Genomic DNA, 56285 nt, shown 5'->3' on the forward strand with positions numbered 1-56285 from the left:
ACAGATCAAAAGCATACACATACAATCAGTCGTACTGACTTGGACAGGATCGCGCTCCAGCGAAGACGGAGCGGGAAGGGACATCCTTCGGATACCCCGCCTCCCGCCGCCGCTCTCCGCAGCAGCGCGCCTCTAGGAATTTATTCGGTTTGGTGATCATAGCGCGAGCAAAACACCTGGTCCCATCCCGAACCCAGCCGTTAAGTGCCGTAGCGCCGATGGTACTGCGTCTTAAGACGTGGGAGAGTAGGTCATCGCCAAACCTAATAAGTTCCTAGAGAAAATCAGTATCTCTCACGATGATCAGGATAACAAAACCGCCGCAGCTCATAGCTGCGGCGGTTTTGTGTTGAGGGGGGGGTGTGCCCAATAACTGTCTACTTTCCGCCCTGCGCTTAGCGCAATGGAGCGGTAACTCTGCCGCAACTGCGTAGAGAGATTTATAGGATGCCCCCCATTGATAACGTTGTCCCTGCTTCCCCCAAGCTGGATCCCGCCGCAATGTCAGCGATTAAGAACGTCATGGCGGATGCGGAGAGTGCTACCGACCCCCGCGCCGGTTCGGGGGCAGAGAAGCCTTCGGTGGCTCCTCGGCGGTTGGGACGCGTGGCTTTTCCGGACTTGCCCGCGGCGGAAGCCGTAGAAGTCGAAGCCCGCAAACCACGCCGGCGTAAGCTTCGGCCGAAACGTCCGCCGGCGCGGCCGGCGATCCTCAGCCTTCTGGCTCTCGCCGTGGTGTTACGGCCCGGGTTGGTTTTCGGGGTGCTATTCGTCACGGTGTTTATCGTGTTGGGGGTCTTCCTCGCCCTTGGGTACGATGGGTTCTGGCAGCGGGCGATGGCGCTAGGGCGCTGGTATGCCGGACGGCGGCCTGAGCGTGCGGCAATGCTTCATGCGCGGTTGGATGCCCTTGCGATGAAATGGGACGCCGTGCTCGACCGATTCCCCGAAGGCACCGTCGATGGGTTGTATCTTCCCGATTTTGGCGAGATGGCAGCGGCTGAGGCGCGGCACGACGCGGCGCTTGATCGCCGGTTCGATCGTCTGCGTGACCCGGAAGCCTGACGCGCGCGCGAAGACGTCTTGAAACTAGGGGGCGGACCCGTTACATCCGCCCAATCGGGCAACAGGGAAAGATGTCATGGCCACCACCAATCCGCTTCAGTTCATCCAGCAGGTTCGCACCGAAGTCGCAAAGGTTGTTTGGCCGACAAAGCGCGAAGTGATGCTGACCACGGTGATGGTCTTTATCCTTGCCGCGCTGACAGCTGTTTTCTTTGCGATTGTCGACATCCTGATCCGCGGCGGCTTGCAGCAGATTCTCGGAATGTTCGGCTAAGCACCGCCCGCATGGGTGATTTTATCTTTACACCCTTGAAACCTGCGTCTGCGCGGGCTATTGCGCAGACCTGACCTGAAAGGGGCGTGCGGCGATTCGAGTTGCGCGCCGATTTTTTGTTCAGATGTTGCGGGGCTTGGCCCCCGTGTTGATTGACGAATTTCATGCCGGGGCAGCCCGCATGGCAAGACAGGGACCAGAGTTCAGATGGCAAAACGGTGGTATTCGGTCAGTGTCCTGTCGAACTTCGAAAAGAAGATCGCCGAGCAGATCCGCGCGTCCGTGGCCGAGCAGGAACTTGAAGACCAGATCGATGAGGTGCTGGTACCCACCGAAGAGGTGATCGAGGTCCGGCGCGGTAAGAAGGTGACGACCGAGCGTCGCTTCATGCCCGGCTATGTGTTGGTGCATATGGAGATGTCCGACGCGGGCTACCACCTGATCAACTCGATCAACCGCGTCACCGGCTTCCTTGGCCCGCAAGGGCGCCCGATGCCGATGCGCGATGCCGAGGTTCAGGCGATCCTGGGTCGCGTGCAGGAAGGCGAAGAAGCGCCGCGCACGCTGATCCACTTCGAGGTCGGTGAGAAAGTAAAAGTCGCCGATGGTCCGTTCGAGGATTTCGACGGCATGATCGAAGAGGTCGACGACGAGAACCAGCGTCTAAAGGTTTCGGTCTCGATCTTTGGCCGGGAGACACCGGTCGAATTGGAATTCACTCAGGTCAACAAGCAGGTCTGAGTGTGCGGCGGGGTCGCCCCCGTCATCCCGGCACCTGAGGGCGCCGGTCATTGTGGGAGGGAAGGGCGCCGCGGCGCCTCGGCCCGGACCACGCAACGAAGAACCCGCGGGGCGCGCCCCAAGGGTGTTGAAAGGAGAAGGCCAATGGCCAAGAAACTCGTCGGTACGATGAAGTTGCAAGTTAAAGCGGGTCAAGCAAACCCGTCCCCGCCCGTGGGTCCCGCCCTCGGTCAGCGCGGCATCAACATCATGGAATTCTGCAAGGCGTTCAACGCCAAGACCGCAGACATGGAGCCGGGCGCACCGTGCCCCACCGTGATCAGCTACTATCAGGACAAGTCCTTCACCATGGACATCAAGACGCCCCCGGCGTCCTACTACCTGAAGAAAGCTGCCAAGGTGAACTCCGGCGCGAAAACGCCGAGCCGTGAGACTGTCGGCACCGTGACCACCAAGCAGCTGCGTGAGATCGCAGAAGCAAAAGCCGCCGACCTGTCCGCGAACGACGTGGAAGCGGCGATGAAAATCATCCTGGGCTCCGCGAAGTCCATGGGCATCGAGGTGAAGTAAGATGGCTAAAATTGGAAAACGCACCCGCGCCGCCCGTGAAGCTTTTGCTGGCAAAGAAGAGATCACCGTTGAAGAAGCGGTAAGCCTCATCAAATCGAACGCCACCGCGAAGTTCGACGAAACCATCGAGATCGCGATGAACCTCGGTGTTGACCCGCGCCACGCTGACCAGATGGTCCGCGGTGTTGTCGGCCTGCCCAACGGCACCGGCAAAACCATGCGCGTTGCTGTCTTCGCCCGTGGCGCGAAAGCTGAAGAAGCCGAAAAGGCGGGCGCAGATATCGTTGGCGCAGAAGACCTGATGGAAACCGTGCAGTCCGGCAAGATCGACTTCGATCGTTGCATCGCGACACCCGACATGATGCCGATCGTTGGCCGTCTGGGTAAAGTGCTCGGCCCGCGCAACCTGATGCCGAACCCCAAGGTCGGCACCGTGACCATGGACGTCGCCGACGCCGTGAAAGCGGCCAAGGGTGGCGAAGTGCAGTTCAAAGCGGAAAAGGGCGGTGTCGTCCACGCAGGCGTTGGCAAACTGTCCTTCGACGAAGCCAAGCTGGTTGAGAACATCCGTGCCTTCGTCGGCGCCGTGTCCAAAGCCAAGCCGGCCGGTGCCAAGGGCACCTACATGAAAAAGATCAACCTGAGCTCCACAATGGGCCCGGGCGTGTCGGTCGCTGTCGAGAACGCGACTGCCGAGTGATCCCGTCGGGTGGGGGCCAGCCTCCCACCTTACGACCCGAGATTTGGCGGCTTCGGTCGCCAGATACGCAAGGACCAGAAGATCGGTTCTCGCGTCTGTCCGAGACGGAGGGTTTGGGCCACGGCCTGAATAATTCCTTCCTGAGATGGGAAACCGGAAATTCCTGCCTTCGGGCGGTTTTGGCCGGGACCCTGACATTGGACCCGAATGGGATGCAGAAGACCGCATCCTGAACTGAGCCGGGGGGCAACCCCCAAATTTGGAGTGAAACTGTGGATAGAGCACAAAAAGAACAGTTGGTCGACGAACTCGGCCAAATCTTTGAAAGCTCTGGCGTCGTTGTGGTTAGCCACTACGTCGGTTTGACAGTTGCCGAAATGCAGGACCTTCGGGCGCGCGCACGCGCAGCCGGTGGGGCCGTGCGTGTTGCCAAAAACAGGCTCGCCAAGATCGCCCTTGAGGGCAAGCCATGCGCAAGCATTGCTGACCTTCTGACGGGTATGACCGTTCTGACCTATTCTGAGGATCCTGTGGCCGCGGCCAAGGTTGCTCAGGACTTCGCCAAGGAAAACCCCAAGCTGGTGATCCTCGGTGGTGCAATGGGTGAGAACGCGTTGGACGCCGCCGGTGTCGAAGCCGTGTCGAAAATGCCTTCGCGCGAGGAGCTTATCTCCTCCATCGCGGGCATGCTTGGCGCACCTGCTTCGAACATCGCCGGGGCCATTGGCGCACCTGCAAGCAACATCGCATCCATCTTGTCCACCATCGAGGACAAGGCGGCTGCGTAAGGCAAATCGTCAAACTGGCGCACGGGTTGAACACGCGCGTTGGAACACACATATCGTAACGGAAAGAGCTAAACATGGCTGATCTGAAAAAACTGGCAGAAGACATCGTTGGTCTGACCCTGCTTGAAGCACAAGAACTGAAAACCATCCTGAAAGACGAGTACGGCATCGAGCCCGCCGCTGGCGGCGCAGTGATGATGGCCGGCCCTGCTGAAGGTGGCGCTGCCGAAGAAGAAAAGACTGAATTCGACGTCGTTCTGAAGAACGCCGGCGCATCCAAGATCAACGTGATCAAGGAAGTCCGCGGCATCACAGGCCTGGGCCTGAAAGAAGCCAAAGACCTGGTCGAGTCCGGTGGCAAGATCAAAGAAGGCGTCGACAAAGCCGAAGCCGAAGACATCAAAGGCAAGCTGGAAGCAGCTGGCGCCGAAGTCGAGCTGGCCTAAGCCAGAGGTGCGTGTTCTCACGCACCACGCATGAACAAGGGCTGGACGGGAATTTTCCTGTCCAGCCTGACCTGTTTTGACGAATGTTCCCCAGAGCGGAGCATTTCTCTGGAGAGGTCCAAGGTCGGAAGGGGTGCAGTGGGACGCATTCCAAGAATTGACCCGGATTTTCCGCTCTTATGGGCGCGCACCACGGCCCCGGTGGTTGATGCGCTCGGCGAGAGACACGAAAGGTGACACGACACATGGCACAATCCTTCCTTGGCCAGAAACGTCTGCGTAAATATTACGGCAAGATCCGCGAAGTGCTGGAGATGCCGAACCTCATCGAGGTTCAGAAATCCTCCTATGATTTGTTCCTGAATTCCGGCGACGCCGAGTCCCCCACCGACGGTGAGGGGATCACGGGCGTTTTCCAATCGGTCTTCCCGATCAAGGACTTCAACGAGACTTCGGTTCTCGAATACGTCAAATACGAGCTGGAAAAGCCCAAGTACGACGTCGAGGAATGCCAGCAGCGCGACATGACCTACAGCGCGCCGCTGAAAGTGACCCTGCGCCTCATCGTGTTCGATGTGGACGAGGACACCGGCGCCAAATCCGTCAAGGACATCAAAGAGCAGGACGTCTTCATGGGCGACATGCCCCTGATGACCCCGAACGGCACCTTCGTCGTCAACGGCACCGAGCGTGTGATCGTCTCCCAGATGCACCGTAGCCCGGGCGTGTTCTTCGACCACGACAAGGGCAAGACCCACTCCTCGGGCAAGCTTCTGTTCGCCTGCCGCATCATCCCCTACCGCGGCTCCTGGCTGGACTTCGAGTTTGACGCCAAGGACATCGTCTATGCCCGCATCGACCGTCGCCGCAAGCTGCCGGTGACGACCCTGCTCTATGCCTTGGGCCTCGACCAGGAAGGCATCATGAATGCCTATTACAACACCGTCACCTACAAGCTGGAGAAGTCCAAGGGTTGGGTTGCGCCCTTCTTCCCTGACCGTGTGCGCGGCACCCGTCCGACCTACGATCTGATCGACGCCAACACCGGCGAGATCCTCTTCGAGGCCGGCAAGAAGGTTACCCCCCGCGCAGTCAAGAAGCTGTTGGACGAAGGCAAGGTCAAGGAACTGCTGCTGCCCTTCGATCACATCGTCGGCAAGTTCGCCGCGCGTGACATCATCAACGAGGAAACCGGCGCGATCTACGTCGAGGCCGGTGACGAGCTGACGCTGGAATACGACAAGGACGGCACGCTGATCGGCGGCACCGCGAAGGAGCTGATCGACGCGGGCATCACCGAGATTCCGCTGCTCGACATCGACAACGTCAACGTCGGCCCCTACATGCGCAACACCATGGCGCAGGACAAGAACATGAACCGCGACACCGCGCTCATGGACATCTACCGCGTCATGCGCCCGGGCGAGCCGCCCACCGTCGAGGCGGCCTCGGCGCTCTTCGACACGCTGTTCTTCGATTCCGAGCGCTACGACCTTTCGGCCGTGGGCCGCGTGAAGATGAACATGCGTCTGGCGCTCGACAAGCCCGATACGCAGCGCACGCTGGACCGTGACGACATCGTCGCCTGCATCAAGGCGCTGGTCGACCTGCGCGATGGCCGCGGCGATATCGACGACATCGACCACCTCGGCAACCGCCGGGTGCGCTCGGTCGGCGAGCTGATGGAAAACCAGTACCGCGTCGGTCTGCTGCGCATGGAGCGCGCGATCAAGGAGCGTATGTCCTCGGTCGAGATCGACACCGTGATGCCGCAGGACCTGATCAACGCCAAGCCCGCCGCGGCTGCGGTGCGTGAATTCTTCGGCTCCTCGCAGCTGTCGCAGTTCATGGACCAAACCAACCCGCTGTCGGAGGTGACGCACAAGCGTCGTCTCTCTGCGCTTGGGCCGGGTGGTCTGACCCGCGAGCGTGCGGGCTTCGAAGTCCGCGACGTGCACCCGACGCACTATGGTCGGATGTGCCCGATTGAAACGCCGGAAGGTCCGAACATCGGTCTGATCAACTCGCTGGCCACCTTTGCCCGCGTGAACAAATATGGCTTCATCGAAACGCCCTACCGCGTTGTGAAGGACAGCAAGGTCACCGACGAGGTGCACTACATGTCCGCGACCGAGGAAATGCGTCACACCGTGGCGCAGGCGAACGCCAACCTCGACGAGAACATGAAGTTCGTGAACGAGATGGTCTCGACCCGTCAGTCCGGCGACTACACGCTGGCGCCGACCGAGAACGTGGACCTGATCGACGTGAGCCCGAAGCAGTTGGTCTCGGTCGCTGCCTCGCTGATCCCCTTCCTTGAGAACGACGACGCCAACCGCGCTCTGATGGGCTCGAACATGCAACGTCAGGCCGTGCCGCTGCTGCAGGCCGAGGCGCCGCTGGTCGGCACCGGCATCGAAGAGGTCGTGGCACGCGATTCCGGGGCGGCCTATACCGCGCGCCGTGCGGGCATCATCGACCAAGTCGATGCGTCGCGTATCGTGATCCGGGCGACCGAAGACCTCGAGCTGGGCGACGCGGGTGTGGACATCTACCGCATGCGCAAGTTCCAGCGTTCGAACCAGAACACCTGCATCAACCAGCGTCCGCTGGTGAAAGTGGGCGAGAAGGTCACCAAGGGGCAAGTCATCGCGGACGGTCCGTCGACCGACATGGGGGAACTGGCGCTCGGCAAGAACGTCGTCGTCGCCTTCATGCCGTGGAACGGCTACAACTACGAAGACTCGATCCTGATCTCCGAGCGGATTTCCCGTGATGACGTCTTCACCTCGATCCACATCGAGGAATTCGAAGTTGCCGCGCGTGACACCAAGCTCGGGCCGGAAGAGATCACCCGCGACATCCCCAACGTCGGCGAGGAAGCCCTGCGCAACCTCGACGAGGCGGGCATCGTCTACATCGGTGCGGACGTGGAGCCGGGCGACATTCTTGTCGGTAAGATCACGCCCAAGGGCGAAAGCCCGATGACGCCGGAAGAAAAGCTTCTGCGCGCCATCTTCGGTGAGAAGGCCTCGGACGTGCGCGACACAAGCTTGCGTGTGAAGCCGGGCGATTTCGGCACTGTTGTCGAAGTGCGTGTCTTCAACCGTCACGGCGTCGAGAAAGACGAGCGTGCGCTGCAGATCGAGCGTGAGGAAGTCGAACGTCTGGCCCGTGACCGGGACGACGAGCTCGCGATCCTCGACCGCAACATCTACGCGCGCCTCAAGGACATGATCCTTGGCAAGGTCGCCGTGAAAGGTCCGAAAGGTGTCAAGGCGAACAGCCAGATCACCGAGGAACTGCTGGAAACCCTGACCCGCGGTCAATGGTGGCAGCTGGCCCTCGAGGACGAGGATGACGCCAAGATCGTCGAGGCCCTGAACGAGCAGTACGAGATCCAGAAACGGACCTTGGATGCACGTTTCGAGGACAAGGTCGAGAAGGTCCGCCGTGGCGACGACCTGCCGCCGGGTGTGATGAAGATGGTCAAAGTCTTCGTCGCGGTGAAGCGCAAGCTGCAGCCGGGCGACAAGATGGCTGGCCGTCACGGGAACAAAGGTGTGATCTCGAAAGTGGTGCCGATGGAGGACATGCCGTTCCTTGCCGACGGTACCCCGGTCGACTTCTGCCTCAACCCGCTCGGCGTGCCATCGCGTATGAACGTCGGTCAGATCCTTGAGACGCATATGGGGTGGGCCGCACGCGGTTTGGGCCTGAACGTCGACGAGGCGCTGCAGGAATACCGCCGCTCGGGCGACCTGACGCCGGTGCGCGAGGCGATGCAGCTGGCCTATGGCGAGGATGTCTACGAAGAAGGCATTACCGGCATGGACGAGGACACGCTGCTGGAAGCGGCCGACAACGTCCGCCGCGGCGTGCCGATCGCCACACCGGTCTTCGACGGGGCCAAGGAAGCGGACGTGAACGACAGCCTCAAGCGGGCCGGGTTCGACACCTCCGGTCAGTCGGTGCTCTTCGATGGCCGCACAGGCGAGCAGTTCGCCCGCCCGGTGACCGTCGGCGTCAAGTACCTGCTGAAGCTGCACCACCTGGTGGACGACAAGATCCACGCGCGTTCGACCGGGCCGTACAGCCTCGTCACACAGCAGCCGCTGGGTGGTAAGGCACAGTTCGGTGGCCAGCGCTTCGGGGAGATGGAGGTCTGGGCTCTGGAAGCCTATGGTGCCGCCTACACCCTGCAGGAAATGCTGACCGTCAAGTCGGATGACGTCGCGGGCCGGACCAAGGTCTATGAAAGCATCGTCAAGGGCGAGGACAACTTCGAAGCGGGCATTCCCGAGAGCTTTAACGTTCTCGTCAAGGAAGTGCGCGGCCTCGGCCTGAATATGGAACTCCTGGATGCGGAGGAGGATGAGTGAGGCATAGACGGAATTTTTCAAAAATTCCGGGCCGTTTTCTTTCAAAGAAAACGGCACCCCTCGCTCCCAACGCACCCCTTTCAAGGATTTGAAAATGAACCAGGAACTGACAAACAACCCGTTCAACCCGCTGACGCCGCAAAAAGCGTTTGACGAAATCAAGGTCTCTCTGGCCTCGCCCGAGCGGATTCTGAGCTGGTCCTTCGGTGAGATCAAGAAGCCGGAAACCATCAACTACCGCACCTTCAAGCCCGAGCGTGACGGCCTGTTCTGCGCGCGTATCTTTGGCCCGATCAAGGACTACGAATGTCTTTGCGGCAAGTACAAGCGGATGAAGTATCGCGGCGTCGTCTGCGAGAAATGTGGCGTCGAAGTTACGCTGCAAAAGGTCCGCCGTGAGCGCATGGGCCACATCGAACTGGCCTCGCCGGTGGCGCATATCTGGTTCCTCAAGTCGCTGCCCTCGCGCATCGGCCTGATGCTGGACATGACCCTGCGTGATCTGGAGCGCGTGCTCTACTTCGAAAACTACGTGGTGATCGAGCCGGGCCTCACCGATCTTCAATACGGTCAGATGATGACCGAAGAAGAATACATGGACGCGCAAGACGCCTATGGCATGGACGCCTTCACCGCCAATATCGGCGCCGAGGCGATCCGCGAGATGCTGGCCGCAATCGATCTTGAAGCTGAAGCCGAAAACCTGCGCGCCGATCTGAAAGAGGCGACAGGCGAGCTGAAGCCCAAGAAGATCATCAAGCGTCTGAAAGTGGTCGAGAGCTTCCTCGAGTCCGGCAACCGTCCGGAGTGGATGGTCATGACCGTGATCCCGGTCATCCCGCCAGAACTGCGCCCGCTGGTGCCGCTCGATGGTGGCCGGTTTGCGACTTCGGACCTCAACGACCTCTATCGCCGCGTGATCAACCGGAACAACCGCCTCAAGCGCCTGATCGAGCTGCGCGCACCGGACATCATCGTGCGCAACGAAAAGCGGATGCTGCAGGAGTCCGTCGACGCGCTCTTCGACAACGGCCGCCGTGGCCGCGTCATCACCGGTGCCAACAAGCGCCCGCTGAAGTCGCTGTCGGACATGCTGAAAGGCAAGCAGGGCCGCTTCCGTCAGAACCTTTTGGGTAAGCGCGTCGACTTCTCGGGCCGTTCGGTCATCGTGACCGGCCCGGAACTGAAGCTGCACCAATGTGGTCTGCCCAAGAAGATGGCGCTCGAACTGTTCAAGCCGTTCATCTACTCGCGTCTGGAGGCCAAAGGTCTGTCCTCTACCGTGAAGCAGGCCAAGAAGCTGGTCGAGAAGGAGCGCCCCGAGGTTTGGGACATTCTTGATGAGGTGATCCGCGAGCATCCAGTGATGCTGAACCGCGCGCCCACGCTGCACCGTCTCGGCATTCAGGCCTTCGAGCCCGTGCTGATCGAAGGCAAGGCGATCCAGCTGCACCCGCTGGTCTGCTCGGCCTTTAACGCCGACTTCGACGGTGACCAGATGGCCGTTCACGTCCCGCTCTCGCTGGAAGCCCAGTTGGAAGCGCGTGTTCTGATGATGTCCACGAACAACGTGTTGTCGCCCGCCAACGGTGCGCCGATCATCGTGCCGTCGCAGGACATGATTCTCGGCCTCTACTACACCACGCTGGAGCGTGAGGGCATGAAGGGCGAAGGCATGGTCTTCGGCTCCGTCGACGAGGTGCAGCATGCCCTCGACGCCGGTGCGGTGCATCTGCACTCCAGGATCAAGGCCCGCATCAAGCAGATCGACGCCGAAGGCAACGAAGTGATGATGCGCTTTGACACGACCCCCGGTCGTATCCGTCTTGGTGCGCTTCTGCCGCTGAACGCCAAAGCGCCGTTCGATCTGGTCAACCGTCTGTTGCGCAAGAAAGAAGTGCAGCAGGTCATCGACACCGTCTACCGTTACTGCGGTCAGAAAGAATCGGTTATCTTCTGTGACCAGATCATGACCATGGGTTTCCGGGAAGCTTTCAAAGCGGGCATCTCCTTCGGCAAAGACGACATGCTGATCCCCGACACCAAATGGCCGCTGGTCGAAGAGACCCGCGAGCAGGTGAAGGACTTTGAACAGCAGTATATGGACGGCCTGATCACTCAGGGCGAAAAGTACAACAAAGTCGTCGATGCATGGTCGAAGTGTAACGACAAGGTGACCGAGGCGATGATGGGCTCCATCTCTGCCGTGACCCATCACGAGGACGGTTCCGAGAAAGAGCCGAACTCGGTTTACATGATGGCCCACTCCGGTGCCCGGGGCTCGGTCACGCAGATGAAACAGCTGGGCGGGATGCGCGGCCTGATGGCGAAGCCGAACGGCGACATCATCGAGACGCCGATCATCTCGAACTTTAAAGAAGGTCTGACCGTTCTCGAGTACTTCAACTCGACCCACGGTGCGCGGAAAGGTCTGTCGGATACCGCTCTGAAAACGGCGAACTCCGGTTACCTGACACGCCGCCTGGTGGACGTGGCGCAGGACTGCATCGTGCGTGAGCATGACTGCGGCACCGAAACCGCGATCACCGCCGAAGCGGCTGTTAACGACGGTGAAGTTGTCTCTTCGCTGGCCGAGCGTCTGCTGGGCCGTGTTGCGGCGGATGACATTCTAGTGCCCGGCACCGAGGATGTTCTGGTGCCCGCAGGCACGCTGATCGACGAGCGCATGTCGGATGCCATCGACGAGGCGGGCGTGCAGTCCGCACGGATCCGCAGCCCGCTGACCTGTGATGCCGAAGAGGGTGTCTGCGCCATGTGCTATGGCCGTGACCTCGCACGCGGCACGCTGGTCAACCAAGGTGAGGCTGTCGGCATCATCGCGGCCCAGTCGATTGGTGAACCCGGTACACAGCTGACGATGCGGACCTTCCACATCGGCGGTGTTGCGCAGGGTGGTCAGCAGTCCTTCCTCGAGGCCAGCCAGTCCGGCAAGGTCACTTTCGAGAACGCGCAGACGCTTGAGAACAGCGCCGGTGAAGTGCTTGTCATGGGCCGGAACATGAAGCTGTTGATCGTCGATGAGAATGGCGAGGAGCGGGCCAGCCACAAGATCGGCTATGGCACCAAGCTGCACGTCAAAGAAGGCGACGACGTGGCGCGCGGTGACAAGCTGTTCGAATGGGATCCCTACACTCTGCCGATCATCGCCGAGAAGCCCGGTACGACCAAATACGTCGACCTGGTCTCGGGCATCGCGGTCAAGGAAGACACCGACGAAGCCACCGGCATGACCCAGAAGATCGTGATCGACTGGCGCGCGGCCCCCAAGGGCAACGAGCTCAAGCCCGAGATCATCTTGGTGGGTGAAGATGGCGAACCGGTCCGCAACGATGCGGGCAACCCGGTGACCTATCCGATGTCGGTCGATGCGGTTCTCTCTGTGGAAGACCACACGCAGGTTCAGGCCGGTGACATCATTGCGCGTATCCCGCGCGAAGGTGCCAAGACCAAGGACATTACCGGTGGTCTGCCGCGTGTGGCCGAACTCTTTGAGGCGCGCCGCCCCAAGGATCACGCCATCATCGCGGAAATCAACGGCTACGTCCGCTTCGGCAAGGACTACAAGAACAAGCGTCGCATCGCGATCGAAAGCGCGGATGATCCGGACGTGAAGGTTGAATACATGGTGCCCAAGGGGAAACACATCCCCGTGGCCGAAGGCGACTTGGTGCAGAAGGGCGACTACATCATGGACGGCAACCCCGCGCCGCACGACATCCTTGCGATCATGGGCGTCGAGGCTCTGGCCGAGTATATGATTGACGAGGTGCAAGACGTTTACCGCCTGCAAGGTGTGAAGATTAACGACAAACACATCGAAGTCATCGTTCGTCAGATGCTGCAAAAGTGGGAAATCCAAGAAAGCGGCGACACCACGCTGTTGAAGGGTGAACACGTCGACAAGCAGGAATTCGACACCGCCAACGAGAAGGCGTTGAAGAAGGGTGGCCGTCCTGCCAAGGGCGAACCGATCCTGCTGGGCATCACCAAGGCGTCGCTGCAAACCCGCAGCTTCATCTCGGCGGCCTCGTTCCAGGAAACCACGCGCGTGCTGACCGAAGCCTCGGTTCAGGGCAAGCGGGACAAGCTGGTCGGTCTGAAAGAGAACGTCATCGTGGGCCGTCTGATCCCCGCCGGGACCGGTGGCGCGACGCAGGCGATGCGCAAAGTGGCGACAGACCGCGACAATGTCGTGATCGAAGCGCGCCGCGAAGAGGCCGAAGCCGCCGCCCGTCTGGCCGCGCCGGAAGCCTCTGTAGATGACGACATCGTCGGTGGCGATGTGTTCAATACGCCGGTCGGTGACGACGAGAGCCGCGATTGATCGCAGCGCATCCGTGAAAAACGAAAACCCCCGCAGTGACGCTGCGGGGGTTTTTAAATGGGGTGGGCGAATGCCGCGGCCACACACCGCCCCGGGGGACTGGTTTCTGACATCAAAGCCTTACATCCGCCACATAGTCGGAATAGGTTTGCAAAAGCTTAACCGTCGTAAGGTACTTTGATGACGTTCCGCATTCTACATATCGACGACGACCCGATCGTTCTGGAACTGGTCAAGATGATCTTTTCCGACGATAGGTCGCTGAGCTTCGTCTCCTGCCTGAACGCCCGCGACGCGCTGGCGGTGGTCGATGATCTCAAGCCTGACCTGATCATCAGCGATATTTCCATGCCGGATATGGGCGGCTTGGAACTGGCCCATCGGTTTGGCGAGAATCCGGCCATTGCCGGGACGCCGATCATCTTTCTCAGCGGGCACACCCGCGATCTTGAAGTCTATGACGCCTTCCGCGATCTGGCGGCGACGGTAATGCAAAAGCCGGTCGATCCGGGATTGCTGCGCAGCACGGTCCGCACTCTGCTGGCCAACCGGCAGCAGCCGGTGGCACAGGCCTCGAACCAGTAGAGCCCGCTGGTCTGGGCGGCGCGGGCCGCCGTTCTTGACAGCCCCCGTAGCCGCTGCCAGTCATTCGGGGGCGGCACCGATATAAGCCGCACCATTTTTCCCGGAGCGCTTTCATGTCCCCCAATACCATCGGCGCGCTGCTGATGATCGCCTCGATGGCCTGTTTCACATTTAACGACACGCTGCTCAAAATGACCGACGGGGCGCTGCCCCTGTTTCAGCTGTTGTTTCTGCGGGGGGTGACAACCTCGGTGCTGATCTTGGCCCTCAGTCGGCAGCTTGGACGGATCGATTTCCGGCTTCAAGCGCGGGACTGGAAGGTCATCGGCCTGCGTTCGGTGGCCGAGATCGCGGCGGCTTATTTCTTTCTCACCGCGTTGTTCAACATGCCCTTGGCGAATGTCACCGCCATCCTTCAGGCCGTGCCGCTTTCGGTGACACTGGCGGCGGCGCTGGTGTTCCGGCAGGCCGTGGGCTGGCGACGGTTGGTGGCCATCGGCATCGGTTTCTGCGGCGTGTTGTTGATCGTCAAGCCGGGGGCGGAAGGGTTCAACATCTGGTCGATCTACGTGCTGATCGCCGTGCTTTGCGTGACGGTCCGTGACCTGTCGACCCGCGCCCTGTCACCGGCGGTGCCCTCGATGACCGTGACCTTGGTGACCGCCCTGTCGGTGATGACGGCGGCGGGCTTGGCGTCGCTGAGCGCGCCTTGGGCCCCGGTGACGCCCTCGGTCGCGGCGCTGATCGGCGGCTCGGGCGTCTTTGTGCTGGGCGGCTATTTCTTTTCGATCCAAGTGATGCGGGTAGGCGATATCGGCTTTATCGCGCCGTTTCGCTACACCGGCCTGCTTTGGGCGCTCTTGCTGGGCTGGGTCGTCTTTGGCGACTGGCCGGGGATCTTGACCCTGATCGGCGCGGGGATCGTGGTGGCCACGGGGGTCTTCACCCTCTACCGCGAACGGAAGTTGAGAGTTCAGGCCGAAAAGACGCGCCGCACCTGAGCTTGGTCGATGGCGAAACGCTCCTGAAACAGCGCTTCGCCTTCGGCATCCAGCGGGGCCACCTCTACATGCCGCACAAGCCCCTGCCGCGAATCGTTCGAGCCGTTGTGGCTGCGCACGAACATCGCCGCATCGGGCAGGCTGACGCAGGGCATGAAGCGCGGCAGTTTCTCATGGGCGAAGTTCATGATGGTGACCGGGCTGCCCCCCTTCACATACATTGCCAGCGCGGCGACGTTGAGCGGGCGGTACACTTCGGCGGCGCGAATGCCCTGCGGGCCGAATTCCGCGATATAGCCCTTTGGCCAGTCAAAGGCGACGGAGCGTTGGCCTTTCAGCAGCCCCGCGCTTTGCGCGACCGTTTGGCGCAGCCGGGCGATGAAGTCGACCGACACCGCGTCATCGTCGTCATAGCGAAATTGCAGGCAGGGCTCGGCCGGGTTAATCCGCGCGGCGTTCAACACCTCCTTCATCACCTCGCGGTGGTTCCGGGGCGGCTCACGGTGGATCACCGCTTGGGGGAGGCCGGCCAAAAGCGATTCGAGGCGTCGGGCGTGTTGGATGGGAAACTGATCTCCAATCACGAACACCATGGAGAAATCGGGCTCTGTCTGCGCCTTCAAACAGGGCAGGGCGACGGTTTCGAGCAGGCGAAAGCGCTCTTCCAAACGCGCTTCGTCATAGAGGTAGGCGATGCGTTCCTCGGGGGTCTCATGTCCGACTTGGAAACCGCCCAGGGCCGGATAGGAAAAGCGGCAGAGGCCGATCGCTTGCATGGGGATTTCCTTCTGTCGTTCTCCGGACTATGGCGAGCGAGGCAGGGGCGTGGCAAGGGTGGAATGTGCCACCCGGGCCCGGAACCAAGCCGCAGGCGCCGGGCGATCGCCTGCCAGCCCGTCACGGCAAAGGCGTGCCAGCATATCTGCGCGCGCTTCTATTCCGACCGGGTAGGCGACTTGGTGGGGCTTGGCGCAAGTGAGAGAGCGCACATCAAGGCTGCGCCATAAAGTGGCACGACGCGCCGTCACATCGCGGACCCGCGGGCAGGCGATGGCCCTCCTGACATCCCCACCCGGCAAACCTCCGCGCCCCCTCCTGGGTCCACCTGTTGACAGCCCCCGCGCAACGCTCTATACGCCCGCTATCTCGGAGGTGGAGGCCGCTCTGCCAGTCCGAATTCATAACTGAAGTGGTCACGATCCGGCCTACTACTGGCCCGATCCTCTGTTAACCCACCGCGTCGTTTTCCTCGGTACGGGAACGTTGCGGTCATTTTGCTTTGTGGACGCATGAAGTAACCGAAATTAGCCGCATGGGGGATCCCCCGTGTACACAATCTGAGCGATACGGGGATATAACCGGAATGCCAACGATCCAACAGCTGATCCGCAAGCCGCGGCAGCCGAAAGTCAAACGTTCGAAATCCATGCACCTGCAGGAGTGCCCGCAAAAGCGCGGCGTCTGCACACGCGTGTACACCACCACACCGAAAAAGCCAAACTCGGCGATGCGTAAGGTTGCCAAAGTGCGCCTGACCAACGGGTTCGAAGTCATCTCCTACATCCCGGGTGAGAGCCACAACCTTCAGGAGCACTCCGTGGTTCTGATCCGCGGCGGTCGTGTAAAAGACCTTCCGGGTGTGCGTTACCACATCCTGCGCGGTGTTCTCGATACGCAGGGCGTGAAAGACCGTAAGCAGCGTCGTTCGAAGTACGGCGCGAAGCGTCCGAAGTAATCTCGCACCGGTGGGGGCCGCCCCCGCCGATCCACCCGATGTTCGGTGGGGCCATGCCCCATCACCCGCCAAGAGGAAGACACTGACATGTCACGCCGCCACGCCGCTGAAAAACGCGAAGTCCTGCCAGACGCCAAATACGGCGATCTGGTTCTCACCAAATTCATGAACAACCTGATGATCGACGGCAAGAAATCCGTAGCCGAGCGTATCGTCTACAACGCGATGACCCGCGTCGAAGACAAGATCAAGCGCGCGCCGATCGAAGTGTTCCACGAAGCGCTGGAAAACATCCAGCCCTCCGTCGAAGTCCGCTCGCGCCGTGTGGGTGGTGCCACCTATCAGGTGCCGGTCGAAGTGCGCCCCGAGCGTCGTCAGGCGCTGGCGATCCGCTGGTTGATCAAAGCCGCCCGTGCGCGGAACGAAAACACCATGGAAGAACGCCTTGCCGGCGAACTGCTGGACGCTGTGCAGTCCCGTGGTACCGCTGTTAAAAAGCGCGAAGATACGCACAAGATGGCCGACGCGAACAAAGCGTTCAGCCACTACCGCTGGTAATCTCAACGTCGCGCCCGGTTTCGGGCGCGATCCGTTCGTACTGATATTTTCGAGGAAGCAGCCCCATGGCACGCGACTATCCGCTCCAACGCTACCGCAACTTCGGCATCATGGCTCACATCGATGCCGGTAAAACCACTTGTTCCGAACGCATCCTGTTCTACACCGGCAAAAGCCACAACATCGGTGAGGTGCATGACGGCGCCGCAACCATGGACTGGATGGAGCAGGAACAAGAGCGCGGCATCACCATCACTTCCGCCGCGACCACCACTTTCTGGCAGCGTCAGGAAGAGCCCACAGCCGATGCGACATCCGACACCAAGTACCGGATGAACATCATCGACACCCCCGGCCACGTCGACTTCACCATCGAAGTTGAGCGTTCGCTGGCCGTTCTCGACGGCGCGGTGGCTGTTCTCGACGCCAACGCCGGTGTTGAGCCGCAGACCGAAACCGTGTGGCGTCAGGCTGACCGCTACAAGGTGCCGCGCATCGTCTTCGTCAACAAGATGGACAAGATCGGTGCGGACTTCTTCAACTGCGTGCACATGATCAAGGACCGTACAGGCGCCACGCCTGCGCCGATCCAGATCCCGATCGGTGCCGAGAACGAGCTGGAAGGCATCGTCGACCTCGTGACCATGAAGGAATGGGTCTGGGCCGGTGAAGACCTTGGTGCCGCTTGGGAACAGCGCGAGATCCGTGACAGCCTGAAAGAGACCGCCGACGAATGGCGTGCCAAGCTCATCGAGACCGCGGTCGAGATGGACGACGAGGCGATGGAAAACTACCTGATGGACGGCGCAGAGCCCGACGTCGAGACCCTGCGCAAGCTGATCCGCAAGGGCACGCTGGCGATCAAGTTCATCCCCGTTCTTTGTGGTTCCGCCTTCAAGAACAAAGGTGTTCAGCCGCTCTTGAACGCCGTGATCGACTATCTGCCCAGCCCGCTGGACGTTGTCGACTACATGGGCTTCAAGCCGGGCGACGAGACCGAGACCCGCAACATCCCGCGCCGCGCGGATGACGACATGGCCTTCTCGGGTCTGGCGTTCAAAATCATGAACGACCCCTTCGTCGGCTCGCTGACCTTCACCCGCATCTACTCGGGCGTTCTGCGCAAGGGCGACACGCTTCTGAACTCGACCAAGGGTAAGAAAGAGCGCGTCGGTCGTATGATGATGATGCACTCCAACAACCGCGAGGAAATCGAAGAGGCCTTCGCGGGCGACATCATCGCGCTGGCGGGTCTCAAGGACACCACAACCGGTGACACGCTCTGCGCGCAGAACGATCCGGTCGTCCTCGAAACCATGACCTTCCCCGATCCGGTGATCGAGATCGCGGTCGAGCCGAAGACCAAGGCCGACCAGGAAAAGATGTCTGCAGGTCTGGCCCGTCTGGCCGCCGAAGACCCCTCTTTCCGCGTCGAGACCGATCTGGAATCCGGTCAGACCATCATGAAGGGCATGGGCGAACTTCACCTCGACATCCTCGTCGACCGTCTGAAGCGCGAGTTCAAGGTCGAGGCGAACATCGGTGCGCCGCAGGTGGCCTATCGTGAGACGATCTCGAAAGAGGCCGAAATCACCTACACCCACAAGAAACAGTCGGGTGGTTCGGGTCAGTTCGGTGAGGTCAAGATGATCCTGACGCCGACCGAGCCGGGCGAAGGTTACTCCTTCGAGAGCCGCATCGTCGGTGGTGCCATTCCCAAGGAATACATCCCGGGCGTGGAAAAGGGTATCAAGTCGGTTCTGGACTCCGGTCCGCTGGCGGGCTTCCCGGTCATCGACTTCAAAGTGGCCCTGATCGACGGTAAGTTCCACGACGTGGACTCCAGCGTTCTGGCCTTCGAAATCGCCGCCCGTATGGCGATGCGCGAAGGTATGAAGAAAGCCGGTGCGAAGCTTCTGGAACCGATCATGAAGGTCGAAGTTGTGACACCGGAAGAATACACCGGTGGTATCATCGGTGACCTGACATCCCGTCGGGGCCAGGTGCAGGGTCAAGATACGCGCGGCAACGCCATCGCGATCGACGCCTTCGTGCCGCTGGCCAACATGTTCGGCTACATCAACACCCTGCGGTCGATGTCGTCGGGTCGTGCGAACTTCACTATGCAGTTCGACCACTACGAACCCGTGCCGCAGAACATCTCGGACGAGATTCAGGCCAAGTTCGCTTAAGGAAATCGGCGCGTGGGAAACCGCGCGCCGACCCAAATCGTTGGGTGTGTGCTGCGCATACACCATTGAGAAAGACCAAAAGGAGCCAACACCATGGCAAAGGCAAAGTTTGAACGCACCAAACCGCACGTCAACATCGGCACGATCGGCCACGTTGACCACGGTAAAACCACGCTGACCGCGGCGATCACCAAATACTTCGGTGACTTCCAAGCGTATGACCAGATCGACGGCGCGCCCGAAGAGAAGGCCCGCGGCATCACCATCTCGACCGCGCACGTCGAGTATGAGACCGAGAACCGTCACTACGCCCACGTCGACTGCCCCGGCCACGCTGACTATGTGAAAAACATGATCACCGGTGCGGCCCAGATGGACGGCGCGATCCTGGTTGTGAACGCGGCCGACGGCCCGATGCCCCAGACCCGCGAGCACATCCTGCTCGGCCGTCAGGTTGGCATCCCCGCCATGGTCGTCTTCATGAACAAAGTTGACCAGGTTGACGACGAAGAGCTGCTCGAGCTCGTCGAGATGGAAATCCGCGAACTGCTGTCCTCTTACGACTACCCCGGCGACGACATCCCCGTCGTGCCCGGCTCCGCTCTGGCGGCGATGGAAGGCCGTGACGAGAACATCGGCGAGAACGCGATCCGCAAGCTGATGGAAGAAGTTGACGCCTACATCCCGACACCTGAGCGTGCCGTGGACCAGCCCTTCCTGATGCCCGTCGAAGACGTCTTCTCGATCTCCGGTCGTGGTACCGTTGTGACCGGGCGTGTCGAGCGTGGCGTGATCAACGTGGGCGACGAAATCGAAATCGTCGGCATCCGCGACACCAAGAAAACCACCTGCACCGGCGTGGAAATGTTCCGCAAGCTGCTGGACCGTGGTGAAGCAGGCGACAACATCGGCGCCCTGCTGCGCGGCGTTGAGCGTGACGGCGTCGAGCGTGGTCAGGTTCTCTGCAAGCCCGGCTCCGTGACACCGCACACCAAGTTCGAAGCCGAAGCCTATATCCTCACCAAAGAGGAAGGTGGCCGTCACACGCCGTTCTTCGCGAACTACCGTCCGCAGTTCTACTTCCGTACAACTGACGTGACCGGCACCGTTCAGCTGGCAGAAGGCACCGAGATGGTCATGCCCGGCGACAACGTGTCCTTCGGCGTTGAGCTGATCGCACCGATCGCCATGGAAAACGGCCTGCGCTTCGCGATCCGCGAAGGTGGCCGCACCGTCGGCGCAGGGGTCGTTTCCAAAATCACCGAGTGATCTTTGGATCGGGCTTTCAAGCCTGACATCTGAAGAAATAGAAAGGCCGCAGCGTTTGCTGCGGCCTTTTGCGTTGGCAGGAGAGGGGCCTGCGGAGTGCGCCTGATACGGAGGGGACGGCGCGTTTTCCGGTTGTGATTGAACGTTGACGGGGTGCGCGGTCACGCCGGGGCGGCGTGACTTTGCGCACTGGTTCTAAAAACACGGGGGTTTTTAGAACCCTCTTGCCACTTGCTTTGATTCCCCCTATAGGACGCCCATCGAACCGGGGTGCGTTAGACGCGCCCCGTTTGATTTATGACCAAGGCGCGAAGAGGGGGCCGGATGAGCCTGCTTCCTCCAATCCGTTAGAATCCCAAAACAAGGGATATGCATATGGCCGTTCAAAGCCAGAACATCCGCATTCGCCTGAAGGCGTTTGACTACCGGGTGCTCGATGCCTCCACTCAGGAAATCGTCAGCACTGCCAAGCGCACAGGCGCTTCGGTTCGCGGTCCCATTCCGCTGCCGAACAAGATCGAGAAATTCACCGTTCTGCGTGGCCCCCACGTTGACAAGAAATCCCGTGACCAGTTTGAAATCCGCACGCATAAGCGTCTGCTGGATATCATCGATCCGACCCCCCAGACCGTGGACGCGCTGATGAAGCTCGACCTCGCCGCTGGCGTGGACGTCGAGATCAAGCTGCAATCGTAAAGCCGGGAGGGTAATCATATGTTGCGCTCAGGCGTTATTGCAAAAAAAGTCGGCATGACCCGGCTGTTCATGGAAGACGGCAAGCAGATCCCTGTGACCGTTCTTCAGTTGGACAAGCTTCAGGTTGTCGCACAGCGCACCGCAGACCGTGACGGCTACACCGCCGTTCAACTCGGTGCCGGTTCGGCGAAAGCCAAACGTACAAGCCAAGCCATGCGTGGCCACTTCGCCGCGGCGAAAGTGGAACCCAAGCGCAAGCTGGCCGAGTTCCGCGTCGACGCGGACGCGATGATCAACGTCGGCGAGGAAATCACCGCTGACCATTACTTCGCCGGTCAGTATGTCGACGTTGCGGGCACTTCCATCGGTAAAGGTTTTGCCGGTGCGATGAAGCGCCACAACTTCGGCGGTCTGCGCGCCTCGCACGGTGTGTCGATCTCCCACCGTTCGCACGGCTCCACAGGCCAGTGTCAGGATCCCGGCAAGGTTTTCAAAGGCAAGAAAATGGCCGGTCACATGGGTGCTGCCCGTGTCACCACGCAGAACCTCGAAGTCGTCAAGACCGACAGCGCGCGTGGTCTGATCATGGTCAAAGGCGCCGTTCCCGGCTCCAAAGGTGGTTGGGTTACCGTCAAGGATGCGGTCAAAAAGCCGTTCCCCGAAGACGCGATTCTGCCCGCCGCTCTGAAATCCGCCGCTGAAGAAGCCGCGAAAGCAGCCGAAGAGGCCGCCGCCGCCGCCGCCGCAGAGGCAGAAGCCGAAGCCAAGCGTTTGGCCGAAGAGCAAGCCGCACAGGAAGCCGAAGCGCTGAAAGCCGCAGAAGCCGAAATCGCAGCTGAAGGTTCGGATGCCGACAATTCCGATGCCGACGCTGACAAGAAAGAAGGTGACGCATGAAACTCGATGTCATCAAACTCGACGGTGGCAAAGCCGGGTCCGTAGACCTGGACGAAGCCCTGTTCGGCCTGGAGCCGCGTGCCGACATCCTGCACCGCGTCGTGCGCTGGCAGCGTAACAACGCGCAACAGGGGACGCACAAGGTCAAGACCCGGTCCGAGACCAGCTACTCGACCAAGAAGATCTATCGCCAGAAGGGCACCGGCGGCGCACGCCACGGTGACCGCAACGCGCCGATCTTCCGCAAGGGTGGTATCTACAAGGGTCCGACCCCGCGCAGCCACGGCCATGAGCTGACCAAAAAGTTCCGCAAGCTGGGCCTGCGCCACGCGCTGTCCGCCAAGGCGAAAGCCGGTTCGCTGGTCATCATCGACGAGGCGACCTCCGAGGGCAAAACCGCCGCTCTGGCCAAGCAGGTCTCGAACCTGGGCTGGAAACGCGCGCTGGTCATCGATGGCGTTTCGGTCAACGAGAACTTCGCACAGGCCGCGCGCAACATCGATGGGTTGGACATCCTGCCGTCGATGGGCGCAAACGTCTATGACATCCTCAAGCGTGACACTCTGGTGATCACCAAAGCGGGGATCGAAGCATTGGAGGCACGCCTGAAATGAGCGCCAAGCATCAACACTACGACGTGATCCGCAAGCCGATCATCACCGAGAAGGCCACCATGGCGTCCGAACAGAACGCCGTTGTCTTCGAAGTCGCGATCGACAGCAACAAGCCGATGATCAAAGAGGCCGTCGAGGCGCTCTTCAACGTCAAGGTGAAGGCCGTGAACACGTCCATCACCAAAGGCAAGGTCAAGCGTTTCCGGGGCCAGATGGGCCGCCGTAAGGACGTGAAAAAGGCCTATGTGACGCTCGAAGAGGGCAACACGATCGACGTCTCCACCGGGCTCTGATTGCCGGTTAGACATTTGGAAAAGGCCTCCGCATTGCGGGGGCCTTTTTCGTTTCGGGGATGCGCCGGGGCCTGGAGGCAAGCCGCAGGCGCCGGGCCTCCGGCGAAGGTTGCCGCCCCAGCCCGGAATCAAGCCGCAGGCGCCGGGCCATCGCCTGCCCGCCCGGACGGGTAGGCGATTTGGTGAGACTAGGTGCGACCTCGCGAACGCACATCACGGCTGAGAGATAAAGTGGCACAAGCCAACGCCTGATCGCCGACCCGCGGGCAGGCGATGACCCTTCGTGCGAGTCCCCTCGAAGCCCGTGGTACACCGCAGGGGCCGGCCCATCACCTTCCCGCCCGTCACGCCGAAGGCGTGCCAGATTTATTTGGGCGCACCTTTGGTGCAACCGGGTAGGCGATTTTGTAAGGCTGGGCGCAACCTCGTGAGCGCATATCATGCCTGAGCCATGAAGTGGCACCAAGGTCCGCAGCATCGCCGACCCGCGGGCAGGCGCTGTCCCTTGGACCGTGAATGCCACCCCGGCCATGGACTAGCCGGAGGCTCAACCCTCCCCCCACTTCCGGCCATTTCCAGCCTAAATGGCGGGACGTAACGGCAAAGGGTGACGCGGGCGTTGCCTGCTGCGCGCATTCCTCTACAAGACCTCGGAAAACGACAAAAAGCAGGTCCATGTCTCACGAAAAATCTACTCCCGGCGCGTCTGCGGATGTGTCGAACGCGCGCGACTGGGTGCGCGTGCTGGCCCGTTACCGCGAGCCGAGCACCTGGCGCAGCAGTTTTGAGCTGGCAATCACCCTCGGCCCCTTCATCCTCCTTTGGGCGCTGGCTTGGTGGGCGCTCTCGGTCAGCGGCTGGTTGACGCTGGCGATCTCGCTGGTGAACGCGGGTTTCCTGCTGCGCCTTTTCGCGATCCAACACGACTGCGGCCATGCGGCCTTTTTCAGCAGCCGCCGCACCAGTGACTGGGTGGGGCGTGTGCTGGGGGTGCTGACGTTGACGCCCTATGACGTATGGCGCCGGACCCACTCGATTCACCACTCCTCGGCCGGGAACCTTGGCCGTCGTGGCATTGGCGATATCCACACGCTCACGGTTGCGGAGTATCGCGCGCTTGGGCTGTTCGGGCGGCTGCATTACCGCCTGTACCGGAACCCGATCGTGCTGTTTGGCCTTGGGCCGACCTATCTGTTCTTCGTGCAGAACCGCGTGCCGCTGGGGCTGATGGCGCAGACCCGTTATTGGCTGAGCGCGATGGGCACCAATCTGACGATCCTCGCGGCCCTCGCGGTGATCTTCTACTTCGGGGGGATCATGCCCATTGTGCTGATCTTCGTGCCCAGCACCCTTCTGGCGGCCACGGCGGGCATGTGGCTGTTCTATGTGCAGCACCAGTTCGAGACGACCCATTGGGAAGAGAACGACGCTTGGGACCTGCATGATGCGGCGTTTCACGGCTCCTCGCATTACATTCTGCCACGCCCCTTGCAGTGGCTGAGCGCCAATATTGGCATTCACCATGTGCACCATCTCTATAGCCGCATTCCGTTCTATCGCTTGCCGGAGGTGCTGCGCGATCATGTCGCCTTGGCCGAGGGGAACCGGATGACCATCCGCGAAAGCCTCGCCAATGCGCGGCTGCACCTGTGGGATGAGAAAAGCAAGCGCCTGTTGTCCTTCGCGCAGGCGCGCCGGGTCGCCTGACATCGCTGGATTTGATGATGTTCAGGGCCCCCGCTTCGGCGGGGGTCTTTGCATCTGGAAGGGTGCCATTACCTGAAGGCACGATCCCCCTGCTACCCGCTCAATCATGCGGCGACCCCCAGGAAAGTTCCGAAAAAAAGCCTTCAATTTTCTCGGAACAGAGCGAAAAGCTGCCGGTTGTCTCCCCGTGGAAGACGGGGTGCTGCGCACCTCACTTATCGTAAACGAAGACGGGAGAGACCTGATGATCTATACCAAAACACTCATGGCTGGCGTATCTGCTGTTGCCCTTTTCGCGGCCGCTCCGGTTCTGGCGCAGGATGCGACTGAAAAGGTCGAAGAGACCATCGAACGCAATGCCGAAGCCGAAGCCCAGATGGAAGCCGAAGCCGAGGTCGAAGGTGCTGAAGCCGAGGTCGAAGGTGGCGCAGCCGCGACCGCAAATGTCGCCGGCGGCCAAGTGGTTGTCGAACAGGAAGATGCCGAAGTTGACGTGACCGTTCCCGAACCCGACGTGAACGTCTCGCAAGACGCCCCCGTGGTGACGGTGGAGCAGGGCCAGCCCGAGGTGAATGTGGCCGTCCCCGAGCCGACCGTGCGCGTGCAGCAGCAAGCGCCGATCATCACCGTTGAGCAGGCACAGCCGCAGGTTACCGTGCGCATCCCCGAGCCGGTTGTGACCGTGCAGGTGCCGAAGCCGCAGGTCGACGTGGAAACCGGTGAACCGATTGTCGATCTGGAGCAGCCCGAACCCGTCGTGAAATTCGTGCGCCCCGAGCCAAAGGTCACCATCGAAGAAGCCGAGCCCCGCGTGACCGTTGAGCAGGCCGAGGCCAACGTGAATGTCGCCGAGTCCGAGGAAGCCGAAGTCGACGTCGAGCAGAAAGAAGCCGATGTGAACGTGCAGCAGGGTGAAGACGCGAATGTCGTGGTCGAAGAGGCCGAAGCACCGCAGGTCAACGTTGAAGGTGCCGAAGGTGCCGAGATCGACGTCGAGCAAGAGCAAGCGCGTGTCTTGATGGAAGACTTCAACGCCGACGCGCAGGGCAATATGGCCGATGAAGACCGCGCCCGCTATCAGGAGAACGTGCAGCGCCTGCCGATCTTCAACCTGACCGCCGAAGAACTGACGGGCCGCAGCGTTGCCACCGAGACCGGTGAAGACGTTGGCGAAATCGACTTCATTGGCGTCCGTGGCGATACCGTAGTGGCGATCATCGGCGTCGGTGGTTTCCTCGGTATGGGCGAGAACGAAGTTGCCATCCCGGTTGAGAAGCTGATCATGCGTGAAGACGAAGTCATCGTTCCCGGTGTGACCGAAGAGCGTTTGGAAAGCATGCCGGAATTCAACGAAGCCGAAGTTGAAATCCTCGACCCCGGTATGCGTCTGGCCGAGAGCATTGGCCTTGACTAATACCCGGTTTGGGTAACCGCAGAACTAGTAGAAGAAGGCGCTTCGGCGCCTTCTTTTCTTTTGTGCGGGGCAGGGGGAGGATTTTCGCTCTGACCACTGGACGGGCAGTTGCGAACCTGTTAGGTCGCCACATCGGCTCAGACCCCGGATTCGTCCGGGGTTTGGCTATTTGAACGATCCCGGTGGTTGGGATGCTTGCCTCGCAAGAGATTTAAACCCACCCACCACTCCCACAGGGGACCTTCGGGGCCCTATAACCAACGCGCTTTCACCTCGGTGCGAGCGTGCCTAGCAAACGGAAGACAGAGAACATGGCACTCAAGTCGTACAAACCGACGACGCCAGGCCAGCGTGGACTGGTACTGATCGACCGTTCGGAGCTGTGGAAAGGCCGCCCGGTCAAAGCCCTTACTCAGGGTCTGACCAAATCCGGTGGCCGGAACAACACCGGACGAATCACAATGCGTCGTACAGGTGGTGGTGCAAAGCGCCTCTACCGTATCGTTGATTTCAAGCGGAACAAGCTGGACATGTCCGCTGTTGTCGCGCGGATCGAATATGACCCCAACCGTACCGCCTTCATCGCACTGATCCAGTACGAAGACGGCGAGCAGGCCTACATCCTGGCCCCGCAGCGTTTGGCCATTGGCGACAAGATCATCGCCGGCGCCAAAGTGGACATCAAGCCCGGCAACGCGATGCCTTTCTCGGGCATGCCGATCGGTACGATCGTCCACAACATCGAGATGAAGCCCGGCAAAGGCGGTCAGATCGCCCGTGCCGCCGGCACCTACGCCCAGTTCGTGGGTCGTGACGGTGGCTACGCTCAGATCCGTCTGAGCTCTGGCGAGCTGCGTCTCGTGCGTCAGGAATGCATGGCCACCGTCGGTGCCGTCAGCAACCCCGACAACTCCAACCAGAACTACGGTAAAGCGGGCCGCATGCGCCACAAGGGCATCCGTCCCTCTGTGCGTGGTGTGGTGATGAACCCGATCGACCACCCGCACGGCGGTGGTGAAGGCCGGACTTCTGGTGGTCGTCACCCGGTGACGCCCTGGGGCAAGCCGACGAAGGGTGCCAAGACCCGCAACAAGAACAAAGCGTCCAGCAAGCTTATCATCCGCTCGCGTCACGCCAAGAAGAAGGGGCGTTAATCAATGGCTCGTTCAGTATGGAAAGGTCCTTTTGTCGACTCTTATGTCCTCAAAAAGGCAGAGGCTTCCCGCGAGGGCGGTCGTAACGAAGTGATCAAGATCTGGTCGCGCCGCAGCACGATCCTGCCCCAGTTCGTGGGCCTGACGTTCGGCGTCTACAACGGTCACAAGCACATTCCTGTCAACGTCAGCGAAGACATGATCGGTCAGAAGTTCGGTGAATACTCCCCGACTCGGACCTACTACGGTCATGCCGCCGACAAAAAAGCGAAGCGGAAATAAGCCATGAGCAAGGATAAGAATCCCCGCCGCGTGGCAGACAACGAAGCAATGGCAAAACTGCGCATGCTTCGCACCAGCCCGCAGAAACTGAACCTGGTTGCTGCCCTCATCCGTGGCAAGTCCGTGGATAAGGCGCTGACCGACCTGACCTTCTCCAAGAAGCGGGTCGCGCAGGACGTGAAGAAATGCCTTCAGTCCGCCATCGCCAACGCGGAAAACAACCACAACCTGGACGTCGATGAGCTGATCGTGGCCGAGGCCTATGTCGGCAAGAACCTGACCATGAAGCGCGGTCGCCCGCGTGCACGTGGCCGGTTCGGCAAGATCATCAAGCCGTTTGCCGAGATCACGATCAAAGTGCGTCAAGTTGAGGAGCAAGCCTGATGGGTAACAAAGTCAATCCGATCGGTATGCGCCTTCAGGTGAACCGCACCTGGGACAGCCGCTGGTACGCCGACACCAAGGATTACGGTGATCTTCTGCTCGAAGACCTCGCGATCCGCGACTTCATCAAGAAAGAGTGCCACCAGGCCGGTGTTGCCCGTGTGATCATCGAACGTCCGCACAAGAAGTGCCGCGTCACGATCCACACAGCCCGCCCCGGTGTCATCATCGGCAAGAAAGGCGCGGACATCGAGACGCTGCGCCAGAAAATCGCCAAGATGACCAACTCCGAACTGCACCTCAACATCGTTGAGGTCCGCAAGCCTGAGCTGGACGCACATCTGGTTGGTGAGAGCATCGCACAGCAGCTGGAGCGCCGGGTGTCCTTCCGCCGCGCCATGAAACGTGCCGTGCAGAACGCCATGCGCATGGGCGCACTGGGCATCCGCGTGAACCTCGCGGGTCGTCTCGGTGGGGCCGAGATCGCACGTACCGAATGGTACCGCGAAGGTCGCGTGCCGCTGCACACATTGCGTGCCGACATCGATTACGCGCATGTCGAGGCGTCCACCGCCTACGGCATCATCGGGATCAAGACCTGGATCTTCAAAGGCGAGATCATGGAACACGACCCCGCTGCGCGTGACCGCAAGGCACAGGAACTCCAAGACGGCCCAGCACCTCGCGGTGCCGGCGGTCGTCGCTAAGGGGGAATGAGAAATGCTTCAACCAAAGCGTACTAAATTCCGCAAGCAGTTCAAAGGCTCGATCAAGGGTCTGGCGAAGGGCGGGTCTGACCTGAACTTCGGCACCTACGGCCTGAAGGCGCTGCAGCCGGAGCGGGTTACAGCCCGTCAAATCGAAGCGGCACGCCGCGCCATGACGCGTCACATGAAGCGTCAGGGCCGTGTCTGGATCCGCATCTTCCCGGACGTTCCGGTGACCTCCAAGCCTGTCGAAGTTCGTATGGGTAAAGGTAAAGGTTCCGTCGACTTCTGGGCCGCCAAGGTCAAGCCGGGCCGCATCATGTTCGAGATCGACGGTGTCGGCGAAGACGTGGCGCGCGAAGCCCTGCGTCTGGCAGCCATGAAGCTGCCGATCAAGACTCGGGTCGTAGTCCGCGAGGACTGGTAATCCCGCAGCCCTGCAAGGGGTGGCAGAAAGAAAAAACCCCCGTCGAGCGATCGGCGGGGGTTTTGCTTTGGCGGGGCAGGGGAATGACGCGCAAGCGCCGGCTGGCGCAAATCTCGCCGGTCCGTGCCACCCGGTGCGGAATCAACCCGTAGGCGGCGGGCCGTCGCCTGCCCGCCCGTCACGCCAGAGGCGTGCCGTCATATGTTGGGCGCACCTTCGGTGCGACCGGGTAGGCGATTTGGTGAGGCTGGGTGCGACTTCGAGAACGCACATCTTGGCTGCGCCATAAAGTGGCACGAGGCACCGTGGGATCGCCCACCCGCGGGCAGGCGCTGGCCCTCAGCTCTCCCAGGCGTAGTTGAAGCTCACCGACACCCGATCGTCCTCGATCATGTTCATCGGCACTTCGTGGCGCAGCCAGCTTTCCCACAGCAGCACGTCGCCCGCTTCGGGGGCCACATAGATGAAGGGCCGCAGCTCCTCGCGCGCGTCCTTCACCCGGCCGGGGGCGGCCATCATCATCGGCAGGCGCGGGTCCTCGAAACGGATCGCGCTGGCGCCCTCGGGCATGGTCACATAGGTCGTCCCCGAGACCACCGAATGCGGGTGGATATGCGAGGTGTGGATGCCGCCCTCGGGCAGGATGTTCAGCCACAGCGAGTCCAGCACCAGCTTGCGGTCGCCGAGATCGAACTGCAGATCCTCCGCAAAGGCCGCGACATGGGCATCCAGCACCTTCTTCAGATCCGCAAAGATCGGAAAGCGGTAGGGCAGGTCGTCGAGCGAGGCATAGGAGGTGTAGCCGGCATAGCCATTGGCCTCGCACCAGTCCTGCCCGGCCTCGTCATCCTCGGCGATCGAGAAACACGAGGCGGTCAGCTCGTCGATGTCGATGAGCTTGCCCTTCTCGGAGAGGGCGGCGTGATAGAGGCGGGTGGCGAAGAGCGATTTGATGTTTGACATGGGCCCTGATTACCGGGCTGAAGTTCGATTGGCGAGCCAAATATCCCTTAGTGCCTGCCGCAGGCACGGGCCGCGCCTGACCTCCCCCCCCCCCCGGGAAGGCGCCTTGAACCGTTCCGGCGGACATAGGGGTTGCGGGCCTCTCAGCCGCGGGGCAAACTGTGAAGACAGATGCGCCTACCCAAGGTCAGGCGCGGCCCTTAGCGCATTGCGCGCATGAATCCGGATAAGGGGTTGCGTTATGGCGGCACCCCGCGTATTGGCACCTTTCATCATGAACTCCACCAGAATCATGGTCACCCTGACAGGGGCCTACTGGTGATGTTGAAAGGAAGAGGCCGTGAAAGCCAGCGAACTGCACGACAAGACGCCGGACCAGCTCCGCGACGAACTTGTGAACCTGAAAAAAGAATCCTTCAACTTGCGCTTCCAGCAGGCCACCGGCCAGCTGGAGAACTCCGCACGTCTGAAGACTGTTAAGCGTGACGTGGCCCGTGTCCACACCGTGCTGAACCAGAAAGCCGCTGCTGCGGCAGCCGAATAATAGGAGCCTGAAACATGCCCAAGCGTATCCTTACAGGCACCGTGACATCGGACGCCAACGCACAAACAGTTTCCGTTTCCGTAGAGCGCCGCTTTACGCATCCGGTTCTGAAAAAGACCATCCGTAAGTCCAAGAAATACCGGGCTCACGATGAGAACAACACGTTCAAGGTGGGCGACACTGTGCGCATCATCGAATGTGCCCCCAAGTCGAAAACCAAACGTTGGGAAGTTCTGACTTCGGACAAAGCCGAGGCCTGAGCCCCTTAAACGAAACCCTGGGATGAGGGCCGCATCGCCCCCCAGAAGGTCGGGAGAAACCAAATGATCCAGATGCAGACCAACCTGGATGTTGCTGACAACAGCGGCGCGCGCCGTGTTCAGTGCATCAAGGTCCTGGGTGGTTCCAAGCGTAAATACGCGTCCGTCGGCGACATCATCGTCGTCTCGGTCAAGGAAGCCATCCCGCGTGGTCGTGTGAAAAAGGGCGACGTCCGCAAGGCCGTTGTCGTTCGCACCGCCAAAGAAGTTCGTCGTGAAGATGGCACCGCCATCCGCTTCGACCGCAACGCCGCTGTTATCCTGAATAACAACAACGAACCCGTCGGTACCCGTATCTTCGGGCCGGTCGTTCGTGAGCTGCGCGCGAAGAACTTCATGAAAATCATCTCGCTCGCTCCGGAGGTGCTGTAATCATGGCTGCTAAACTTCGCAAAGGTGACAAGGTCATCGTCCTGTCCGGCAAGGACAAAGGCAAGACGGGCACCATCTCGTCCGTTGACCCCAAGTCGAACAAGGCCATCGTTGACGGCGTGAAAATCGCCATCCGCGCCACGCGCCAGACACAGACATCTCAAGGCGGCCGCATCCCCAAGGCGATGCCGATCGACCTGAGCAACCTCGCACTGGTGGATGCCAATGGCAAAGCCACCCGCGTGGGTTTCAAAATCGAAGGCGACAAGAAAGTGCGCTTTGCCAAGACCACGGGGGACGTGATCGATGCTTGATACCGCAACCTACACACCCCGCCTTCAGGCCGAATATCGCGAGAAGATCCGCGCCGCCCTGAAAGAGGAATTCGGCTACAAGAACGACATGATGATCCCCAAGCTGGACAAGATCGTTCTGAACATCGGCTGCGGTGCCGAAGCCGTGCGCGACAGCAAAAAAGCCAAGTCGGCTCAGGAAGACCTGACCGCGATTGCAGGCCAGAAGGCTCTGACAACCGTGGCCAAGAAATCCATCGCTGGTTTCCGCGTGCGTGAGGACATGCCTTTGGGTGCGAAAGTGACCCTGCGTGGCGAGCGTATGTATGAATTCCTTGACCGTCTGATCACGATCGCAATGCCCCGTATCCGCGACTTCCGCGGCATCTCGGGCAAGAGCTTTGACGGCCGTGGCAACTACGCCATGGGCTTGAAAGAGCATATCGTGTTCCCCGAAATCGACTTCGACAAAGTTGACGAGACTTGGGGTATGGACATCGTGATCGCCACCACGGCGAAAACCGACGCTGAAGCCAAGGCGCTGTTGAAAGCATTCAACATGCCCTTCAATTCATAAGCGCGGGAAGGATTAGAAATGGCTAAGAAATCCATGATTGAGCGCGAGAAGAAGCGCGAAGCACTGGTTAAAAAGTACGCTGACAAGCGCGCGGCTTTGAAAGAGATCGTGAGCGACGAAAGCAAACCGATGGAAGAGCGTTTCCGCGCTTCCCTGAAACTGGCGAAATTGCCGCGCAACAGCTCTGCTGTGCGTCTGCACAACCGTTGCCAGCTGACGGGCCGCCCCCACGCCTACTATCGTAAACTGAAAATTTCGCGGATCGCGCTGCGGGACCTTGGCTCTTCCGGCCAGATTCCCGGCATGGTCAAGTCGAGCTGGTAAGGAGCGCATCAGATGAACGATCCTATCGCAGATATGTTGACACGCATCCGTAACTCTTCGCTGCGCGGCAAATCCACTGTCATGACACCGGCCTCCAAGCTGCGTGCATGGGTTCTGGACGTGCTGGCTGACGAAGGCTACATCCGCGGCTATGAAAAAGTCACGGGCGCCGATGGCCACCCCGCCATCGAGATCAGCCTCAAGTACTACGAAGGCGAACCTGTTATTCGCGAGCTGAAGCGGGTTTCCAAGCCCGGTCGCCGCGTCTACATGGCCGTCAATGACATCCCCGTCGTCCGTCAGGGCCTCGGCGTGTCGATTGTCTCCACCTCCAAAGGTGTGATGTCGGACGCATCTGCACGGTCTGCCAATGTTGGCGGCGAAGTGCTCTGCACCGTATTCTAAGGAGAAGACAATGTCTCGTATCGGTAAGAAACCAGTCGCTATGCCGTCGGGTGTCTCGGCAGAGGTGAGCGGTCAGACCATCGAAGTGAAGGGCCCCAAGGGCAGCCGCAGCTTCCGTGCCACTGACGACGTGACCCTCGCGGTCGAAGACAACGCCATCACTGTGACACCGCGCGGCAAGTCCAAGCGCGCCCGTCAGCAGTGGGGCATGTCCCGCACCATGATCGAAAACCTGGTGACCGGCGTCACCACGGGCTTCAAGAAAGAGCTTGAAATCCAGGGTGTTGGTTATCGTGCGGCCATGAATGGCAACACGCTGAAACTGAACCTCGGCCTCAGCCACGATGTCGACTATGTTGCGCCCGAGGGCGTGACCGTGACGGCACCGAAGCAGACCGAAATCGTTGTGGAAGGCATCGACGAACAGCTCGTTGGTCAGGTTGCCGCGAACATCCGCGCATGGCGCAAGCCCGAGCCCTATAAGGGCAAAGGCATCCGCTATAAGGGCGAGTTCATCTTCCGCAAAGAAGGCAAGAAGAAGTAAGGAACGGATTGATGGCAAATACCAAACGACAGCTGTTCCTGAAGCGCCGCATGCGCGTTCGGAACAAACTCCGCAAAGTCAACGCCGGGCGTCTTCGCCTGTCGGTACACCGTTCGTCCAAGAACATCTCGGCCCAGCTGATCGACGATGTGAACGGCGTGACACTGGCCTCCGCCTCCTCCATGGAGAAGGATCTGGGCGTGGTTGGCAAAAACAACATCGAAGCAGCGACCAAAGTCGGTGCCGCGATTGCCGAACGTGCCAAGAAAGCCGGCGTCGAAGAAGCATACTTCGACCGGGGCGGCTTCCTCTTCCACGGCAAGGTCAAGGCTCTGGCCGAAGCCGCGCGTGAAGGCGGTTTGAAGATCTGATGGTGCGGTGCGTGGGCAACCACGCACCCGCTTTCATACGAAGGCTATGCCCGGTGCATAGCCTTCCTGCGAAGAGGGCCGGGAAGGCCCTCTCGATGATCCGGGGGCCATGGGCTCACCAGGATTGATCCTAAGGGCCGGTAAGGCCACAGAAAAAGGAAGATGCCAGATGGCAAGAGATGACAACCGTGGGGGCAACCGCCGCAACCAACGCGACGAGACCCCGGAATTCGCTGACCGTCTGGTCGCGATCAACCGCGTGTCCAAGACCGTTAAGGGTGGTAAGCGTTTCGGCTTCGCCGCACTCGTGGTCGTGGGCGATCAGAAAGGCCGCGTCGGCTTTGGCAAGGGTAAAGCGAAAGAAGTGCCCGAGGCCATCCGCAAGGCGACCGAGCAGGCCAAGCGTCAGATGATCCGCGTGCAACTGCGCGAAGGCCGCACCCTGCACCACGATATGCATGGTCGCCACGGCGCAGGCCGCGTCATCATGCGCACAGCACCTGAAGGTACCGGTATCATCGCCGGTGGTCCGATGCGTGCCGTGTTCGAGATGCTGGGCGTGAAAGACGTTGTGTCCAAATCGGTCGGTTCGCAGAACCCCTACAACATGATCCGCGCCACTCTGGACGGTCTGAAGAAAGAGCAATCGCCCCGTTCCGTCGCGCAGCGTCGCGGCAAGAAAGTGGCTGACATTCTGCCCAAGCGTGAAGACAACGTCGAGTCCTCCGCTCAAGTGGCTGAGGAGGCATAAGCATGGCCAAGACACTCGTAATCAAGCAGGTCGGCTCGCCGATCCGCCGCCCCGCCAAACAGCGCGCAACGCTGGTCGGCCTCGGCCTGAACAAGATGGGTCGTACCCGTGAGCTGGAAGATACACCTTCCGTCCGCGGCATGATCAACAAGGTCTCGCATATGGTCGAGATCGTTGAAGAGAAAGGCTGAACCTAGGGTTCAGCGGTAGGGTGGGGGACCACGCTACGAAAGCGCCTCGCAGGGAACTGCGGGGCGTTTTGCGTTGCGGTGCAGGGTGCGTCGTTTCGCGGGACCACAGGCCCGGAATCAAGACGGAGGCGCCGGGCCATCGCCTGCCCGTACCGGCGGGCTGGCGATTTGGTGGGGCTGGGCACCCCTTTGATAGCGTATAGCTTCGCCGCACCATAAAGTGGGATGGATAGCCGTTCAGATCGCCACCCCACGGGCAGGCGCTGGCCCTCTTCGCTCCGCAAAAAGCCCTACGCGCCACGCCCCCCTTGTCACGCCCCCCGCCATCCCCTATACGCCCCCGGTGGCCCGTGTTGGGTCGCAATGGAATCGCAACGCCGCGTTTGGCCACTCCCGTCGCTGGGGGCCATTTCCGGCATAAGGAGAAGCGACATGAAACTGCACGAACTTTCCGACAACGAAGGCGCAGCCAAGAAGCGTATGCGCGTTGGCCGTGGTCCCGGCTCTGGCAAGGGTAAAATGGGTGGCCGTGGTATCAAGGGTCAGAAATCCCGCTCGGGTGTGAGCATCAATGGCTACGAAGGCGGCCAGATGCCCATCTACCAGCGTCTGCCCAAGCGCGGCTTCAACAAGCCGAACCGCAAATCCTTCGCTGTCGTCAACCTGGGTCTGATCCAGAAGTTCATCGACGCCAAGAAGCTTGACGCGGGCAACACCATCGACGCCGCGGCGCTGGTGGCCTCCGGTCTGGTCCGTCGTGAGCTGGACGGTATCCGCGTTCTGGCGAAGGGTGACATCACCTCCAAGATCGACCTGAACGTCGCAGGCGCCTCCAAGTCCGCCATCGAGGCGGTCGAGAAGGCAGGCGGCAAGGTGACCGTGACCGCCCCCAAGGCGGCCGAGGCATCCGAGTAAAGCGGCCTTAAGGCTTGTGAGCGGCGCGCCAGCCGCTTACATAACCTCAAGTTTTCCCGAACGCCGCCCGCCGGAAAACGGCCCGGGCGGCGTTTTCGCAACAAAAGAAGAGACCCCTCATGGTATCTGCCGTCGAAAACATGGCCGCGAACACGAGCTGGTCCGCATTGGGCAAGGCAACAGACCTGCGCAACCGGATTCTGTTCACGCTCGGGCTGCTTATCGTTTACCGCCTTGGCACCTTCATTCCGGTTCCCGGCATCGACGGTGGCGCGCTGCGTGACTTCATGGAGAGCGCGGGCCAGGGCATCGGCGGCATGGTGTCGATGTTCACCGGCGGCGCGCTTGGCCGGATGGGTATCTTCGCTCTGGGCATCATGCCCTATATCTCGGCCTCGATCATCGTTCAGCTGCTGACCTCCATGGTTCCGGCGCTGGAGCAGTTGAAGAAAGAGGGCGAGCAGGGGCGCAAGAAGATCAACCAGTACACCCGCTACGGCACCGTGGCACTGGCGACGCTGCAGTCCTACGGCCTTGCGGTCAGCCTTCAGGCCGGTGACATCGTGGCCGATGGCCAGATGGGTTTCAGCTTCATCGCGGCCTGTATGATTACCCTTGTCGGCGGCACCATGTTCCTGATGTGGCTGGGTGAGCAGATCACCGCACGCGGCATCGGCAATGGCATCTCGCTGATCATCTTTGTCGGCATCATCGCCGAGGTTCCCGCCGCCATCGCGCAGTTCTTTGCCTCGGGCCGATCGGGGGCGATCAGCCCCGCCGTGATCGTGGGCGTGCTGGTCATGGTGATCGCGACAATCATGTTCGTGGTCTTCATGGAGCGCGCCCTGCGCAAGATTCACATTCAATATCCCCGCCGTCAGGTCGGGATGAAGATGTATGACGGCGGCACCAGCCACCTGCCGATCAAGGTGAACCCGGCGGGCGTGATCCCGGCGATCTTCGCCTCCTCGCTGCTGCTGCTGCCGGTCACCGTCAGCACCTTCTCGGGCAATTCCACCAGCCCGGTGATGTCTTGGCTCTTGGCGAACTTCGGCCCCGGTCAGCCGCTCTATCTGCTGTTCTTTGTGGGCATGATCGTCTTCTTCGCCTATTTCTATACCTTTAACGTCAGCTTCAAACCTGATGACGTGGCCGACAACCTGAAGAACCAGAACGGCTTTGTCCCCGGCATCCGCCCCGGCAAGCGCACCGCTGAGTATCTGGAGTATGTGGTCAACCGCATCCTCGTGCTCGGCTCGGCCTATCTGGCGGCGGTCTGTGTTCTGCCCGAGATTCTGCGCGGCCAATTCGCCATTCCCTTCTACTTCGGCGGCACCTCGGTGCTGATCGTCGTCTCGGTCACCATGGACACGATCCAACAGGTTCAGAGCCATCTGCTGGCGCATCAGTATGAAGGTCTGCTCGAGAAGTCTCAGCTGCGCGGCAAGGGCGCGGGCAAAGGCAAAGGTACACGCAAGAAACGGAGCCCCGTACGTCGATGAATATTATCCTACTCGGGCCTCCGGGTGCAGGCAAAGGCACCCAAGCACGTCATCTGGTCGAGACCCGCAACATGGTTCAGCTGTCCACCGGCGACATGCTGCGTGAAGCCAAGGACAGCGGCACAGAGATGGGCAAGATTGTGGCCGACGTGATGGACCGCGGCGCGCTTGTCACCGATGAGATCGTCATCGGCCTGATCCGGGAGAAGCTGACCGACAAGGCCGAGCATGGCGGCTTTATTTTCGACGGCTTCCCCCGCACGCTGGCGCAAGCCGATGCCCTGGCCGATCTGATGGCGCAAGAGGGCCAGACCCTTGATGCCGTGATCGAGATGAAGGTCGATGATGAGGCGCTGGTCGCCCGCATCACCGCGCGGTCCACCTGCGCAAGCTGCGGCGAGGTCTATAACGACCTGACCAAACCGATCCCCGAAGATGGCAAATGCACCAACTGTGGCGGGACCGAGTTCAAGCGCCGCGCCGACGACAACGAGGAAAGCCTCAAGACCCGTTTGATGGCTTATTACAAGCAGACCTCCCCGCTGATCGGCTACTACTATGCCAAAGACATGCTCAGCGGCGTCAACGGTCTGGGAAAGATCGACGAAGTGCGCGGCGCGATCGCGCAGGTTCTCGAAAAGTGATTTCCCGGCAGCGCGGGGCAGGGGGTGCTTTCCTTTGCCTTCGCGCTGCCGATCGGCATACAGTTCTGCGCGGGCCTTGACGCCCTCAGCAAAACCTCATAGTCACCCCTATCTCGTAAGAGAATCAAATTGCGGCAAGGGTTCCGCCCAACCCCGCAAGATCACCTGATCAGCCTTAGCCCGATGGCCCTATGCCTCGGGCTTGTGTTGTGAAAAAAGGGTCTGGAATCACGGACCCGCAACGAAAAGGAATAGCTAACGTGGCACGTATTGCCGGCGTAAACATCCCGACTGCAAAGCGGGTTCCCATCGCCCTCACCTATATCACCGGTATTGGCAGCTCCTCCGCCAAGGCCATCTGCGAAGCTGTCGGTATCGACGAGACCCGCCGGGTCAACGAACTGTCCGACGCCGAAGTTCTGGCCGTGCGTGAGCACATCGACGCCAACTACACCGTCGAAGGCGACCTGCGTCGTGACACGCAGATGAACATCAAGCGCCTGATGGACCTCGGCTGCTACCGTGGCCTGCGCCACCGTCGCAACCTGCCGGTTCGCGGCCAGCGCACCCATACCAACGCACGCACACGCAAAGGCCCCGCGAAGGCCATTGCTGGCAAGAAGAAATAAGGGAGGGTCCGATCAATGGCACGCGATAAGACACGCACCAAGCGTAAGGTCTCCAAGAACATCGCCGCAGGCGTGGCGCATGTGAACTCGAGCTTCAACAACACCAAGATCCTGATCTCGGACGTGCAGGGCAACGCGATCTCTTGGTCGTCCGCTGGCACCATGGGCTTCAAGGGTTCGCGCAAGTCGACCCCCTATGCTGCCCAGATGGCCGCCGAAGACGCGGGCCGCAAGGCGCAGGATCACGGCGTCAAGACGCTGGAAGTCGAAGTGCAGGGCCCCGGTTCGGGCCGCGAGAGCGCGCTGCGCGCCCTGGCTGCCGCCGGTTTCAACATCACCTCGATCCGTGATGTGACGCCGATGGCCCACAACGGCTGCCGCCCCCCGAAGCGCCGCCGCGTTTAAACCGGGACTGTTTGACATGGGGTCGCGCCTGGCGTGCGGCCCCATACCGCTTTTCAGAAACCTCGAGCGTTTGTGTCATTTGGACATGAGGCACAAACAAGGATGGAGGGACGCATGATCCACAAGAATTGGGCTGAATTGATCAAGCCGCAACAGCTTGACGTCAAGCCGGGCAACGACCCCGCACGTCAGGCGACCGTCATGGCCGAACCGCTGGAGCGGGGCTTCGGTCTGACCCTCGGCAACGCGCTGCGCCGCGTGCTGATGTCCTCGCTGCAGGGCGCGGCAATCACCTCCGTGCAGATCGACAACGTGCTGCACGAGTTCTCCTCCGTCGCCGGTGTGCGCGAAGACGTGACCGACATCATCCTGAACCTCAAGGGCGTCAGCCTGCGCATGGAAGTCGAAGGGCCGAAGCGCCTGTCGATCTCTGCCAAGGGCCCGGGCGTCGTCACCGCCGGTGACATCTCCGAATCCGCCGGCATCGAGATTCTGAACCGCGAGCATGTGATCTGCCACCTCGACGATGGTGCGGATGTTTACATGGAACTGACCGTCAACACCGGCAAGGGCTATGTCTCCGCCGACAAGAACAAGCCGGAAGACGCGCCCATCGGTCTCATCCCGATCGACGCGATCTATTCGCCGGTCAAAAAGGTCTCCTACGACGTGCAGCCGACCCGTGAGGGTCAAGTGCTGGACTATGACAAGCTGACCATGAAGGTCGAGACCGATGGCTCCATCACGCCGGACGACGCCGTGGCCTTCGCCGCGCGCATCCTGCAGGACCAGCTTGGCATCTTCGTGAACTTCGACGAGCCGGAATCGGCGTCCCGTCAGGACGACGACGACGGCCTGGAGTTCAACCCGCTGCTGCTGAAGAAGGTCGACGAGCTGGAACTCTCGGTCCGTTCGGCAAACTGCCTGAAGAACGACAACATCGTCTACATCGGCGACCTGATCCAGAAGACCGAAGCCGAGATGCTGCGCACCCCGAACTTCGGCCGCAAGTCGCTGAACGAGATCAAGGAAGTGCTGTCGGGCATGGGCCTGCACCTCGGGATGGACGTCGAGGACTGGCCGCCAGAGAACATCGAAGACCTCGCCAAGAAGTTCGAGGATTCGTTCTAAGATACGGGCGCCGGAAACTTCCGAAGTTTCCGGCACCGATTTCTTCCAAAGAAATCGGCACAACCGTGAAGACCGGGCACACGCCCCAAGGAGAGCCCGTGACACGCATCGCGGGCCAGACAAAGCAAAACCGCCCGTAGAGGGCATCACGATTGGAGTAAGACAATGCGTCACGCACGTGGATACCGCCGCCTGAACCGTACACATGAACACCGCAAGGCGCTGTTCTCGAACATGGCAGGCTCGCTCATCGAGCATGAGCAGATCAAGACCACCTTGCCGAAAGCCAAGGAACTGAAGCCGATCATCGAGAAGATGATCACGCTCGCCAAGCGCGGCGACCTGCACGCCCGCCGTCAGGCCGCAAGCAAGCTGAAGGAAGATCAGTATGTCGCCAAGCTGTTCGACGTGCTGGGCCCCCGCTACAAGGACCGTCAGGGCGGCTACGTCCGCGTCCTGAAGGCCGGCTTCCGCTATGGTGACATGGCGCCGATGGCGATCATCGAATTCGTCGACCGCGACCGCGACGCCAAGGGTGCCGCCGACAAGGCGCGCCTGGCCGAGGAAGACGCGGCGGAATAAGATCCCCGCCATCGTTATTCGGAAAGCCCCGCCCCTCGGCGGGGCTTTTCTTTTGCCGGGCAGGGGCGTTAGTTCGCAGTTGCACCGGCCCCGCTCCCTGCGCATATCTGGGGGCATGAGAGCCCTTGCCCTGATCCTCATGCTGCTGGCCGCGCCGCTGATGGCGCAGCAGGTGCCCAGCTCTGCCGCGCAGATGCAGCTGAGCTTCGTGCCGCTGGTGAAACAGGCCGCCCCCGCGGTGGTGAACATCTACGCCCGCACCATCACCGAATCCCGGCGCACGCCGTTGCAGGCCGATCCCTTCTTCGAACGTTTCTTTCGCGATCCCTTTTCCGAGCGGCCCCGGGTGCAGAATTCGCTCGGCTCCGGCGTGATCCTGTCCGCCGACGGGATCGTCGTGTCGAACTACCATGTCGTCGGCACCGCCACCGACATCCGCGTGGTGCTGAACGACCGGCGCGAGTACAGCGCCCGCGTGCTTCTGGGCGACGCCGAGAGCGATCTGGCGATCCTCAAGCTCGAGGGCGCGGAGGATCTGCCCTTCCTTGAACTGCGCGACAGCGACGCGGTGGAAGTGGGGGAGCTGACGCTCGCCATCGGCAACCCCTTCGGTGTGGGCCAGACCGTCTCGAGCGGGATCGTCTCCGGGCTGGCGCGCTCGGGCGCGGCAGGCGGCGGCGGGCAAGGCTATTTCATTCAGACCGACGCGCCGATCAATCCCGGCAACTCCGGCGGCGCGCTCATTGACATGTCCGGGCGGCTGATCGGCGTGAACACCTCGATCCTCACCCGCTCGGGCGGCAGCAACGGCATCGGCTTCGCCATCCCTGCCGATCTGGTCGCCGCCTTCGTCGCACAGGCCCGCGCGGGCGAGAGCGCCTTTCAACGCCCCTGGGCCGGGTTGTCGGGCCAGCCGGTGGATGCCGAGATGGCGGGGCCATTGGGGCTGGACCGTCCGGGTGGCATCATCGTCTCGGGTCTGCATGCGGCGAGCCCCTTTCACGGCGCGGGGCTGAAGGTCGGCGACGTGATCGTCAGCGTCGACGGGGAGCCGGTGAACACGCCCGCGGAGATGATCTACCGCATGTCGGTCGCGGGGCTCGGCCATTCCGCGCGCGTGGGCGTCATGCGCGCCGGTGACCTGATGGAGGTGACAGTGGCCCTGATCGCCGCGCCCGACGTGCCGGACCGGGCCGAGGTCACCTTGGGCGCCCGCAGCCTGCTGCCGGGGCTTAGGGCCGCGCGGATCAACCCGGCGGTCATTGCCGAGATGAACCTGCCCTTGGAAAGCGCGGGCGTCGTGGTGCTTGATACGGGGCGCTTCGGCCCGCGCGTGGGGCTCCGGAACGGTGACGTGATCCTCGCGGTCAACGGCGTGGCGGTGGAAGACACGGCCGCCTTGGTGGCGCTGCTCTCGGGGCAGGTGCGGCGCATCCAGATGGTGATACAACGGGGCGACCGGCGCATGGCGCTGCAGTTCAGGGGGTAGCGTGGCGGATCTGTTCGGAGATACAGACGAGGCGGAAGAGGGCGGCCACCGCCCCTTGGCCGACCGGTTGCGGCCCAAGTCACTGGCCGAGGTGATCGGGCAGGAGCAGGTGCTCGGCCCCGATGCGCCGCTTTCGGTGATGCTGGCCGCCGGGGCGCTGTCTTCGCTGATCTTCTGGGGGCCGCCGGGCGTGGGCAAGACCACCATCGCGCGGCTTCTGGCCGACGAGACCGACCTGCATTTCGTGCAGATCAGCGCGATCTTCTCGGGCGTGCCGGAACTGCGCAAGGTGTTCGACGCGGCCAAGTTGCGCCGCAGGCAGGGGCAGGGGACGCTGCTCTTCGTCGACGAGATACACCGTTTCAACAAGGCGCAGCAGGACGGGTTTCTGCCGCATATGGAGGATGGCACCATCCTTCTGGTCGGCGCCACCACGGAAAACCCGAGCTTCGAGCTTAACGCCGCCGTGTTGAGCCGTGCGCAGGTGCTGGTGCTGGAACGCCTGCCGCATGACGATCTGGAGCGTCTGGCGCAACGGGCCGAGCGCGAATTGGGCAAGCCCCTGCCGCTGCAACCCGACGCGCGCGAGGCGCTGCTGGAGATGGCCGATGGCGACGGGCGCGCGCTGCTCAATCTGATCGAACAGGTAACGGCGTGGAAGGACGACGCGCCGCTCGACAAGGCGGGCCTCTCGAAGCGCCTGATGCGCCGCGCGGCGCAATACGACAAGTCGGGCGATTCGCATTACAACCTCATCTCATATTTAACTCTATAGACCAAAGCAAAAAAATACCCAAACCAGCGTTTTGAGGGTCGTTTCGACGACGGGGTATATTTTTACGGCAAAATGTAATATTGAATGGTGAATTAACTACCTGCCCACAGCCTGCAGATCATCATCAGGAGCAGTATGAGCGGATTTGAGGTTGTCACTTGCGAAGTCGAACACCAAGGCATGGTGAGAACCGTCAAGATGATCCGAGACGGTGATACGCTCGCACCCTACTTCCCTGCGTCTATCTGGCTCATGAATGAATACTACCGGAAGCCGAGAGGCTATGATCAACTGGCTCACCAAGTCGCAAATTTCCTGAACTTTGCCAAAAGCAAAGGGATAGAGCCTCTCCAAGTCGATGCGTTCTTTCTCGAAGCATACTTAGACAAACATCTCTTTCAAGAGAAGCGATTAGAAGCGACTACCGTTGAACACTATCACGGGTTCATCGCAAAGTTCTATAGGGCGATGGAGCATCTGGGGTTCATTGAGAAGGCTATAGAGGTATCGGAATACATAAATCATAGTCTGCAAGAGGAAGTGAATCTGGCGGCCGGAACAAAGAATTCACTCGATCCGTTTGGCCTTTACGCGAAATACCTTTCCTATAAAGACTTCGAAACCCTCTCTGGTTACGTTGTTAAAAAGAACGCGAGGCTAAGAAGGCGAGATGAACTCATACTTCGTGTAGCCTACGAGACCGGTTGCCGCGGCGCTGAAATTGTTGATCCCGACAACTTCAGTATTCCAAGAATTAGGAGTGAGCTGAAGAAAGCTGAAAGCAGCCAGAGAAACGAATTTTTGTACGCAATCATTGGTAAGGGGCGGGGTTCCGGAAAGGTACGGAAGATTGCTTTCCCAACTGCCTTGGCGAAGGATATCCTCCGCTATGTTAATACCTTTCATGTGTCGGGCGATATTGCGTTTGGGTCGGCGCGCGACAGAAGATTAAGCACGTCATATCCGTCAAAAATTTATAAGTCTTGCAAGGACGCCATACTATTGAATGGGAATGCGAACACTCCCAATCTCGATATGTGGATACGGCATAGCCGGACACGGACATTCCACGGATTGAGACATACCTACGCGACTAACCTTGCAAATAGGCTTCGCGCTTTGAACGAAAACTATGAGCAGCTTAGAGAGAGGTTAGGGCATGAAAGTCTCGACACCACGAATATATACATCAACTTCGAAATCCTTCTCCATGGCAACGCCGAAGAACAGAATGCCAAAATGGTCGATCAAACATCTGATGCCAGCCAAGTCCGCTACTTGACGGAGGAGTTTGAATGACTAATCGATCTTCATTTGCGGAAGCGCGTTTAATTCGTGGAGGCCTTACTGAAGAAGAGAGCGACTATGCTGCAGAATACCGTAGCAACGTCCAGAATGTACCAGGCACATTGAAGGGGGTGGCACGGATTGGTGTAGATAGCCTCGGCGTGGTTCAAGAGGTTGGCGTCCCTGCCCAACTACGATGCCACCGATATATCGGGCCGATGATTGCAGTCATAAATTCCCCAGAATCGGGCATCACAGCTTCCCGTGTGCCAAGTTATAAAAGAGCATTTGAATATATAGTGAAGGTAGCGGTCAGCGGTGAAGAATCAGACAGGCGTTATTTTGGAAGAGCGCTACTCAAGCGTTTAAAGTCTGAGTTGACATCAGAATACAGCATTAAGGCAAGCATGGACGACGCCAAGAGGCTGTTCAATAAAGCCGCCGATAAGAGCGATGATCTAAAAGTGAAGCGCGAGATCAGAACCCTTATCGGGGGGAAGGGGGCAAAAGCCCTCGATAGCGGCTATTGGCCAAACCTAAGAGCGGTAGAAAGATACCCGACCAGGTCTCTCGAAGATGTATTCGGCGATAGTCTTAACTATACGAATGAGCAGTACATCGATGCTGTTACTGATTATGCATCTGCGTTTATCCGAAAATGGTCAGATGTTCGAAAGCGACTTCGGAACGAACATCCAGAGCTATATGCTAAGATCTGTGATGCGGTGACGCGGATCGGCGTGGAACGGCTCAAGAAGATTGAAAGAACACAAGCGTACTCACCCAGAGTTCTGAAATGGGAGAATGAGTGGTTCGAAATCTTGGGTATTAACATCGAGATTCTGGTGGCTATGGATGATGCGTTTCTCAATGCAATCGCAATGTCCCAATGGCGGAAGTCAATACATTTCGAACGTTTTTCATCCGCAGTGAATTTGGCCAAAAATGGAGCGAAGGGTTTCGCAGACCAGCTTTTAAAAGTCACTGCGTCATGTTCATACCCGAAATCTCAATGGTCTATTTGGGAAAATGGAGGGAAGAATTTCTCCATTATGTCCAGATTAATGCTTTCACTTCTCGACTTCTTAGGCCCCAGTTTGGAAGAAGAGACGTGCCTTGTCTGGCTGTTGGCATCACGAAGAATTCAGTTGTCTAACACGGTTCGCCTCAAACGGGCGCAAATTGATGAAGATGCGACAGGAATTTGGATTAGAAGCTTCAAGGGGCGGAGTGGTAAGGCCGAGAACGTTTGTATTAAGAAGAATACTAGGATGGGTCGAGCGCTTAAAGCATATCTGTGGGACTATGATCAGCGCCCATTGGGGAATGTCGTTTCTGAAGCGATGATATCACCCTATAAACCGCAGACTGCCCGTTTTAGCTCCACCTGGAATTTCTATCATTTGGCTTTCTCCGATCACTCGGAAGGGCTGATCGAGTACGGTTTGTCAGACGCAAACTTAATTGTAGTTAAACAGATATACTTAAGCGTCGTTCAAGTCAAACGTCAGAATGGCAGAGCGTTTAATTTTGGTGACGTCGAAAGGCGTACGGCTAAAGCGCTGCTTCCTTCGGCAATTGCTCAGTCGCATGTATATGCGGAAGAAGCAAAACGAGGAGGATTCATTAAATCCACTACGCTGCTGAAGTCCTATTACAGTGAAGATCCAGATGAACTCTCACGACAAGCGCAGAATGAATTTCATACATTGAAGACCCGTGAGGAAATCTATCGGGCGCGGTCGAGAGATAAAGTGAAGCTGAGGAAGGGCAGGGCGTTTGCCGCCGCCGTGTCAGAGGAAATGGCCAGTATTTCACATGATATTATTGGTGAATGGGAGGAGAGAACAAGCCCGTTTTCAGTTTCTGCTTTAGTGGATTTTATAGGCTTGCGGGGAAGTAGTCTCGAAGCTCCTCCCGAAACAATCCTAGCGGCCGCCAAGGCAGAGAAATTTATTGTCGAAAAAAGCGGTTTGATTAAAAAGGATGGAATGATTTATCTCTTCGATTCCGGTCTCACGGCTCGCATGATGATGGAAGAGGTGCGCCATATCGAGGGAGAGTTAGAGGGTCTTTTTGCCACCCAAGACCTCGACAAGGCTATCAATGCGTGGGCAAAGCTTAACTTTCTTGAGTTGCTCCTGAAGCGCTTCAGTGCTGTCAGTCTGAAAGATGCATCTGAAAAATATGGGCATTTGGAACGCAGGATACCACATGCACCGATATCGGAAGGGGGGAACTCATGGATCGTGGAATGATAGATGCTGCTAGTTCGTCTGACGGTGCTCCTCTCATTGACTCTTCTTGTTACGCCAAGAACCCAGGTAAGTATTTCGACGATATTTGGTTTATTCATCACGTCGATTCAGGCGAGGTAGTGAAAATTGACTTTAGGAGTCGTTTCGGGGAGCTTCGAAGCTGGCAGCAGCTGGTCGCAAAGAATATTGTGTTCTTGCGTTGTGAAGGAGTGGATAATGGCTTTGCGACTGTGCAGAGTCCCAGAAGCATGAGTTCTACCTATGGTAACATTGCCTCAGTATTTCATTTCATGAACAGTAAGTTTCAGGGGCGACTGCTAGCTGATCTCAGTGAGAGTGAACTTATAGAGCTCGTGATACACAATATCGATGGTTCGATTGCTCGGGGGCCCACGGTGTTCAGTAGAATTCGTCTACTTGCGTGGATGTATGATCTGCGGTACGCGGAGCACCGTTTGGTGCCTGAGCAGTACTTACCGGCGTCTAATCTAAGTGGGCGTTGGGAAGACCTTTGCTCAGTATGGGTGAGAGATGCCGGCGAAAGCTACGCAGATTGGCGGGCTGGCGGAAGTTTTTCGATCGTTCCTTTCGAAATTGCTTTGGCTGTCCTAGGTTATTGTTTCCAGCTGATAAAATCGGATGAGACCAAATACGTCCTCGCGTGGTTTCAAACGGAACGAAGGCTTCGCGAAGAGGGAAGGCTTCCTAGTTGGAAGACCGCTGGCCAATTTTTCTCAAATTTTGGTGAACGGAGCACATGCTATGGCAGCCGATTAAAGGCTTGGTCTGTAGATCAAGTGTTCTTCGAGGAGCTTTGCAAGTGTTACCCGAACGTGAAGTCGAGAGATCAGCTTCCCCTTCCATCAATCCCATTCGCGATTGGCACACATTCAATTAAGAGTTCAATTACCCGAAAGGGGGACCATCTTCTTACAGCATGTTATTTGGCGATTCTTATTTTGACTGGTATCCGACATAGTGAAGCGAGCGGAATGGCACGCGACGCGTTCGAGAAAAAGGGGGCGGACTATATCTTCGCGTCGAACATCGAAAAAACCAACCATGGGGTCGTTACGGATCGGCATGTTTCGGCTGCTGTCGCCGATTTTATCGATGTCCTGGATGGTCTAGGTGGCGTCGGCTTGACCTGCGAGAGGAGGAAAGAGCTTTTCTCCTACTTTAGGTATAGTTTCAACTCGCAGAACCAGCCGGTATACTCTCTGAATAAAAACGCTATTAACGTTACGATGCAGGTTAATTCCTTCTACGAGATTTTTCTTGAGGGACAGGGTGATGATGTCCGTAACTATTGCCCGCACGTAACAGCTCATGGATTCCGCCATGCTTGGGCCGAGTTTGCCATGCGCCGTTTCGATGGAAATATTATGCCACTTATCCGCGATCATTACCGGCACCATTTCGGGTCGAAAATGACTGGAGTCTACACGCATAATAAGGTCGAGCTGTCGGAGTATCAGCACCTTGGTAGGCGCCAGATTTTTGAACTCGTCAGTCGATACGTAGATGGTGCTGCCACCCTCCATGGGCAGCTGGGTGAATTCCTCACGAGGCAAGCGGACAATATTGGTTTAGTCGAGATGCACGATAAGAGTGCGCGTGATGCAACCATTAGGCAGATTATAGAAGAGCATGTTGGCGAGCCGATTGTCACCCCTCATGAATATGGTTTATGTGTTTTGACTGAGAACACAAAACAACTCGCGAATTGCCGTGACGAAGCGGGTATTCCAAGAACCCAAACGGCTGATGTAGATAGCTGCGTAGGGTGTGTAAATAGTTGCATAATAAAACAAACTGACAACAAGGATGATCCTCACTTCCTGACATTAAAACGACGTCTTGCGACCTACCGAGCGGAGGCTCAGGAATGGCAAGGCAATGATCTGATCGGCCCACTGTTCGTTGATGGCGCTCAAAAGACTCTTAGGGCTCTGGAGGCTCTGGTGAGAAAAATGGAGAAGGTGGATGTCTGACCTTGAAATGGAAGATTTTGATCTCGATTTCTCTCCTCAGCTGCCTGACAAAGCTCGCCCGCCTCTCTGGTATTATGATGCTGATGTTGCGCAAAGCTACAAAAGCATTGTGGATGTCGCACTCGTAGCGTTCGAGAAGAAGCTGGCATTCACCCGGGGATTGAAGCCCGGACGCACAGTCAAAATCAAGGAGTGGAAATTGGTCGCCGCAACTCTCAACAAAGCAGCGGGGCTCAACGAGGGACACCTCAGAAATAAGGATCGGCGAGATGTTCTGCGCACTGTAGAGTTCATAGGGTCGCTGAACACGCGCTTGGAGGCCGCGATCAAGGCCCGGAGTTTGAGCAACGCTAGGCCCTCAGCAACTGAGAGAAAGGCCGCCTACTCCGCCCTGCTTGAAAAGTATCGTAAGCTCGAGCAGATAAAGCTTTCGGAGTATGCCAAAGCGGCGTTCGAGCAAAACATGGCCGATCGCCTAGCGTCCCAGAACCATTCCTATGTTTCGCTATTCCAACAGAACAATCGTCTTCTCGAAAATAACGCCAAGTTGGATGAGGATGTAGAGCGACTACAAGGGAAGCTTGTTGAAGCATACGAAGAGATCAGCAGGCTTAAAGATCAGTTGAGGACCAAGTTCCAGATGAAGGTGGCGGAATAATGTCCAGCGGTCGGCAATTAGGGAGCGAGAACTTTGCTCGCTTCGTTGCATGGGTCTCTGAGCGGGAAGCGCGGGGTGATCATGCGGACTATATTCGTCGGGGTAAGCTAAACCGCAAGGAGGTTGCCACTGAGCTTGGCTTCAACAGACGTTCATTTGGACAGAACCCCGCCATCAAACAACTCGTCGAAGAACTCGACGTTCGATGGGGTTCGCAACATCCAGCCCTATCCAAATCCATCGCTGAGGAAAGCGCCGCGAGGGAAAGAGCCAATGATCGAATGAAGCGCACAGCGACGTCGAATTCGAAGCTGTTGCAGCGGATCGCAAGCTTGCAAGAGGAGAACCGACAATTGCGCCGTGAACTCGAAGAGGTGAAGCATTTCAAGTCGGCGAGAGATGCCTTCTTGGAGACGACGAAAGACTTCCGCTGACCCATGCTCATCCAGGTATCGAAGAGGCGTCGAAATGGCTCTGTCAGCGCCATGCGCATCGCAGCTGATGGCAGCGTCATACACGTGGCGAATAGCCTCTCTGTTTCGCTGCCAGAAGCCTGCAAGGATGCTGCCAAGGTTGGTTCCTTGTGGGAAGTCGACGGGCCGACGGCACAGACAACGTTCACGGCCGGCGGATACACAATCATCGAGGATCATCTCGAAGCCCATACAGCTCGGTTCGTAAAGCCAAACACTCGCTTGCTGGAAACGTGGCTCCAGAGAAACGTGAAGGGCATTGGGGAGGTCAAGGCTGGTCGCCTGGCCCGCAATCCTCGCTTGATCGAGATCATCGAGGAACGGGACATTAGCTCGCTTTTGGAGGCTGGGGTTCCGAGTCGGTCCATCGGCCCACTGCTACTGGAATTCCCAAGCGATGCCTACATGGCAGCTATCAACTGGCTTGCTGATCACCATCTGCCGGTAAAGCTGGCTGAAACGCTTTCGGCGGTTTGGCGTGAGAAAACCATCGCGATGTTGAAGGAGAACCCGTTTCGGCTGCTGAACTTCGACGTCCCATTCGAGCTGTGCTGCAAGATTGCAAAGGGGTTGGGCTTTGCCTCGGATCACCCGAAATACCAAGCTGCGTTGGCAGCTGATCTCATTTCGCAATATTGTCGCGCTACGTCATCGACTTTGATGCTACGGCCTGCGTTCGAGAAGAAATGCAGAGAGATGGGTGTCGACTTCAATGTCGTCCTGCGGCACGCGATGGAACAGGAACTCATCGGCTATATCCGTGGCGAGGACGGCTTTCAACTTGAAGGGGAATTTCTGCTTGAGGCCCTTACGGGGCAGAGGCTGCGTGATGCAATCCTTCGACCGCCGGGCGCGGGCAGCAGCGCGGCGGATTGGGAGTGCAATCTAACCGTTGAGGCGGTTAAGGAGCGATTGCGCGAATTTGAGCAGACCATTCAATTCAGGCTCACGGATGAGCAAAGGCGTGCGGTGTTGCTTGCGTCAAGTATGAACGTGTTCGCGCTATCGGGCGGAGCAGGGACGGGCAAGACGACAATCCTTCAGGCTATCGTGACGGTGTTGGAGAGGGTCTCCTTTGGTGTTGATATCTTCCAGGTCGCGTTGTCAGGGCGGGCTGCACAAAGGATGGTTGAAGCCACTGGTAGACCTGCTTCGACAATTGCTAAGTTCTGTGCGGACATGGCAAGGAAGAAGCAGGACCAGCGTCCCGACCATTGCATCGTTGTGATCGATGAAGCCAGTATGGTCGATCTATATTCCATGCACGCCCTTCTGCTACACCTACCTGCTGCCACGCGTTTTATCTTCGTAGGTGACGTGGACCAATTGCCGCCCGTCGGGGGCGGCCTGTTGTTTCATAACATTATGAAATCGACCTTCCCGGCCGTCGAACTAACTGAGGTGAAACGCCAAGGAGCCGAGAGCGGAATTCATCGGTTTGCAACGGCGGTGAGGCATCAACACGGGTGCATAGCTTTGCCTGACTATCAGGAGGGAGTGGAAATTGATTGCGCTGTCCTACGACGCGTCGACCCAGATGAAATTGGTCAGTTGTTCCAGGTTCACGGGGGGGCTGAACGGTGCGCAATTCTAACCTCGATGCAAGCTGGCGAAGCTGGTGTCGGAAACCTGAACATGGGCATGCAACGCCGGCTGGGCTTCAACCGTCCTGTAGTTCGTCTAGTCCATGAGGACGGCGTCTATGACTACGTAAATTTCACAGGCAGCAAGTTCTACCTGAACGATCCAATCCTCATAACAAAGAACGACTACGACATTGGCGTTAGAAATGGCGATCTCGGCACCATCGTGGAGATCTTCGATGAACAAACCGAGGACGGGCACCTTGGCTGCGTTAAGATCGGCGGCCGGATGTTCGATCTAAATGCAGACCTGTTGGACAAGATGAGCCTCGGTTACGCTATGACCATCCATAAGGCGCAGGGGTCGCAGTGGGAGAACGTAATCCTCGTCTTGAACAGAAGGGCAACGCACATGCTGGATAAGACGCTGCTCTACACGGGCGCGACACGCGCACAGAAGAAACTAATTGTTTGCAGTGAGGATATGGGCCTGGTCCAGCAAGCGGTGGATCGAGGCTCAATCGCCCTCCAGCGAAAGACTAACCTTTTACAGCACCTGGACGCGGACTTCTAAGGTGGCCCGAATTCGATGCACGTTTGTCGCGAACCTCGAACGAAGACCTGATGTGCCTTTGATTGGGGAAATGAATGGAGCGACGAATGAACCTGTTTGAGCAACAAGACGATGCGACTGAGCCTGAAACAGGAAAGGCTAAGACCCGCCCCTTGGCTGACCTACTGAGGCCTCAAGCCATCGAGGAAGTTATCGGTCAAGACAAGCTACTGGCCGGCGATGGTCCGCTGGGCTCCATGTTGGCAGCAGGGAAAATCTCGTCTCTAATCCTGTGGGGGCCGACCGGCGTCGGGAAGACCACTATTGGCAGGCTGCTGGCTATGAAAACGGATTTTCATTTCGAGCAGATCAGTGCAATATTCAGTGGCGTCGCGGACCTTAAGAGGGCTTTCCAGGCGGCGCGCGGCCGCCACCGCAGGGGGCAGGGAACACTCCTTTTCATTGACGAGATCCACCGTTTCAACAAGACCCAGCTTGACGCCTTGCTGCCAGTGATGGAAGACGGGACGGTTACCGTATGCGGAGCAACGACAGAGAACCCATCATTCTCTGTGAACAGGGCTGTGCTTAGCCGGTGTCAGGTGATGGTCTTGGAGCGCCTTGACGAACGAGCGCTATCCGCCATAATTGCACGCACTGAGAGGGTTCTTGATAGCCCCCTGCCTTTGGACGACGAAGCGAAGGAGCTCCTTTGTGCCATGGCGGATGGTGATGGGCGAGCTCTTCTGAATTTGGTCGAGAGCACGCTCACTTGGCCCCGGGACCATATCTATTCTGCAAAGGAAGTGGCCAATCGCTTGACACAGCGCGCGGCGCAGTATGATCGCGCGTCAGATGGTCACTACTCGATCGCAAGTGCCATCCAGAAATCGATAAGGGGTTCTGACCCCGAGGCCGCAATTTACTGGGTCCATAGAGCGCTTGAGGGCGGCGAAGATCCTCGTTTTATCCTGCGGCGGCTGACAATGATCGCATGGGAGGACGTAGGGTTGGCAGATCCGGAGGCATCCCGTATCTGTCTGAGCGCGTGGGACACTTTCGAAAAGCTTGGCAGTCCCGAAGGCGATCTGGCTGTATCTCAGGCCGCAATTTACTTGGCCTTGGCCCCGAAATCGAATGCCGGCTATTTGGCACACAAAGCCGCGCGCGCTGATGCGAAAATATCCGGTTCCGCACCTCCCCCCATGCACATCGTGAATGCGCCCACAGCAATGATGAAGAATCTTGGATACGGCGAAGGGTATCAATATGATCACGATGCTCCCGACGGTTTCTCTGGTCAGGTTTTCTTTCCTGATGGGATGGCAAGGCCCCAGCATTATCTGCCTGTTGAACGCGGGTTCGAGCGAGAACTATCAAAAAGGGTTCGCTACTTCGAAAAGCTTCGGAAAGTCCGCAACTCCGAAGGCGGGTAAGAACTAGTAGGTGCGCCCCGCCGATCATTTCGCAGCAATGAGGGCCGACCGCTCTCATCATTAAGGGCCGTAGGTTGGCCCTCATTGTTTGTTGCGACCGGGCTATCGCCTGATAGACTTTTTACCTTCCGCGGTAGAAAAGGCGCTGGTACCAAATACTCGCACAGGAGGCTGTATATCTGCATGAATTGCAGGACGGGTTTCAAGCCAAGCGCTTAATCAAAGACTGGGTCGGGTTTTACAACTCCGAGGTGTCACACACGGCTCTCGACAAACAATCCTCTGACGACGCATTCGTTGAAGCAGAGCGGACCCAGAGGGCGGCATGAAACCAACCAAATTACATCTTAGCTGAGCCACAAAGCTGTCCTAAAAAACAGGACCATTTCAGGGGCACGAGAGAGGGGCGATATCGAGGTGAGCTTCACCGATACCTCGGGCTGATGTTCGCAGAAGCGCATCGGTGAAACACATGACGGAGCGAAACTCATCACTGGCAGGGGCGGCGCAGGTGAAAGCGATGCCCGCAGCTTACCCGACGGCCACTTCGGACGTAGGGTCGATTTTCTGACGGGGTGGCGTTCGGTCTTTTAACGCTGTCTGAAAGCAGTTTGTGGGGCCTTATCGTGGAGGCATTTCACTCGCCCCACCGACTTGGCCGGATGGTCCGCCACTCTTCATTCTTGTGCGCATGAGTGCGCTCCATACCGTTTGCTCTGGCAAACGATGCCGGTGACATTGTCACTGTCTTTCAGTATCTTTGTTGTCTTCGTGGTCGGGTTTCTTCTCTACGTCGCCGTGGCCGAAGAGTTGGACGTTCTGGTGCGCGTGGTGGATGTTCTCGAACTCAAAGCTGGAATGCATTATGCTGAACTCCGCACTCAGCCGTTCTTTGATTTCCGCCTTGACCGGTTCGATGCGGCTCCAGCCCGCCTCTGTCAGCACCACGTGACAGTCGAGCGCTGCTTCGTGTTCCTGCATTTGCCAGAGATGAACGTGATGCACGTCCTCGACACCATCCACCTCGGTCATCGCCCGGACCACTGCACGGCTATCCATGTCGGGGGGGCTGCCGAGCATCAACGTACGGATCGGCTTTCCGATTTCGGTCAGGGCGAGGTAGAGAATGTAGAGGGCAATGGCAATCGTGATCGCCGGATCGACCCAAGTCACGTCGTAGAGAATGATCAGCGTCCCCCCGATGATCACCGCTACTGAGGCCAGTGCGTCGGATAGATTGTGTAGGAAGAGCGCGCGGATGTTCACGCTGCCTTTCTGCATCGACCAGGTGAGCCATGCGGTCAAGCTGTCTACCGCGAGCGCCACGCAACCGAGGATAACGACGGTCCAGCCAGCGACCTCCGTTGGCTCGATAAAGCGCATCGCGCCCTCGTAAATCAGATAGACGCCGACAAGGATTAGGGTGGTGTAGTTGATCAGCGCCGCTACGATCTCGATCCGGCCATAGCCGAAGGTCATGCGTTCATCTGCCGGTCGCCGGGCAATCTTGCGCGCGACGAAGGCGATGACTAGCGATGCCATATCAGAGAAATTGTGCAGTGCGTCTGCAATGAGGGCAAGACTGCCAGAAAAGATGCCGCCGACGACCTGCGCAACAGTCAGAAGAGCATTGGCCCAAATGGCGACCGATACCCTCCGGTCCCCGGAAGTCGGGTCCATGTGGGCATTACCGTGATCATGCGGCATAATGCGGCTCCTCTTGATTGTGGGCCGTAATCTCTGGCGAGGGGACCAAGCGGCCCGACCGGAGCGCGGCGACACGTGCGTTCATCCAATGGCGAATTCCGTGTCGGTAGAGCCATCCACGAAGGCGTCCGAATTCCTGCCGATGTTGCCGATAGAATTCATCCGGGGCATCAAATGTTCCGAGGTCGCGCGTGATGCCAGTGCGTTGGATGTAGGTGTCACCACCGCGCCAGTCGACCGGTGGTGCGCCGAGACAATCTGTCCCGATGCCGTAACCGCAGAACTCTTTGCGTCCGGGGAAGTGCGCTTGGAGCCGGGTTAGGTAGTCAGTATCCAGAATAAAGCCTTCGAGGTTCACCCAGGTGCCAATAACGCGAACCTCGACCCATGAATGCAGGATCTCTACCGGCGCAATCGGGTAGACTGCTTCGGGCACGACGCCACGCTGAAGAGCCTTGTGAATGGTGAAGCCATGCAGCCGGCAAGGGAAACCGAGCGCGCGCAGAAGCGCCATCAGCAGCGTGGCCTTAGTATTGCACTGGCCATAGCCGTCCATCAGCACGACTGAGGCCGGAATGTTGTCCGCGCGGTTATAGCCGAAGTGGATCTCATTACGGACGAAATCATATGCTGCGCCGATCCGACCATGTTCGGAAAGCGCCAGCCAGCCACGCTTTTCGATGAGACTACTGATCGGGCCTCGGCAAAAGTCGAGTAATTCTGTCGGCTGAAGCAAAGTTGTGTCGGCATTCATTCCCGTCTCCATCGAATCGTGATGAGACAAGTGTAATTGCTACAGTAGATGTAGCTTCAAGTCGAAAGTTATCCCGTGCGCTGCGCTACTAGGATGATGTTCGCTCCCGCGAGGCACCATCACCAAAAAAGTCGAAATCCATTTTGAACATCCTGGAGGTTGATCCCTAGGTTAATGCGCTACACGAAGCCAACTACAAGTTCGGACCACCTAAGAACTCGAATTCCGTTCAGGGCGGTTAGCTCAGTTCATTTGTGTGGAAAAATCTGCTGCGATGGTGAGGTGCCCACATGCCAATGGATAGCGATGACCGTTTCCTTAACTACATCTTAGCTGGGGGCTGCGGCGTTAGCTGGGGTTTATGGGGCTACTTACATGCCTGTATGCCTGTGAAAACGGATCAGCGCCAATGGCCCGCGTCAGGAAGTGGCTGGCGTTATACATTCATAAAAGCCGGCCTTTGACCCTTGGCCGCAAACCGCCTGCTATTGTCCGTTGGCAGAGAATTGAAACGGTGAACTCGTATCATCAGTTGCTAGAAGTAGCTTTTTTCGTCACAGAAACCGCCCGAGTAGGGGTGTTAACACAAATAAGGGAACGGATTTAGGTTCCAAGAAGCCCGGTTCGAT

Annotated in this window: 56 protein-coding genes, 1 rRNA gene and 1 pseudogene; 54 read left to right on the top strand and 4 right to left on the bottom strand. The window is 59.0% G+C overall.

Features of this window, described 5'->3' with window-relative positions:
* The first annotated feature begins 148 nt into the window (after positions 1 to 148).
* The 12 genes from rrf to ACGYLC_RS03935 all read left to right on the top strand — a co-directional run bounded on the left by rrf (position 149) and on the right by ACGYLC_RS03935 (position 14897).
* Positions 149 to 263, top strand: a 5S ribosomal RNA gene (gene rrf / locus ACGYLC_RS03880).
* A gap of 238 nt (positions 264 to 501) precedes the next feature.
* Positions 502 to 1065, top strand: a complete 564-nt coding sequence (locus ACGYLC_RS03885) for a hypothetical protein (protein ID WP_394421831.1) — start codon at positions 502 to 504, stop codon at positions 1063 to 1065.
* A 76-nt stretch (positions 1066 to 1141) separates the two neighbouring features.
* A complete protein-coding gene (gene secE, locus ACGYLC_RS03890; RefSeq protein WP_007118815.1) occupies positions 1142 to 1339 on the top strand; it encodes a preprotein translocase subunit SecE in 198 nt (65 codons plus the stop codon).
* A gap of 207 nt (positions 1340 to 1546) precedes the next feature.
* Complete coding sequence (gene nusG / locus ACGYLC_RS03895; RefSeq protein WP_067264099.1) at positions 1547 to 2080, top strand: transcription termination/antitermination protein NusG; 534 nt, start codon at positions 1547 to 1549, stop codon at positions 2078 to 2080.
* 144 nt (positions 2081 to 2224) lie between these two features.
* On the top strand, positions 2225 to 2650 hold the full coding sequence (gene rplK, locus ACGYLC_RS03900; RefSeq protein WP_067267940.1) for a 50S ribosomal protein L11: 426 nt from the start codon (positions 2225 to 2227) through the stop codon (positions 2648 to 2650).
* Between the two features lies 1 nt (position 2651).
* Positions 2652 to 3350: a 50S ribosomal protein L1 gene (rplA, locus tag ACGYLC_RS03905; protein ID WP_394403702.1), complete on the top strand. Its 699-nt coding sequence runs from the start codon at positions 2652 to 2654 to the stop codon at positions 3348 to 3350.
* A 272-nt stretch (positions 3351 to 3622) separates the two neighbouring features.
* Entirely contained in the window at positions 3623 to 4138 is a 516-nt protein-coding gene (gene rplJ / locus ACGYLC_RS03910; RefSeq protein ID WP_394403701.1) for a 50S ribosomal protein L10, read from the top strand.
* Between the two features lie 74 nt (positions 4139 to 4212).
* Positions 4213 to 4584, top strand: coding sequence for a 50S ribosomal protein L7/L12 (rplL, locus tag ACGYLC_RS03915; RefSeq protein WP_394403700.1), 372 nt, complete (start codon positions 4213 to 4215; stop codon positions 4582 to 4584).
* A 245-nt stretch (positions 4585 to 4829) separates the two neighbouring features.
* Positions 4830 to 8966 (top strand): DNA-directed RNA polymerase subunit beta, encoded by a 4137-nt coding sequence (gene rpoB / locus ACGYLC_RS03920; RefSeq protein ID WP_394421833.1) that lies wholly within the window; start codon positions 4830 to 4832, stop codon positions 8964 to 8966.
* 94 nt (positions 8967 to 9060) lie between these two features.
* Entirely contained in the window at positions 9061 to 13311 is a 4251-nt protein-coding gene (gene rpoC, locus ACGYLC_RS03925; protein WP_394421834.1) for a DNA-directed RNA polymerase subunit beta', read from the top strand.
* Between the two features lie 180 nt (positions 13312 to 13491).
* Entirely contained in the window at positions 13492 to 13896 is a 405-nt protein-coding gene (locus ACGYLC_RS03930) for a two-component system response regulator (RefSeq protein WP_394421836.1), read from the top strand.
* Between the two features lie 113 nt (positions 13897 to 14009).
* On the top strand, positions 14010 to 14897 hold the full coding sequence (locus ACGYLC_RS03935) for a DMT family transporter (RefSeq protein WP_394421838.1): 888 nt from the start codon (positions 14010 to 14012) through the stop codon (positions 14895 to 14897).
* Here ACGYLC_RS03935 and ACGYLC_RS03940 read toward each other — a convergent pair.
* Positions 14870 to 15673, bottom strand: coding sequence for a putative rhamnosyl transferase (locus tag ACGYLC_RS03940; protein WP_394421839.1), 804 nt, complete (start codon positions 15671 to 15673; stop codon positions 14870 to 14872). The genes ACGYLC_RS03935 and ACGYLC_RS03940 overlap by 28 nt on opposite strands.
* A gap of 587 nt (positions 15674 to 16260) precedes the next feature.
* Between ACGYLC_RS03940 and rpsL the strand changes: the two genes are divergently transcribed.
* The 15 genes from rpsL to rplP all read left to right on the top strand — a co-directional run bounded on the left by rpsL (position 16261) and on the right by rplP (position 29226).
* Positions 16261 to 16632 carry a 30S ribosomal protein S12 gene (gene rpsL / locus ACGYLC_RS03945; protein ID WP_007118826.1) on the top strand — a complete coding sequence of 124 codons (372 nt, stop codon included), beginning with the start codon at positions 16261 to 16263 and terminating at the stop codon, positions 16630 to 16632.
* Between the two features lie 87 nt (positions 16633 to 16719).
* Positions 16720 to 17190, top strand: coding sequence for a 30S ribosomal protein S7 (gene rpsG, locus ACGYLC_RS03950; RefSeq protein ID WP_067267956.1), 471 nt, complete (start codon positions 16720 to 16722; stop codon positions 17188 to 17190).
* A gap of 65 nt (positions 17191 to 17255) precedes the next feature.
* Complete coding sequence (gene fusA / locus ACGYLC_RS03955) at positions 17256 to 19382, top strand: elongation factor G (protein ID WP_394403694.1); 2127 nt, start codon at positions 17256 to 17258, stop codon at positions 19380 to 19382.
* A gap of 93 nt (positions 19383 to 19475) precedes the next feature.
* Positions 19476 to 20651, top strand: a complete 1176-nt coding sequence (tuf, locus tag ACGYLC_RS03960; protein WP_394420905.1) for an elongation factor Tu — start codon at positions 19476 to 19478, stop codon at positions 20649 to 20651.
* Positions 20652 to 21026: 375 nt separating this feature from the next.
* On the top strand, positions 21027 to 21347 hold the full coding sequence (rpsJ, locus tag ACGYLC_RS03965) for a 30S ribosomal protein S10 (RefSeq protein ID WP_067267998.1): 321 nt from the start codon (positions 21027 to 21029) through the stop codon (positions 21345 to 21347).
* An 18-nt stretch (positions 21348 to 21365) separates the two neighbouring features.
* Entirely contained in the window at positions 21366 to 22244 is an 879-nt protein-coding gene (gene rplC / locus ACGYLC_RS03970; protein ID WP_394403585.1) for a 50S ribosomal protein L3, read from the top strand.
* Positions 22241 to 22858, top strand: a complete 618-nt coding sequence (gene rplD, locus ACGYLC_RS03975; RefSeq protein WP_394421841.1) for a 50S ribosomal protein L4 — start codon at positions 22241 to 22243, stop codon at positions 22856 to 22858. Before rplC ends, rplD begins: the two co-directional genes overlap by 4 nt.
* Complete coding sequence (locus ACGYLC_RS03980) at positions 22855 to 23151, top strand: 50S ribosomal protein L23 (protein WP_394421842.1); 297 nt, start codon at positions 22855 to 22857, stop codon at positions 23149 to 23151. The genes rplD and ACGYLC_RS03980 overlap by 4 nt, the downstream gene beginning before the upstream one ends.
* Before the next feature lie 675 nt (positions 23152 to 23826).
* On the top strand, positions 23827 to 24858 hold the full coding sequence (locus tag ACGYLC_RS03985) for a fatty acid desaturase (RefSeq protein ID WP_394421844.1): 1032 nt from the start codon (positions 23827 to 23829) through the stop codon (positions 24856 to 24858).
* Positions 24859 to 25102: 244 nt separating this feature from the next.
* On the top strand, positions 25103 to 26272 hold the full coding sequence (locus ACGYLC_RS03990) for a PRC-barrel domain-containing protein (protein WP_394421846.1): 1170 nt from the start codon (positions 25103 to 25105) through the stop codon (positions 26270 to 26272).
* A 311-nt stretch (positions 26273 to 26583) separates the two neighbouring features.
* Positions 26584 to 27426 carry a 50S ribosomal protein L2 gene (rplB, locus tag ACGYLC_RS03995; protein ID WP_067267965.1) on the top strand — a complete coding sequence of 281 codons (843 nt, stop codon included), beginning with the start codon at positions 26584 to 26586 and terminating at the stop codon, positions 27424 to 27426.
* A 3-nt stretch (positions 27427 to 27429) separates the two neighbouring features.
* Positions 27430 to 27708 carry a 30S ribosomal protein S19 gene (rpsS, locus tag ACGYLC_RS04000; protein ID WP_007118838.1) on the top strand — a complete coding sequence of 93 codons (279 nt, stop codon included), beginning with the start codon at positions 27430 to 27432 and terminating at the stop codon, positions 27706 to 27708.
* A 3-nt stretch (positions 27709 to 27711) separates the two neighbouring features.
* On the top strand, positions 27712 to 28092 hold the full coding sequence (gene rplV, locus ACGYLC_RS04005; protein ID WP_067267968.1) for a 50S ribosomal protein L22: 381 nt from the start codon (positions 27712 to 27714) through the stop codon (positions 28090 to 28092).
* Positions 28092 to 28799 carry a 30S ribosomal protein S3 gene (gene rpsC / locus ACGYLC_RS04010; protein ID WP_067267970.1) on the top strand — a complete coding sequence of 236 codons (708 nt, stop codon included), beginning with the start codon at positions 28092 to 28094 and terminating at the stop codon, positions 28797 to 28799. The genes rplV and rpsC overlap by 1 nt, the downstream gene beginning before the upstream one ends.
* A gap of 13 nt (positions 28800 to 28812) precedes the next feature.
* The gene (gene rplP, locus ACGYLC_RS04015; protein ID WP_007118841.1) at positions 28813 to 29226 is read left to right on the top strand and encodes a 50S ribosomal protein L16; all 414 of its coding nucleotides are present in this window, start codon (positions 28813 to 28815) and stop codon (positions 29224 to 29226) included.
* Between the two features lie 339 nt (positions 29227 to 29565).
* Here the strand turns inward: rplP and ACGYLC_RS04020 are convergent, their stop codons facing one another.
* Complete coding sequence (locus ACGYLC_RS04020) at positions 29566 to 30189, bottom strand: TIGR02466 family protein (protein ID WP_394403589.1); 624 nt, start codon at positions 30187 to 30189, stop codon at positions 29566 to 29568.
* Positions 30190 to 30529: 340 nt separating this feature from the next.
* Between ACGYLC_RS04020 and rpmC the strand changes: the two genes are divergently transcribed.
* The 27 genes and pseudogenes from rpmC to ACGYLC_RS04155 all read left to right on the top strand — a co-directional run bounded on the left by rpmC (position 30530) and on the right by ACGYLC_RS04155 (position 53195).
* Positions 30530 to 30733, top strand: coding sequence for a 50S ribosomal protein L29 (gene rpmC, locus ACGYLC_RS04025; RefSeq protein ID WP_209218384.1), 204 nt, complete (start codon positions 30530 to 30532; stop codon positions 30731 to 30733).
* A 14-nt stretch (positions 30734 to 30747) separates the two neighbouring features.
* Positions 30748 to 30993 (top strand): 30S ribosomal protein S17, encoded by a 246-nt coding sequence (gene rpsQ / locus ACGYLC_RS04030; protein WP_067267977.1) that lies wholly within the window; start codon positions 30748 to 30750, stop codon positions 30991 to 30993.
* A 63-nt stretch (positions 30994 to 31056) separates the two neighbouring features.
* Positions 31057 to 31425 (top strand): 50S ribosomal protein L14, encoded by a 369-nt coding sequence (gene rplN / locus ACGYLC_RS04035; protein ID WP_005621870.1) that lies wholly within the window; start codon positions 31057 to 31059, stop codon positions 31423 to 31425.
* A gap of 2 nt (positions 31426 to 31427) precedes the next feature.
* Positions 31428 to 31739 (top strand): 50S ribosomal protein L24, encoded by a 312-nt coding sequence (gene rplX / locus ACGYLC_RS04040; protein WP_067267981.1) that lies wholly within the window; start codon positions 31428 to 31430, stop codon positions 31737 to 31739.
* Positions 31732 to 32295 carry a 50S ribosomal protein L5 gene (gene rplE, locus ACGYLC_RS04045; protein WP_394403590.1) on the top strand — a complete coding sequence of 188 codons (564 nt, stop codon included), beginning with the start codon at positions 31732 to 31734 and terminating at the stop codon, positions 32293 to 32295. Before rplX ends, rplE begins: the two co-directional genes overlap by 8 nt.
* A gap of 18 nt (positions 32296 to 32313) precedes the next feature.
* On the top strand, positions 32314 to 32619 hold the full coding sequence (gene rpsN / locus ACGYLC_RS04050; protein WP_136720403.1) for a 30S ribosomal protein S14: 306 nt from the start codon (positions 32314 to 32316) through the stop codon (positions 32617 to 32619).
* 12 nt (positions 32620 to 32631) lie between these two features.
* Positions 32632 to 33024, top strand: coding sequence for a 30S ribosomal protein S8 (gene rpsH / locus ACGYLC_RS04055; RefSeq protein ID WP_067267987.1), 393 nt, complete (start codon positions 32632 to 32634; stop codon positions 33022 to 33024).
* A gap of 10 nt (positions 33025 to 33034) precedes the next feature.
* Complete coding sequence (gene rplF / locus ACGYLC_RS04060) at positions 33035 to 33568, top strand: 50S ribosomal protein L6 (RefSeq protein WP_394403591.1); 534 nt, start codon at positions 33035 to 33037, stop codon at positions 33566 to 33568.
* Between the two features lie 11 nt (positions 33569 to 33579).
* Positions 33580 to 33939 carry a 50S ribosomal protein L18 gene (gene rplR / locus ACGYLC_RS04065; RefSeq protein ID WP_067267990.1) on the top strand — a complete coding sequence of 120 codons (360 nt, stop codon included), beginning with the start codon at positions 33580 to 33582 and terminating at the stop codon, positions 33937 to 33939.
* A 169-nt stretch (positions 33940 to 34108) separates the two neighbouring features.
* Positions 34109 to 34690, top strand: coding sequence for a 30S ribosomal protein S5 (rpsE, locus tag ACGYLC_RS04070; protein WP_067267992.1), 582 nt, complete (start codon positions 34109 to 34111; stop codon positions 34688 to 34690).
* Positions 34691 to 34692: 2 nt separating this feature from the next.
* On the top strand, positions 34693 to 34881 hold the full coding sequence (rpmD, locus tag ACGYLC_RS04075; protein WP_067267994.1) for a 50S ribosomal protein L30: 189 nt from the start codon (positions 34693 to 34695) through the stop codon (positions 34879 to 34881).
* A 432-nt stretch (positions 34882 to 35313) separates the two neighbouring features.
* Positions 35314 to 35796, top strand: a complete 483-nt coding sequence (gene rplO / locus ACGYLC_RS04080) for a 50S ribosomal protein L15 (RefSeq protein ID WP_067263142.1) — start codon at positions 35314 to 35316, stop codon at positions 35794 to 35796.
* 119 nt (positions 35797 to 35915) lie between these two features.
* Complete coding sequence (gene secY / locus ACGYLC_RS04085) at positions 35916 to 37298, top strand: preprotein translocase subunit SecY (RefSeq protein ID WP_394417095.1); 1383 nt, start codon at positions 35916 to 35918, stop codon at positions 37296 to 37298.
* On the top strand, positions 37295 to 37942 hold the full coding sequence (locus ACGYLC_RS04090) for an adenylate kinase (RefSeq protein WP_394421849.1): 648 nt from the start codon (positions 37295 to 37297) through the stop codon (positions 37940 to 37942). Before secY ends, ACGYLC_RS04090 begins: the two co-directional genes overlap by 4 nt.
* 260 nt (positions 37943 to 38202) lie before the next feature.
* On the top strand, positions 38203 to 38571 hold the full coding sequence (gene rpsM, locus ACGYLC_RS04095; RefSeq protein ID WP_067263150.1) for a 30S ribosomal protein S13: 369 nt from the start codon (positions 38203 to 38205) through the stop codon (positions 38569 to 38571).
* 15 nt (positions 38572 to 38586) lie between these two features.
* Positions 38587 to 38976 (top strand): 30S ribosomal protein S11, encoded by a 390-nt coding sequence (gene rpsK, locus ACGYLC_RS04100; RefSeq protein ID WP_067263152.1) that lies wholly within the window; start codon positions 38587 to 38589, stop codon positions 38974 to 38976.
* A gap of 114 nt (positions 38977 to 39090) precedes the next feature.
* Positions 39091 to 40107, top strand: coding sequence for a DNA-directed RNA polymerase subunit alpha (locus ACGYLC_RS04105; protein WP_007118862.1), 1017 nt, complete (start codon positions 39091 to 39093; stop codon positions 40105 to 40107).
* A gap of 165 nt (positions 40108 to 40272) precedes the next feature.
* Positions 40273 to 40689, top strand: coding sequence for a 50S ribosomal protein L17 (gene rplQ / locus ACGYLC_RS04110; RefSeq protein ID WP_271688296.1), 417 nt, complete (start codon positions 40273 to 40275; stop codon positions 40687 to 40689).
* Positions 40690 to 40804: 115 nt separating this feature from the next.
* A complete protein-coding gene (locus ACGYLC_RS04115; protein WP_394421850.1) occupies positions 40805 to 42178 on the top strand; it encodes a trypsin-like peptidase domain-containing protein in 1374 nt (457 codons plus the stop codon).
* A gap of 1 nt (position 42179) precedes the next feature.
* A pseudogene (locus ACGYLC_RS04120) lies at positions 42180 to 42944 on the top strand (AAA family ATPase); the annotation flags it as partial.
* A 144-nt stretch (positions 42945 to 43088) separates the two neighbouring features.
* Positions 43089 to 44252: a site-specific integrase gene (locus ACGYLC_RS04125; RefSeq protein WP_093737972.1), complete on the top strand. Its 1164-nt coding sequence runs from the start codon at positions 43089 to 43091 to the stop codon at positions 44250 to 44252.
* Positions 44249 to 46498 carry a hypothetical protein gene (locus ACGYLC_RS04130; RefSeq protein ID WP_139186604.1) on the top strand — a complete coding sequence of 750 codons (2250 nt, stop codon included), beginning with the start codon at positions 44249 to 44251 and terminating at the stop codon, positions 46496 to 46498. Before ACGYLC_RS04125 ends, ACGYLC_RS04130 begins: the two co-directional genes overlap by 4 nt.
* Positions 46483 to 48492, top strand: a complete 2010-nt coding sequence (locus ACGYLC_RS04135; RefSeq protein WP_093737968.1) for a hypothetical protein — start codon at positions 46483 to 46485, stop codon at positions 48490 to 48492. The genes ACGYLC_RS04130 and ACGYLC_RS04135 overlap by 16 nt, the downstream gene beginning before the upstream one ends.
* Positions 48485 to 49150, top strand: a complete 666-nt coding sequence (locus ACGYLC_RS04140; RefSeq protein ID WP_093737966.1) for a hypothetical protein — start codon at positions 48485 to 48487, stop codon at positions 49148 to 49150. Before ACGYLC_RS04135 ends, ACGYLC_RS04140 begins: the two co-directional genes overlap by 8 nt.
* Positions 49150 to 49584 (top strand): hypothetical protein, encoded by a 435-nt coding sequence (locus tag ACGYLC_RS04145; protein ID WP_093737964.1) that lies wholly within the window; start codon positions 49150 to 49152, stop codon positions 49582 to 49584. Before ACGYLC_RS04140 ends, ACGYLC_RS04145 begins: the two co-directional genes overlap by 1 nt.
* A gap of 3 nt (positions 49585 to 49587) precedes the next feature.
* On the top strand, positions 49588 to 51780 hold the full coding sequence (locus tag ACGYLC_RS04150) for an AAA family ATPase (RefSeq protein WP_093737962.1): 2193 nt from the start codon (positions 49588 to 49590) through the stop codon (positions 51778 to 51780).
* Positions 51781 to 51866: 86 nt separating this feature from the next.
* Entirely contained in the window at positions 51867 to 53195 is a 1329-nt protein-coding gene (locus tag ACGYLC_RS04155; RefSeq protein ID WP_093737960.1) for a replication-associated recombination protein A, read from the top strand.
* 741 nt (positions 53196 to 53936) lie between these two features.
* Here ACGYLC_RS04155 and ACGYLC_RS04160 read toward each other — a convergent pair.
* Positions 53937 to 54902, bottom strand: a complete 966-nt coding sequence (locus ACGYLC_RS04160; RefSeq protein ID WP_093737957.1) for a cation diffusion facilitator family transporter — start codon at positions 54900 to 54902, stop codon at positions 53937 to 53939.
* Entirely contained in the window at positions 54892 to 55656 is a 765-nt protein-coding gene (locus ACGYLC_RS04165; RefSeq protein ID WP_244153561.1) for a transglutaminase family protein, read from the bottom strand. The genes ACGYLC_RS04160 and ACGYLC_RS04165 overlap by 11 nt, the downstream gene beginning before the upstream one ends.
* Positions 55657 to 56285 lie beyond the last annotated feature (629 nt).

The sequence above is a fragment of the Sulfitobacter sp. 1A12157 genome (assembly GCF_043557345.1).
Taxonomy (GTDB): Bacteria; Pseudomonadota; Alphaproteobacteria; order Rhodobacterales; family Rhodobacteraceae; genus Sulfitobacter.

What these genes read in the sequence shown, in the direction of transcription:
- rpoB (WP_394421833.1), top strand. Translation starts at nt 4,830, where the DNA reads ATGGCACAATCCTTCCTTGGCCAGAAACGTCTGCGTAAATATTACGGC.
- nusG (WP_067264099.1), top strand. Translation starts at nt 1,547, where the DNA reads ATGGCAAAACGGTGGTATTCGGTCAGTGTCCTGTCGAACTTCGAAAAG.
- fusA (WP_394403694.1), top strand. Translation starts at nt 17,256, where the DNA reads ATGGCACGCGACTATCCGCTCCAACGCTACCGCAACTTCGGCATCATG.
- rplF (WP_394403591.1), top strand. Translation starts at nt 33,035, where the DNA reads ATGTCTCGTATCGGTAAGAAACCAGTCGCTATGCCGTCGGGTGTCTCG.
- rplO (WP_067263142.1), top strand. Translation starts at nt 35,314, where the DNA reads ATGAAACTGCACGAACTTTCCGACAACGAAGGCGCAGCCAAGAAGCGT.
- ACGYLC_RS04130 (WP_139186604.1), top strand. Translation starts at nt 44,249, where the DNA reads ATGACTAATCGATCTTCATTTGCGGAAGCGCGTTTAATTCGTGGAGGC.
- rplN (WP_005621870.1), top strand. Translation starts at nt 31,057, where the DNA reads ATGATCCAGATGCAGACCAACCTGGATGTTGCTGACAACAGCGGCGCG.
- ACGYLC_RS03935 (WP_394421838.1), top strand. Translation starts at nt 14,010, where the DNA reads ATGTCCCCCAATACCATCGGCGCGCTGCTGATGATCGCCTCGATGGCC.
- ACGYLC_RS04140 (WP_093737966.1), top strand. Translation starts at nt 48,485, where the DNA reads ATGTCTGACCTTGAAATGGAAGATTTTGATCTCGATTTCTCTCCTCAG.
- ACGYLC_RS03885 (WP_394421831.1), top strand. Translation starts at nt 502, where the DNA reads ATGTCAGCGATTAAGAACGTCATGGCGGATGCGGAGAGTGCTACCGAC.
- ACGYLC_RS04145 (WP_093737964.1), top strand. Translation starts at nt 49,150, where the DNA reads ATGTCCAGCGGTCGGCAATTAGGGAGCGAGAACTTTGCTCGCTTCGTT.
- ACGYLC_RS04115 (WP_394421850.1), top strand. Translation starts at nt 40,805, where the DNA reads ATGAGAGCCCTTGCCCTGATCCTCATGCTGCTGGCCGCGCCGCTGATG.
- ACGYLC_RS03985 (WP_394421844.1), top strand. Translation starts at nt 23,827, where the DNA reads ATGTCTCACGAAAAATCTACTCCCGGCGCGTCTGCGGATGTGTCGAAC.
- rplB (WP_067267965.1), top strand. Translation starts at nt 26,584, where the DNA reads ATGGCACTCAAGTCGTACAAACCGACGACGCCAGGCCAGCGTGGACTG.
- rpsQ (WP_067267977.1), top strand. Translation starts at nt 30,748, where the DNA reads ATGCCCAAGCGTATCCTTACAGGCACCGTGACATCGGACGCCAACGCA.
- ACGYLC_RS04105 (WP_007118862.1), top strand. Translation starts at nt 39,091, where the DNA reads ATGATCCACAAGAATTGGGCTGAATTGATCAAGCCGCAACAGCTTGAC.
- rpsS (WP_007118838.1), top strand. Translation starts at nt 27,430, where the DNA reads ATGGCTCGTTCAGTATGGAAAGGTCCTTTTGTCGACTCTTATGTCCTC.
- rplL (WP_394403700.1), top strand. Translation starts at nt 4,213, where the DNA reads ATGGCTGATCTGAAAAAACTGGCAGAAGACATCGTTGGTCTGACCCTG.
- ACGYLC_RS04155 (WP_093737960.1), top strand. Translation starts at nt 51,867, where the DNA reads ATGAACCTGTTTGAGCAACAAGACGATGCGACTGAGCCTGAAACAGGA.
- rplR (WP_067267990.1), top strand. Translation starts at nt 33,580, where the DNA reads ATGGCAAATACCAAACGACAGCTGTTCCTGAAGCGCCGCATGCGCGTT.
- ACGYLC_RS04090 (WP_394421849.1), top strand. Translation starts at nt 37,295, where the DNA reads ATGAATATTATCCTACTCGGGCCTCCGGGTGCAGGCAAAGGCACCCAA.
- rpsH (WP_067267987.1), top strand. Translation starts at nt 32,632, where the DNA reads ATGAACGATCCTATCGCAGATATGTTGACACGCATCCGTAACTCTTCG.
- ACGYLC_RS03930 (WP_394421836.1), top strand. Translation starts at nt 13,492, where the DNA reads ATGACGTTCCGCATTCTACATATCGACGACGACCCGATCGTTCTGGAA.
- rpsJ (WP_067267998.1), top strand. Translation starts at nt 21,027, where the DNA reads ATGGCCGTTCAAAGCCAGAACATCCGCATTCGCCTGAAGGCGTTTGAC.
- ACGYLC_RS04160 (WP_093737957.1), bottom strand. Translation starts at nt 54,902, where the DNA reads ATGCCGCATGATCACGGTAATGCCCACATGGACCCGACTTCCGGGGAC.
- rplQ (WP_271688296.1), top strand. Translation starts at nt 40,273, where the DNA reads ATGCGTCACGCACGTGGATACCGCCGCCTGAACCGTACACATGAACAC.
- rplD (WP_394421841.1), top strand. Translation starts at nt 22,241, where the DNA reads ATGAAACTCGATGTCATCAAACTCGACGGTGGCAAAGCCGGGTCCGTA.
- ACGYLC_RS03990 (WP_394421846.1), top strand. Translation starts at nt 25,103, where the DNA reads ATGATCTATACCAAAACACTCATGGCTGGCGTATCTGCTGTTGCCCTT.
- rpoC (WP_394421834.1), top strand. Translation starts at nt 9,061, where the DNA reads ATGAACCAGGAACTGACAAACAACCCGTTCAACCCGCTGACGCCGCAA.
- rplA (WP_394403702.1), top strand. Translation starts at nt 2,652, where the DNA reads ATGGCTAAAATTGGAAAACGCACCCGCGCCGCCCGTGAAGCTTTTGCT.
- rplC (WP_394403585.1), top strand. Translation starts at nt 21,366, where the DNA reads ATGTTGCGCTCAGGCGTTATTGCAAAAAAAGTCGGCATGACCCGGCTG.
- rpsG (WP_067267956.1), top strand. Translation starts at nt 16,720, where the DNA reads ATGTCACGCCGCCACGCCGCTGAAAAACGCGAAGTCCTGCCAGACGCC.
- rplE (WP_394403590.1), top strand. Translation starts at nt 31,732, where the DNA reads ATGCTTGATACCGCAACCTACACACCCCGCCTTCAGGCCGAATATCGC.
- ACGYLC_RS04125 (WP_093737972.1), top strand. Translation starts at nt 43,089, where the DNA reads ATGAGCGGATTTGAGGTTGTCACTTGCGAAGTCGAACACCAAGGCATG.
- rpsC (WP_067267970.1), top strand. Translation starts at nt 28,092, where the DNA reads ATGGGTAACAAAGTCAATCCGATCGGTATGCGCCTTCAGGTGAACCGC.
- rplX (WP_067267981.1), top strand. Translation starts at nt 31,428, where the DNA reads ATGGCTGCTAAACTTCGCAAAGGTGACAAGGTCATCGTCCTGTCCGGC.
- rplP (WP_007118841.1), top strand. Translation starts at nt 28,813, where the DNA reads ATGCTTCAACCAAAGCGTACTAAATTCCGCAAGCAGTTCAAAGGCTCG.
- rpmD (WP_067267994.1), top strand. Translation starts at nt 34,693, where the DNA reads ATGGCCAAGACACTCGTAATCAAGCAGGTCGGCTCGCCGATCCGCCGC.
- rpsE (WP_067267992.1), top strand. Translation starts at nt 34,109, where the DNA reads ATGGCAAGAGATGACAACCGTGGGGGCAACCGCCGCAACCAACGCGAC.
- rpsL (WP_007118826.1), top strand. Translation starts at nt 16,261, where the DNA reads ATGCCAACGATCCAACAGCTGATCCGCAAGCCGCGGCAGCCGAAAGTC.
- tuf (WP_394420905.1), top strand. Translation starts at nt 19,476, where the DNA reads ATGGCAAAGGCAAAGTTTGAACGCACCAAACCGCACGTCAACATCGGC.
- rpsN (WP_136720403.1), top strand. Translation starts at nt 32,314, where the DNA reads ATGGCTAAGAAATCCATGATTGAGCGCGAGAAGAAGCGCGAAGCACTG.
- ACGYLC_RS03980 (WP_394421842.1), top strand. Translation starts at nt 22,855, where the DNA reads ATGAGCGCCAAGCATCAACACTACGACGTGATCCGCAAGCCGATCATC.
- ACGYLC_RS03940 (WP_394421839.1), bottom strand. Translation starts at nt 15,673, where the DNA reads ATGCAAGCGATCGGCCTCTGCCGCTTTTCCTATCCGGCCCTGGGCGGT.
- secY (WP_394417095.1), top strand. Translation starts at nt 35,916, where the DNA reads ATGGTATCTGCCGTCGAAAACATGGCCGCGAACACGAGCTGGTCCGCA.
- ACGYLC_RS04020 (WP_394403589.1), bottom strand. Translation starts at nt 30,189, where the DNA reads ATGTCAAACATCAAATCGCTCTTCGCCACCCGCCTCTATCACGCCGCC.
- ACGYLC_RS04165 (WP_244153561.1), bottom strand. Translation starts at nt 55,656, where the DNA reads ATGAATGCCGACACAACTTTGCTTCAGCCGACAGAATTACTCGACTTT.
- rplK (WP_067267940.1), top strand. Translation starts at nt 2,225, where the DNA reads ATGGCCAAGAAACTCGTCGGTACGATGAAGTTGCAAGTTAAAGCGGGT.
- ACGYLC_RS04135 (WP_093737968.1), top strand. Translation starts at nt 46,483, where the DNA reads ATGGATCGTGGAATGATAGATGCTGCTAGTTCGTCTGACGGTGCTCCT.
- secE (WP_007118815.1), top strand. Translation starts at nt 1,142, where the DNA reads ATGGCCACCACCAATCCGCTTCAGTTCATCCAGCAGGTTCGCACCGAA.
- rplV (WP_067267968.1), top strand. Translation starts at nt 27,712, where the DNA reads ATGAGCAAGGATAAGAATCCCCGCCGCGTGGCAGACAACGAAGCAATG.
- ACGYLC_RS04150 (WP_093737962.1), top strand. Translation starts at nt 49,588, where the DNA reads ATGCTCATCCAGGTATCGAAGAGGCGTCGAAATGGCTCTGTCAGCGCC.
- rpsK (WP_067263152.1), top strand. Translation starts at nt 38,587, where the DNA reads ATGGCACGCGATAAGACACGCACCAAGCGTAAGGTCTCCAAGAACATC.